Raw genomic sequence first — 55,753 nt, 5'->3', positions numbered from 1 at the left:
AGATTTCGCGTCAGGCGTATGCCGATATGTTTGGCCCTACCACGGGCGATAAAGTGCGGCTGGCCGACACCGAGCTGTGGATCGAGGTGGAAAACGATCTCACGATTTACGGCGAAGAGGTGAAATTTGGCGGCGGGAAAGTGATCCGCGACGGCATGGGCCAGGGGCAGATGACGGCGCAGGCGTGCGTGGATCTGGTGCTGACCAACGCGCTGATCGTCGATCACTGGGGGATCGTGAAGGCGGATATCGGCGTCAAAGATGGCCGGATCTTCGCCATCGGCAAAGCCGGGAACCCGGATATCCAGCCTGGCGTGACGATCCCGATTGGCGCGGCGACAGAAGTTATCGCCGCCGAAGGTAAGATCGTCACCGCCGGCGGGATCGACACCCACATTCATTGGATCTGTCCGCAGCAGGCGGAAGAGGCGCTGGTCTCCGGCGTCACCACCATGATTGGCGGCGGAACCGGCCCCGCGGCAGGCACCAACGCCACCACCTGTACGCCGGGGCCGTGGTATATCGCGCGGATGTTACAGGCCGCCGATACCCTGCCGGTGAATATCGGCCTGCTGGGCAAAGGCAACGCGTCTAATCCTGACGCCCTGCGCGAACAGGTCGCAGCGGGCGCTATCGGGCTGAAAATCCACGAAGACTGGGGCTCGACGCCTGCGGCGATCAACTGCTCGCTGGAGGTTGCCGAAGAGATGGACATTCAGGTGGCGCTGCACAGCGACACGCTGAACGAAGGGGGCTTTGTCGAAGATACGCTGGCGGCGATTGGCGGGCGAACCATTCACACCTTCCATACCGAAGGGGCGGGCGGCGGCCATGCGCCGGATATTATTACCGCCTGCGCGCATCCGAATATTTTGCCCTCCTCCACCAATCCGACGCTGCCGTACACGGTTAACACCATCGACGAGCACCTCGATATGCTGATGGTTTGTCATCACCTCGACCCGGATATCGCCGAGGACGTGGCTTTTGCCGAATCACGTATCCGCCGGGAAACCATAGCCGCCGAAGATGTGTTGCACGATATCGGCGCTTTCTCGCTGACCTCTTCAGACTCCCAGGCAATGGGCCGCGTGGGCGAAGTGATTATCCGGACCTGGCAGGTGGCGCACCGCATGAAAGTGCAGCGCGGGCCGCTGGCGGAAGAGTCCGGGGAGAACGACAACTTCCGCGTCAAACGCTATGTCGCCAAGTACACCATTAACCCGGCACTGACCCATGGGATCGCCCACGAGGTCGGTTCGATTGAAGCGGGAAAACTGGCGGATCTGGTGGTCTGGTCGCCCGCGTTCTTTGGCGTTAAACCCGCCACCATCGTTAAAGGGGGAATGATCGCCTGTGCGCCGATGGGGGATATCAACGCATCAATTCCCACGCCGCAACCGGTGCACTATCGCCCGATGTTTGGCTCGCTGGGCGCCGCACGCCACGCCACGCGGATGACGTTTGTCTCCCAGGCCGCAGCGACCGGCGGCATCCCGCAGCAGCTTAACTTACAAAGCGCCATCGCCGTGGTGAAAGGCTGCCGGACGGTGAAAAAGGCCGACATGATCCACAACAGCCTGCAGCCGAATATCACCGTGGACGCGCAAACCTACGAGGTGCGTGTGGACGGTGAACTGATAACCAGCGAACCGGCAGACGTCCTGCCGATGGCGCAACGCTATTTCCTGTTCTGAGGAGAGATGATGATCTACTTAACCCAACGCCTTGATCACCCGCACCCGGTCACCGCAAGCGTCACGCTGCCGATTGATGTGCGGGTGAAAAGCCGTGCCCGCGTGGAGCTGAACGACGGGCGCGAAGCGGGGCTGATGCTGCCGCGCGGGCTGCTGCTGCGAGGCGGCGATCTGCTCACCACCGAGGACGGTCTGGAAGTGATCGAAGTGATTGCCGCGCCGGAGTCGGTGTCGGTAGTGCGCTGCGCCGATCCCTATCTGCTCGCGCGCGCCTGTTATCACCTCGGCAACCGCCACGTTCCGCTGCAAATCATGCCCGGCGAGCTGCGCTACCACCACGATCACGTGCTCGATGACATGTTGCGCCAGTTTGATCTGGACGTGACCTTTGCTCATCTGCCGTTTGAACCGGAAGCCGGGGCCTATGCCAGCGAAACCCACGGTCATGCGCATGCGCATTCCCATTAAGGTGCCCTGAAGGAATGGAGCACAACCGCCAGCAGTTACGCCTGATGCAGCTCTCCAGCAGCAGTCTGCCGGTCGGCTCTTTCACCTGGTCCCAGGGTCTGGAGTGGGCGGTGGAAGCGGGCTGGATTTCCACCGCGGCTGAGTTCAGGCAGTGGCAAATTCAGCAGATGGAGCGGAGTTTTTTGTGCGTCGATTTGCCCCTGTTTATCCGTCTGTACCGCGCCTGTGAGCAGCACGACATTGCCGCCGCAAAACGCTGGACGGCGTATCTGCTCGCCTGTCGCGAAACGCGTGAGCTGCGTGAGGAAGAGCGCAATCGCGGCGCGGCCTTTACCCGGCTGATTAAGAGCTGGGAGCCGGATTGCCCGCCCGAGTGGTTACCGCTGTTTTCCAGCAGCCAGCTGTGCGGCATGGCGTGGCTCGGTGTGCGCTGGGACATTGACGTCCAGGCGTTAGCGTTGAGCCTTGGCTACAGCTGGATGGAGAGCGCCGTCATGGCGGGCGTAAAACTGGTGCCGTTCGGACAGCAGGCCGCGCAGCAGTTGATTATCGAATTGAGCGACCATTTTGCTGCAAAGCTCGGTCAGGCGTGGGAGCGCAGCGATGACGAGCTGGGGGCGGCGACGCCGCTCTCGGCCATCGCCTCTGCGCGTCACGAAACACAATATTCACGGTTATTCCGATCCTGAGGATTTTTTATGGCTGAATACAAACATCCCCTGCGCGTGGGCGTGGGTGGCCCGGTCGGGTCGGGTAAAACCGCTCTGCTGGAATCCCTGTGCAAAGCGATGCGCGACACCTACCAGCTCGCCGTTGTGACTAACGATATCTACACCAAAGAGGATCAGCGCATCCTGACGGAAGCCGGGGCGCTGGAGCCGGATCGCATTGTCGGCGTGGAGACTGGCGGCTGCCCGCATACCGCGATCCGCGAGGATGCCTCCATGAATCTCGCCGCCGTTGAGGCCTTGAGCGAGAAGTTTGGCAATCTGGATCTGATTTTTGTTGAAAGCGGCGGCGATAACCTGAGCGCCACGTTTAGCCCAGAACTGGCGGATCTGACGATCTATGTGATTGACGTTGCCGAGGGGGAAAAGATTCCGCGCAAAGGGGGGCCGGGGATCACTAAATCGGATTTCCTGGTGATCAATAAAACGGATCTGGCGCCGTACGTCGGGGCGTCTCTTGAGGTGATGGAGCGCGACACAAACCGGATGCGCGGTGAACGTCCGTGGACCTTTACCAACCTGAAAGCAGGCGACGGATTAGCGAAGATTATAGATTTTTTGGAAGTGAAAGGGATGCTGAAGGTTTAAGCGGGATTCGCCGGCATTGCAGGCCGCACATTTGTAGGCCCGGTGAGCGTTGCGCCACCGGGCAAGAAAGACACTTACGCAGCAGGCAGCTCAGCCAGCGGCCAGCGTGGGCGCACAGAGACGCTCAAATCCGCCGTCGCGCCTGCTTTCGCACGCACCATGCCCGCATATGCGATCATCGCGCCGTTGTCGGTGCAAAATTCCGGACGTGCGTAAAACACTTCGCCGCGACGTTTTTGCATCATCTCCGCCAGCTTCGCGCGCAGCGTACGGTTAGCGCTCACGCCCCCCGCCATCACCAGCCGCTTAAAGCCGGTCTGATCCAGCGCGCGTTTGCACTTGATCATCAGGGTATCCACCACCGCATCCTCGAAGGCGCGAGCGATGTCAGCGCGAGTCTGATCGTCATTTTCATTGTTGCGAATGGTATTCGCCGCAAACGTTTTCAGGCCTGAGAAGCTGAAGTCCAGCCCTGGGCGGTCGGTCATTGGACGCGGGAAAACAAAACGTTTTTCAACGCCCTGAGACGCCAGTTTCGACAACATGGGACCACCCGGATAATCCAGGCCCAGCAGTTTGGCGGTTTTATCGAAAGCTTCACCGGCGGCGTCATCAATGGACTCGCCCAGCAGTTCGTACTCGCCAATACCGGTCACGCTGATCAACTGGGTATGACCGCCGGAAACCAGCAGCGCCACAAACGGAAACTCAGGCGGATTCTCTTCCAGCATCGGTGCCAGAAGGTGCCCTTCCATGTGGTGAACCGCAATCGCCGGAACATCCCACGCAAACGCCAGCGAACGCCCTACGGTGGCACCAACCAGCAGCGCACCGACCAGACCCGGGCCTGCAGTATAGGCAACCGCATCGATATCTTTTGGGGTCAAACCGGACTCTTTCAGCGCCGCCTGAATCAGGGGAACTGTTTTACGCACGTGGTCGCGCGACGCCAGCTCCGGCACCACGCCGCCGTAATCAGCGTGTAATTTCACCTGACTATACAGTTGGTTGGCTAACAGACCTTTTTCGTCGTCGTAAATGGCGATGCCGGTTTCATCGCAGGATGTTTCAATACCCAGTACACGCATGGCTTAATTTACCTCTTTTCTGTACCGCGCAGTGTAGGGCGAATGCGGGTCGATGTATACCCTGAGGGGTGAGTTCGTGTATACTCTTACCCCTTACAAAAGTCCCGTTCAAAAACGGCATTGGTGCTTTACAAAGCAGCATGAGTTGCAGTAAAATTCCGCACCATTTTGAAATAAGCTGGCGCCGATGCCAGCGGCAAACCGAATTTATCAAAGGTGAGAGTTACATGCCGGTAATTAAAGTACGTGAAAACGAGCCGTTCGACGTAGCACTGCGTCGCTTCAAGCGTTCATGCGAGAAAGCAGGTGTTCTGGCGGAAGTTCGTCGTCGTGAGTTCTATGAAAAACCGACTACCGAACGTAAACGCGCTAAAGCTTCTGCTGTGAAACGTCACGCGAAGAAACTGGCTCGCGAAAACGCACGCCGTACTCGTCTGTACTAATCTGTTGAGGGCACACGCCCTCAATGGTCAGACTGAGTTATAGTCGTAAGGCCGTGCTTCCGGAAGGAATGCGCGGCTTATTTTCGTTTATGCGTTAGCAAATACACAAAATCATTCAAGACGCATCACGGCGGCAAGGTAGTGAATCCTCAGCGCTTACATCAGTAAGTGACAGGGTTAACGAGCGCAGCCAACGCAGAAGCAGCTTGAGGGATAAGGTGTAATTTTACGGGGCCTATGGCTGGACGAATTCCACGCGTATTTATCAATGACCTGCTGGCCAGAACCGACATCGTCGATCTTATCGACGCGCGGGTAAAGCTCAAAAAGCAGGGCAAGAACTACCATGCGTGCTGTCCGTTCCATAACGAAAAAACCCCCTCTTTCACCGTAAACGGTGAAAAACAGTTTTACCACTGCTTTGGCTGTGGCGCCCACGGGAATGCTGTCGATTTCCTGATGAACTACGACAAGCTCGAGTTCGTGGAAACCGTCGAAGAACTGGCGGCGATGCACAACCTTGAAGTGCCTTACGAAGCAGGCAGCGGTCCGAGTCAGATAGAACGCCATCAACGACAAACGCTTTACCAGCTGATGGACGGTCTGAATTCGTTTTACCAACAGTCTCTTAAGCAACATGCAGCTGAACCTGCGCGTCAGTATCTGACACAGCGCGGATTGAGCGACGATGTGATTGCGCGTTTCGCTATTGGTTACGCCCCGCCCGGCTGGGACAACGTATTAAAGCGTTTTGGTGGCAATAGCGAAGATCGTAAATCTCTGATCGATGCCGGCATGCTGGTGACAAACGATCAGGGACGAAGCTATGACCGTTTCCGCGAGCGGGTGATGTTCCCTATTCGCGACAAACGAGGCCGGGTAATTGGTTTTGGTGGACGCGTGCTGGGTGACGGCATGCCGAAATACCTGAACTCCCCGGAAACCGATATTTTCCACAAAGGTCGCCAGCTGTATGGCCTTTATGAAGCCCAGCAGGATAACGCTGAACCCCGGCGTTTACTGGTGGTCGAAGGCTATATGGACGTGGTCGCGCTGGCGCAGTACGACATCAACTACGCGGTTGCGTCGTTGGGAACGTCCACCACCGCCGACCACATTCAGCTCCTGTTCCGGGCGACGAATAACGTCATCTGTTGTTATGACGGTGACCGTGCCGGACGCGATGCCGCCTGGCGTGCGCTGGAAACTGCACTACCTTATATGACCGACGGGCGCCAGCTGCGCTTTATGTTCCTGCCCGACGGTGAAGACCCGGATACGCTGGTGCGTAAAGAGGGCAAAGCGGCGTTTGAAGCGCGGATGGAGCAGGCTCAGCCACTCTCCACGTTTCTGTTTAACAGCCTGATGCCGCAGGTCGATTTGAGCACACCAGACGGACGCGCCCAGCTAAGCACGCTGGCACTGCCGCTGATTTCTCAGGTTCCGGGCGAAACGCTGCGCATTTACCTGCGCCAGGAGCTCGGCAACAAGCTCGGCATTCTGGATGACAGTCAGCTTGAACGTTTAATGCCTAAACTGGCTGAAAGCGGTGCGGTTCGTCCCGCGCCACAGCTAAAACGCACAACCATGCGTATACTGATAGGGTTACTGGTGCAAAACCCTGAGCTGGCGCCGCAAGTGCCGCCGCTCGCGGGGTTGAACCATGAAAAGCTGCCAGGACTTGGCTTATTTTCAGAACTGGTCAACACGTGTCTGTCGCAACCAGGTCTGACTACCGGCCAACTGTTAGAGCACTATCGCGGCACAAAAGAGGCCGCCACCCTTGAAAAACTGTCGATGTGGGACGATATAGCTGATAAGGACATTGCAGAAAAAACGTTCACCGACTCACTCAACCATATGTTTGATTCGATGCTTGAACTGCGCCAGGAAGAGCTGATTGCTCGCGAGCGTACACATGGCTTAAGCAGCGAAGAGCGCCGGGAACTCTGGATGTTAAATCAGGAACTGGCGAAGAAATAAACTGAACAAAAACCGTTCACGTTGTATCAAAGCAGAGACAACGTGAAGGATGCAGCATTTAACGGCTTAAGTGCCGAATATCGATCGGGAAGCCCCCGGCAGCCGCACTGAGAGGCAGCGGCAAAAATATAAGTACGCCCTCGCTTCAAAGGTTGGCAGCGACACCGCCGACACCAATTAAACGAATTAAGTGTGGATACCGTCTTATGGAGCAAAACCCGCAGTCACAGCTGAAACTTCTTGTCCAACGTGGTAAGGAGCAAGGCTATCTGACCTATGCCGAGGTCAATGACCATCTGCCGGAAGATATCGTCGATTCAGATCAAATCGAAGACATCATCCAAATGATCAACGACATGGGCATTCAGGTGATGGAAGAAGCACCGGATGCCGATGATCTGTTGCTGGCTGAAAACTCCAACAACACCGACGAAGATGCAGAAGAAGCCGCTGCACAGGTGTTGTCCAGCGTTGAGTCTGAAATCGGGCGTACCACTGACCCGGTGCGCATGTACATGCGCGAAATGGGCACCGTTGAACTGTTGACCCGCGAAGGCGAAATCGACATCGCGAAACGCATCGAAGATGGGATCAACCAGGTTCAGTGCTCCGTTGCCGAATACCCTGAAGCGATCACCTATCTGCTTGAGCAGTACGATCGCGTCGAAGCCGAAGAAGCGCGTCTTTCTGACCTGATCACCGGTTTTGTCGATCCGAATGCTGAAGAAGATCTGGCGCCAACCGCGACCCACGTCGGTTCTGAACTGTCTCAGGAAGAGATGGATGATGACGAAGACGAAGAGGAAGAAGACGGCGACGATGACAGCAGCGATGACGACAACAGCATCGATCCTGAGCTGGCGCGCGAGAAATTTGGCGAACTGCGCACCCAGTACGAACTGGCTCGCGACACCATCAAAGCCAAAGGCCGCAGCCATGCCGCCGCTCAGGCCGAGATTCAGAAACTGTCTGAAGTTTTCAAACAGTTCCGCCTGGTGCCGAAACAGTTCGACTACCTGGTGAACAGCATGCGCGTCATGATGGACCGCGTTCGTACTCAAGAACGTATTATCATGAAGCTGTGCGTTGAACAGTGCAAAATGCCGAAAAAGAACTTCATCACCCTGTTCACCGGCAACGAAACCAGCGAAACCTGGTTCAACGCGGCTATCGCGATGAACAAACCCTGGTCTGAAAAACTGCACGACGTGGCTGATGATGTTCAGCGCGGCCTGCAGAAACTGCGTCAAATCGAAGAAGAGACCGGCCTGACTATCGAGCAGGTTAAAGATATCAACCGTCGCATGTCCATCGGCGAAGCGAAAGCCCGTCGTGCGAAGAAAGAGATGGTTGAAGCTAACTTACGTCTGGTTATTTCTATCGCGAAGAAATACACCAACCGTGGTCTGCAGTTCCTGGATCTGATCCAGGAAGGTAACATCGGTCTGATGAAAGCGGTTGATAAGTTTGAATATCGTCGCGGTTACAAGTTCTCCACCTACGCAACCTGGTGGATCCGTCAGGCGATCACCCGCTCTATCGCGGATCAGGCGCGCACCATCCGTATCCCGGTGCATATGATTGAGACGATCAACAAACTCAACCGTATCTCCCGTCAGATGCTGCAAGAGATGGGCCGCGAGCCGACGCCAGAAGAGCTGGCTGAGCGCATGCTGATGCCTGAAGACAAGATCCGTAAAGTGCTGAAAATTGCCAAAGAGCCTATCTCCATGGAAACGCCAATCGGCGACGATGAAGATTCGCATCTGGGTGATTTCATCGAGGATACCACCCTCGAGCTGCCGCTGGACTCTGCGACTACCGAGAGCCTGCGTGCTGCCACTCACGACGTTCTGGCGGGCCTCACCGCGCGTGAAGCGAAAGTCCTGCGTATGCGTTTCGGTATCGATATGAATACCGACCACACGCTGGAAGAAGTGGGTAAACAGTTCGACGTTACCCGCGAACGTATTCGTCAGATCGAAGCGAAGGCCCTGCGCAAACTGCGCCACCCGAGCCGTTCTGAAGTTCTGCGTAGCTTCCTCGACGATTAATCGGCCCTGAAAAGTAAAAAGCTCCCAACCGGGAGCTTTTTTTTCATCTTTTTTCAGCAGAGTAGAACCACAACCCCCTACCGCCCTCGCACCATCAACGCCTCATCGAGTTCACGATAGGCTTCGACCAGCTTGTCGAGCGTCGCCCTGTTCAGCCCACTCGGATTTGGCAGCACCCACACCTGCGTCATGCCAATGGTGATTCTCTGCTTGCCCCACTGCGCACCGCGCTGGCTAAAGGCCTGCTCGTACGCCTGCTTGCCAAGGATCGCCAGCGCCGAAGGCTGGTAATCTTCTATTTTCTTCACCAGTTCCCGCCCGCCGCTACGCAGCTCATGCAGATTCACCTCTGTAGCCTGGACTGTCGGGCGCTCCACCAGCATGGTAATCCCGCAGCGGGTATCCAGCAGATGCTGCTCCTCTTCAGGCTTCAGCAGCCGATCGGTGAATCCTGCCTGATGAATGACCTTCCAGAAACGATTTCCCGGATGGGCAAAGTGAAAACCTGTATGGGCGGAAGACTTGCCTGGGTTGATCCCGCAGAACACCACCCGCAGCCCCGGTGCCAGAATATCGTTGATCATCTCACTCCCCGATGAATGTATCTTGTAGTTAGTATAAAGGATTGATAATGCGTTGTTTATAAAAACAGCAGGCAGGAGGGAATGGCTGGATTGCAGCAGGGAGTTACTTTATAATTCACCGCCACGGCCCCTTAGCTCAGTGGTTAGAGCAGGCGACTCATAATCGCTTGGTCGCTGGTTCAAGTCCAGCAGGGGCCACCAAATTTTAGCTTTATAATCATATAATTAAGCCACTCTCGCGAGTGGCTTTTTTGTTGCCTGAGCTTTTGATGGCGATGAAATGGCGGTAGACTTCTTACCGCCATTTTCTTTAAGGTATAAAAAACCCGCTCGCGGCGGGTTAGTTTAAAGGGGGGTAACAGGCACTAGCCTTTAAGTGTGGATCGCGACACTTTAGGGGTAACTCCACCAGTGGTAACAATAAATCGCTCTACCGATTCCATCGTCACGAAAGTGCAACTGCAATTGATGTTTGTGCACTGATGATAACGTTCTTTGGTATTCTCGCTAAGGTATCGACTCGTACGGGCATGTGCCGCTTGCTTACACTCAGGACAATGAAACATAACTGGCTCCGCAATTCACTAAAAGTGAACTTATAATACCCAATAAATCACTAAATGGGTATTATTTTATCCCTTCCCTTCTTCTGTGACATATTCAATATCTGAGGATTTCACTTGCAGCTCAAGCGTCGAAGTGAAACCGTTGCTATTAAGACGATGCACTACCCGGCTGATTACCCATGCTTGATTATCTATGACGTTCTTGAATCCTCTGACTGTAACAGGTATTTCAGGAAACAGATCTGCACGGCCAATTGCGAGCGTGATAGAAAACTCAGCTGCACCACGCTGTATCTCTTCCCATTTGGCCTGCGCCGCACGGATGGCCTGCGCTTTGCTAGCGAAAATGGTCGTTAACTCCAGAACATTTTCCGGTTCTCCAGCCATGTATTCACCGTTTCGTGCGCCCTGATTCCCGCTCGGCTTGCTCGCTGACGGTGTCATAGTGGCATCCGGATGTTGCCAGGAATGTAGATCCTGCTCTTTCGACACACGTTTGAGATTAACGTTTTGGTTTTGCTGACTCGGGTCTTTGGTTTGCAGCCATTTGGCTGTAACACCGCTATACGCCCCCCGATCGGCAATAGTAAATTGATGGCTGTCTCCATCGCCACGTTCTATGACCCTTTGCGGGAAGGGTTTATTACTTGCATTCGTCGCACTCCCCTTTTTCAGGAAAAGGAGTTTTCCGGCCTTTACGGAGACAACCGCACCATTTCGCTCGGCCAGCCGCGACAAGAATACAGCATCAGACTCCTGCGTCTGATCGATATGGGGCACCTCAACAGGTACCAAACTCTCGGCTATCCTGGCTATGAGCTTATTCCGCTGAGCAATGGTGTCGACAATTGTCCCAAGCGTTGTATCATGCCAGGACTGCTCGCGACGCGAGTTGAGCGATCCTCGAAAATCAGCACTGCGTGCACGAATGGTGAGAACGTCTGGAGCACCTCGATACGCGATTTCGTCTACGATAAAACTCCCCTTTCCCAGCAATGCCGATCCCTGCCAGCCTAACCACAAACTCAAAGAAGCACCGCGCGGTGGTAACTCAACCAACCCGTCAGAATCATCAAGCTCTATATCAAGCTGGTCAGCTTCAAATCCATTATTATCAGTCATTGTCAGACTGATGAGCCGCTCTCTGAAAACCTCAGTAATATCATCCTTACCGAAAGCGAGCATAAAATCGGGAGCAATGCATGCACCTGCCTGGAGAGTCATTCCCGTTATCATCCCACCAGTCCTCCCGCCCAGCTACCCACTGATGACACCAGGGTTTCGGCTTGTGCTTTTAAATCGCCATACATAACAACCAGGGATTCATCGACTCTCTTTAAAGTCAGGTTAAACTCGATTTTTCTGGCAGACCCATCACTGTAAAGATCCGTGTGAGTATGTGTTACCTTTTCAACCACATACATGCCGTGAATCATTCCACTACCGTCGATCAGTGGCCATGCACGTCCCTCGTTGGCCATCAATTCGATCGCCAAAAGCGATAAGTTACCGCCAGTAATTTCTGGGTAGAGCGTACCGGAGAGTGTGCGTGTGGTTTCTCCCTCACCAAGAAATTGATACGCAGGTGACTTGCCGATGCGGTTATTTGATGCCCATCGATAATCTTTTGTATATTGCATCGACTGATACGGTAGCGTTCGGCGCTCAAACACAAATAAACCCAATACCATTAACACTGTCTAAATCTCCTCAGTCATGCGAAAAGCTTGAGCGCTGATATGAACGCTCTTGACGAGCGAGGTTATCAACGGCTTCTCTGAGCCGACGGTCTAAATCACTGTTCGGCAGAACATCACCTTGCAAAGTGATGCTGTACTCTCGCTTACTGTTGTCGATAAAAGATCGCCCAGCGGGGGCAGATAGCGGCTGATAAAGCGGATAGCCGCTTAATGTGGATGTCGGCGGAATATAGGTTCCGTCAGGCGTCACGGCCGTGGTTTTCACCTTAGTCTCGGTATCTTCAAGTTGACCGGACTCTTTTTTGATAATGCCGAGTTTGTCCAATAACCAGCTTGCTTTACTGCTCAGACTGTTAAAGATATTAAGTGGCGCCATGAGCGCATTGGCCAGTGCCTGGCCAAACATTACCCCCACATTCTTACAGCGTTCGAGCGTTTCTTGTGTCGCCTTAACGGGTTCAAGCAGATCAGTGAACCACTGCCAGATGCTGCCGAGCTTCTCAACGAGAAAATCAAATGCCGGCGCAAGCGGGGAAAAAATTTCTGCCAGCGGAGCAAAAGCGGTACCAAGTCCCTCAATAACGCCGCCAAAGAATGCACTGAGTGGTTCCCAATATTTACGGATCAGCAGGGCTCCACCGACAATCGTCGCCACAACAGCTATAACTGGCCACGTGATGGCCCCAAGAGCTGAGGCGATAGCGCCGCCGGTTAGAGTAAATATTGTCCCCAGCATGCTTGCTGCAGCAATAATGACATTCACCCCGGCAATCAAAGGCCATACGATTTGCCCGACACCTCCCAGCACGCCGACCAGCGCCAGCGTACTCGTGGCAACGTTCAATAGGGTTTGGGTCAGTTCGGGATTTGTCTGAACCCAGCTTGCGGCCATGCCAACCCAGGTGTTTGCAGAAGCCGTCAGACGCCTTAGGGCAGACTCTTCTTGCGCAAAAACATCAATTTTCAGACCATCCAGGGTCGACCGTAGTTTTACTAAATCTCCATCGAGATTATCGGACTTGATACTGGCGATGCGTGAAGTACTCCCTTTGGCAGCGAGCATTTGCTGACGTTTGTTGTCAAGAGTTCCATCACCGGCAGCGGAAACCAGTGCTCCTGCCCCCTTTACAGCCTCTTCACCGAACAGGCTTTTCAGGTATTCGGCCTGCTGCGCCATATCAAGTTTGTTTGTCTCAAAGGCGTGATAAATATCTTTAAATACCTTCTCGACCGGAAGCTTATTTCCGTTACCGTCGTGTGTGCTAACCCCCAGGGAATTGAGGGCAACAGGCGCCTGGCCTGTCATCGCATCCAGACGGCTCAAAATAGTGTTGATATTACTCCCGGCGCTGGCACCTTTAATATTGTGGTCTGCCAGGATGCCGAGCATCGCCGTTGTGTCTTCAAGACTTTCACCAGCCATTTCCGCACCTGGTGCAACGTTTTTCATCGCCGCAACCAAATCATCAAGACTCGTGCTCGATGAGTGGAGGCTTTGTGTCAAGACATCAGAAATGCGTTCGATCTCTGTTATCGGCAACTTAAACGCCGATTGCACCGTAGAAAGTGCGCCAACAGCATCGCTGGCTGCAAGACCATTAGCTTGCCTCATTGTCACTGTCGAGTCGGTTGCCATGAGAACGTCATTCGCATTGTAACCTGAGCTTGCGAGCACACCCTGTGTTTGAGCTACGTCGACTTGAGAGAGATATCCTTTAGAACCAATATCTTTAGCCTGCTGGCGAAGAGCAGCCATCCTTTCATCATTCTTATCAATACCGAGAGTCGACTGCGTATCCGACATCTGTTTGGTGAAAGCGACGCCCGGCGCAAAAAATTGAGACAAACCATGGAATCCAGCACTCGCCGTATTTATTCCCGCCGCCCCCGCATCACGTATGCCGAAGGCAAGCGTTTTACCGGACTCGTAGCGGCGCTTTATTGCATCGACTCTTTCCTGCTGCTGATTGACGCGGGAAAGAGCGTCACGCTGCATATTTAGCTGTTGCGTGGTCTGTCTAATCGTGACTTTCACACGCTGTGCATCAGCAGAGAGTGTACGCGTGTTAATGCCCGACTGAGAAAGCTCGGAACGCTGGCGCTGTAAGGACTGGCGCATACCGTTGTATTTACTCTGCAGCTCAGCTGCAGATTTTTTTGCAACATCCAGCGCCTGCGACTGTGCCAGCGTGGGTGCTTCGATATTCTTAAACTGAATGGCCAGTGCTGCCGCCTCCTGCTTCGCTTTTGCAAGAGACCGCCCGGTTAGAGAAAGCTGAGCGCTGGCTTTCCTGAACCCATCAATACGGGCTGCCTGCACGTTGAGATCGCGCAGAGATTGCTCAGAATCACGGATGTCACCCGCAAGGGATTTGCTGGCAGTCCGGATAGCATTGAGCGGTCGGTTTGCGCGTCCAACGGCATTAAGCAGCGCCTCAAGTTTCACGTTATTGCTCATAGTGGTTTCCGCTTCGCTGTAGCGCCTTGTCGCGCCAGGTTATGAGTTCGGCCACGTCCAGAGGATACAGCTCGGATGGCGGCCAGTGAAAAATCACAGCAATATCCGCCATCAGGTCATCTACCGACAATTGGTCGGGGAAATTCAGCGAGCCGAAGCAGGTGATAAAAAACCAACCACCTTACCGGCAAGTGCAATGAGATCTGCGGCATCCAGTTGAGCAATCTCATGTTCGTTCAGCGCCGGGTAGGTCATTCGAGGTAAAACCTTAATTAAGGCGTCAACATCACAGTTTGCCAGTGCAGCCAATGACACTCCGCGGAGTGTCCCCGCGTTGGGCCTGGATACAGTAACCTGCTCAATTTTTTGCTCACCGCGCATCAGCGGATTGTCGAAGGTCACAACGTTTGAATTTCCGGTATCAATAATATTTTCCATTTGTCACTCCCTCAAAAATAGAAGAGACCGGCCTGCCTGAGCGGCCGGTCAACAACATTACAGGCCAATAGCCTTACGGTGTTCGGCCAGACGGTCTACACCGTCGACCTTCAGCACCATGTTGACGATGTCAATTTCAATGACTTCTTTTCCGTCAATTGTCAGCTGGTAATAAGCACAATCAGTTGTCATTTTCGTTGTACCGCTTTCGCCCTGCTTGTTCTCACCGCAGTCGTACTCTTTATGACGACCTCGCATCACCACCTCGACGGCGGAAATTGCACCGGTGTCATCGCGCTGATAGGAGCCAGTAAAACGCAGCGGTACGCTGTCTGCACCAGGGGATGCATACTGCGCCCATAGTGCGACATCCGGCAGACCACCGAGCGTCCATTCAAGGGATAGCGCATCATCATCAAGGCCCATATCAATGGATACCGAACCCGGCATCCCGCCGCCGCGGTATTTCTCCAGCTTGCGGGTCAGCTTCGGCAAAGTGACGGATTCAACGACGCCCATGTAGCTCAGGCCATCGTTAAACATGTTCAAATATTTTAATTTACGTGGTAACGCCATGCTGTTAGCTCCTTAGCCGTTGACCGAATCTGACAGATTAGCCAGATAGGTATCAGTGATGCGCTGGCGCAGGGTCAGGTTTTCCAGCGGTGGGACGGGGGTATAGTCGTAATCGATATACAGTTTGCCCGCTTTAAGCGTCGCAACATCGTTGGACTCAGGGTCGTACCAGCAGGAGCCATCGACGATATAACCATTACTTTTCAGCTCACGGAACTTGGCATTAATGCCCGCCACGATGTCGCGAATAAGGGTCGGGGTAATCGGTTTATCCATCGCCCACGCATGTGCTTCCGCCATGGTGTCGGCCAGTACCTGCGCGGTACGGGTGTAGTTTTCAAACAGGAAAAGAGGATCATCCGCGCAGGTGCGGTTACCCCAGAATTTGAAACCATCATTGCGGATCAGCGTGGTCACACCAGCCTGATTAAGCAGGTTGGCGTCGGTCGCCGGTTCCTGCAAATCCCAGGAGACTGAGGCGCTAACACCGGTGACGCCATTCACGCCGACGTTTGACAGGGTTTTATGCCAGCCGGTTGTCTGGTCGATTTTGGCACGCAGGCCCAGCGCGCGCGCCGTCGCCCATGCGGTATCTGTTGCGTTTGTCGTAGTGTCCCACGCCAGAAAATCGGGGAAGATCACCATCAGCTCACGCTGGCTGAAATTCTTGCGATAGTCGATGGCCTCGGAAATGGTTTTACAGTCCCACGCACTGACATAGCCAAAGGCGCGCAGGCTCTGACAGGTAGCGGCAAGCGCAGTCGCTACTTCCTGCGAATCCAGCCCCGGCACGCCGAGAATGCGCGGCTTAACGCCGGTGACAGTCTGCGCCGTCAACAGCGCTTTCAGGCCGGTGTATTTGCCGTTTTCGTCCGTGGTGCCAATAATGTTGGAAATCGTTTGTTTCTGAGCCGCGTCGGGGGCCTCAGGGTCTTCGACACCTTCGGCCACACGTACAACCACAATGACCGGTTTGCACTGGTCAGCGATCGCCTGTAGTGAAGATGATAGTGTTCCCTGTTTGCCGGCTTTACTAATAGCGCTTTGCACATTAGTAATCAGCACAGGTTCATTAAGAGGGAAAACCGTCTCGTCAGCATCGCTGGCGGTACAGACCATGCCGATGATGGCTGTTGAGACAGTGGAAATGGTGCGCACGCCGTCATTAATCTCGATGACCTGCACGCCGTGATGATAGTCGCTCATCCATTTAACTCCGTGGTTTAGTGGTGAGACTATTGTCAACGTCATACCTTGCAAGCGCGACGGGAAGGGGTTGGAGCGGGGATTACACAACAATAAGCCCTCCGGAGGAGGGCTTTATTTATTCTGGGAGTTGCGGCCAGTCAACCGGGCGTGTCACTGATACAGTATCGATTTTTTCAACCTCATCGATGTAATCCAGAACAGCGAACAGTTTTGCTGCTTCGAGTTCAGTTAGTGTCCGACCTGCCTGCAGTTTGAGTTGAATCACACTCACTGACTGCATCGCATCACTGATGAGCATTTGCTTTTGCGACTCCGCCATTGCAGGGTAGTCAGGCTCAATAGCTTTAAGTACTGGCATACCCTCTTCGTTCGGCACAATTGAATTACCTTTGGTCTGCCCTTCGATTAAATGCTGATACCAGCTTTGAGAGATGATTGACGCATCACCAGGCCAGCTTCCTACCGCTTCATAAAGCCCTCTGTCGGACTCAAAGTAAAAGCCAGACAGTTCAGCACTATAATAAATACTATTCATATCAGTACCCTTTAGCCTGAATAATTACAGCGACTTGCCCGATGCTGCCGTAAGCCCTGTTTGCCATGACAACACAGCCCGTATTTGTTTTTGAGATCAGTTGGAACATCCCTTCCGTATTGCTACTACCGTTGGCGTTTAATGTACTGACCGAAACTGATAAGCAGGCTGACGGAAACGCTTTAGGGAATGTGATCGCCTGCGTCGTCTCGCTGGTCATTGTCGCCCCCTGCACCCACTGCTCAATAATGCCGGTGCTTCCGCATTGCCACCATCCATTCGCCGCCTTTGATGCCGAGTTTGGTGCAGCAAACGAGCCTTTGGGCTGAAAACGTCCGTCGCTTTCGGCTTTGGTATACGCCCCCGTACGCGGCATATATCCCGCATCTGATTGTGCTTTTGTGTAGTAGCGAGCATCGAAGTTGCTGTAATCTGATGGCACGGTCTGACCAACGACATTCAATCCATGCCCCATTGATACCCGACCAGTTGCCAAAGATACCTGGATAGGGCGCAGGCTGTTATAACCGCCATATTGGTCGCCAGAATTCGTGAACATTAGATAATGGTTGGTACCATCATTACGCCAAAACGCTCCATAATTCCCGTACACTGAACGGAAACTATTTGAGCTTGTACTTTGCACTTCAACATTAGCTCTGAAGGGACCACTGTTTACAGATACTGGCTTTCCAGCTGCTGGGGTTATGGCAATTGACCCATCCTCACCTAAGACAATCCCGCTACCGCCTTTATAGTTGTAGAGCGATACGTGATAATTTGCGCTTCCACGTCCGACATAAAATAGGTTATCGCCGTTGTAATCCTTGCCTAAAAGATAGCTCGACTGGCCTGCTGCCTGTGACCATAAAGAAACAGTTGCACCGTTACCTTTAACAGCAATCCATTTCTGAAATGTACCGCCTTGAGAGGCTGAAACCGCATCAACATCCGCTGCAGCTGGCCTATTTTTATCTGTGTAGAAATACTGATAATCCTTGCTACCCACGCTCGATGCACCATCCCAACGAAACGCAATTTTTCCATTTTGATCAGCTGGGATAATCAGATGACGGCTTTGTTTGATTCCTCCACCGTCCTGATTAAGAGTATAGGTATATGCATATGGACCACCCGCTACAGCGTGCGTCCAGAAACCGGAAGGCAAATCCGTCGGGATATTGTCATAACTGTTACTCGCTACAGCTGGCGTTCGGGGTGCTACCCCACCTAACCCCATCCAGCCAGCCACCGGTACTCTCCCGGCAGTCGTGTCTATCATTGAGGTGACAACATCAGCTTTTGCCGCCGTTCCCAGACTCCTTTTAACACCGGCCAGGTCATCATTGACGGTTTTCACCGCTTTCGGTGTCGCGGCGAGCGACTCAGACACACTGTCAGTAGCGCTACTGAGCTGCACAATCCCCTTCTGCGCCGTGGTCGCGTCCTGAGCCGTATACTTCGCACTGGCGAAGTCATAGACCGCTTTAACCGCTTTCGGTGTGGCTGCAAGTATCTCAGACGCGCTGTCGGTCGCACTGCTTAACTGCGTGAAACCCTTTTCTTTCAGCGTGGCGTCGGGATGGCGACGTGACTGCTCATGCTCCGCAAGTTTGTCGTCGACATACTCCTGCGTTGCCATCACAAGCGTAGTATCGATGGACAGCTCGACCGTCTCGATATCGCTCACCATGATTACCATGCGCAGCGTCTGCGCGCGCCCTGACCCTTCCGCCAGCTCGGGCTTGTAGCTTTCTGCCATATTACCGACCGCAATCAGCGTGCCGGTGTCATCGTAAAGCCCCATTTCACGCAGCCAAAAACCGCCGGTCTCAGGTGGAATCACCAGCTCCGCGACGACATAGTTTTTGTGCTTTTTATCCTGGCTGATTTTATTCAGCGCATGACGCCAGACCTCATTGACCAGTTTTGTCTGGCTGGCGTTTGGCTCGGGTAGCGTGCCGCCACCATCCCCGACGGCCATCGCCACAAAATTGACTTTCTTCCCGTTCGGGACGCTCGCCGCCGCCAGCTTTTCAGCACCGGCTTTGGTGATAACGGTTTTATATTTTACTGTCATTGTGCTCTCACTTATCCGGGGTAAACCGTGGTGATATCGCCGTCATAGTTCAGGGCGCCGTAATACAGATGCCCCGGAATATCCTGAATAATATTCAGACCAATAAGATGACGGCTGGCTGGTTTTGCATCGGCAATCAGCCTTTCCATTTCGTAATACATTTCCTCGGAGATGCCGGTCTCTAACACACCGATATCGAGGCGGAATGTGCCGGGCGGGTCGTTGGTTTCCCACCACTCCGTCACGTTAATCAGATACCCGAGCGGCTCGACCACCCGGCGCACCGCACCAATCGTCCCTTTGTGCGCATGGATATACCACGCCGCGCGGATCACCTCGCGTTTGGTCTCTTCCGGCCAGCTCTCATCCCAACGGTCGACCGAAAACGCCCAGGCAAGCCAAGGCAGCAGATTTGCCGGGCAGGTATCGGGACTCCAGAGACGGCGCAGGGGGATCGGCGTATTTTCGATATCGGCACAGGCTCGCGCCGCCGCCACCTCAAGCGGCGAGGAGCCGACCGGCAACAGGCGGGCGTCACTCATCATTGCCCCCGATGGTTACGCTATATTCACTACACCAGGAAGCCTGTGTACTATCGAGCACGATGTCAGCCAACGGTGCGGCCAGCTCAACACGCTGCACCCCCTCAACGTGAAGGGCGGCATAAATAGCCGATTTACGGATATCACGCCCGAGACGGTGCTGGGCGCTGATATAACTCTTAAGCTTCGCCTTTGCTGCACTGAGCACCGGCTCGCTTTCAGGGCCTGGATAAAGAAATAGTGAGGCGTCGACTTTATAGTCAATAATATTTGCCGATTGCACGGTGACGCGATCGGCGACCGGCCTTACGTCCTCATCATTGAGAGCATTTCGGATGACGGCGAGCAGTTCTTCTGAGGCCACGCCATTATTTTCGCGAGACAATACCGAAATGGTCACGTTCGCAGGCTCGGGGCTAATTACAGAAATATCCGCAACCCTGCCGTCAGCACTGCGGCCATGAAACTGATATGCGCCGGTTGAGCCAGCCACACTCATTCCTTCAAAGGCTTGCTGGATACGCAGGCGATAATCGGTATCAGCTTCCATCACCGCAGGCGTGGGCGGTAGCGAGGACTCATCCCCTGGGGTGATCACAAGACGTGTGACGTTATAATTTGCACCAATATTATCGAGATCATTCCCGGCGGCGTAGGCCAACATGACCGCACGCGCCGCTTCATTAACATGCTGACGCCAGATGACTTCCCGGTAAGCATTTTCCTGCAACAGCTTCACAATGGGCTCAGATTCAAGCGTCAGAGTACGTGCAATAGCCTCCTGCTGATCTTCGGGATACAGGGAGATGAGGGTCGCCTTTCGTTCTGCAAGAAGGATTTCATAATTCAGCTCTTCCACGACATCGGGGCGGCGAGCTGGCTTAGATCTACAATAGCCATAACGTTTAACTCAGTGGAATGGTAAGGGAAAAAGGCTGGCCTGAAGTCGAGCGTGCGCCAGTAATATCGACAAACAGCGCTCCGTCATCGTTAGGGTGTTCAAAGATGATGGTCGAGAGACTCACACGAGGCTCCCACTTCTGAATCGCGGAGTAGCACGCAGCCATAATCTGCAGGCGCAACGCCGGGGTCTGCGGCTGGTCAATCAATGCTGACAACAAGGATCCGTACTCACGTCGCATGACGCGTGAGCCAACCGGCGTGACCAGAATGTCGCGCACGCTTTGCCTGATATGGTCGGCCTCAGAAATACTGAGTCCGGTCTGGCTGTTCATTCCAAGATAGCGCACTGTCATTTGGTCTCCTTCGTCCAGCTCCCGCCGCTCTGCACATTGCCGTGTGCATGGTCATCCACCTGCACGCCGTTGGAGGTAAACTTCCCGCCGGTGTGCTCGATGTCTCCTCTCATCGTCCCGCCCTTCTGCACTTCGAGTGAGCCGGTAATCAGCTTGTTGGTACAGACCACCTCGGGTGTATCGAGGGTGATGCGGGTTTCAGCTTTAACCAGCACAACAGGGACGCTGGCCGTGATGGACTCGCTAGCCGTGATGTTGGCGGTTGTGATCCCGGAGACAGTAAGCGCCCCATTTTCTGGTTCGTACTCAATCATTGCCCCATCAGGAAACGAGACGTGAAATGCATCAGGAGAAGCAGAGGGGGCAGGATGGTCATCCGAGAAAATACCCGGTAGCACAAAGGCGGTGTCGAGCTCGCCGCCAATGGCAAGAACCAGTACCTGCTCGCCAACGGAAGGTGCCCACCACACCCGCGCGCGGCCAGCACGACAGGTCAGCCAATTGAGCCACGTAGTTTTCATCCCTCCGGTCTGGACGCGACAGAGCCCCTCCTGAAGAGAGACATCTGTTACTACGCCGATGCGGATAAGATTACGGATTGCACGAGCGATACCGTGGATTGAAGTTAGCGTATTCATGAGGAGAGAATGCCGAGGGTTCAGAGCAGCAGCAATGAGGCTAAGTTTTCTGCTGGATGAAACAACAATTTGCGGCCGCAGGGCATGATAATTTACATGCGTAAAACAACACCCTGAGCGCTAAACACGCTATCGCCGAGAATAGACAATCCTCTAAATATAAATCCAGGTCATTAAGTTCATTTCAGAACCCATACGGTATCGTTTTTAATCAGGCTTCTATCACCGGCAATTTACTCACTCCACTGGCTGACGAGTTCCCCATTAATGTACAACTCTTTAGGCCGAGTAATAGGTGCAGGTAACGGTGGTTCAGGAGAATAACTGGCGCGTAATGTGCCATTTTCCTCTGTGACAAGAATCCGCTCGGTCAATTGCAGACTGAAGCTAATATCTTTACTTTCATCATCATTCATGACTATCTGAAAGAGATAGCCATTTTTACGCCCTTCATCCAGCGTGAAAATATCAGGTTGATTTTCCCGAAGCCAAGCTAACAGGGGCACGAAAAGTTGATTGGATTCGCCGACAAAATTTTTAACAAGACCTTTCAGGGTATATTTCTTTTCAAATGATAATGAGACGGAGAGACGTGCATCAATATTTCCGTTCTCAACAGAGAAGCGCAACATTTCTGGGTGAGCACTTAGCTGTGGAATAGCGTCAATTAATGCCTGACGTAAGCTATTTGGTTTATTCATTACTTTTATCCTGACACTCTTTGATGGTTTCGATTTGCAGCGCGCAGGTAACCAGTGCCTGCTCGAGCCTGCGTATATCTGCACTGAGATCGCCATTAGTCATCGGTTCGCTGCCTGGCATTGGGCATGAGCTCACTCTCGGGCAGATGTTGTAGACAGCGTGCAGCGGAGGCACAGCCGGTGCGGGTGTGCAAGCGGCGCACCACATCAGGCAGACGGTCACGGTACCAACGGCGTAAAGCTTCATTTTCATTCATCAACCTTGTAATAGTCTCCTCACGCTTTGCCCGCTGCTCACTCAACATTGAAAGTTCGTCACGCAGCCTGACCTGCGCGTTTTCATTATCTCGGGCTACTCGCAGTGAGACAGAGAGTTGATTTTTCAGGTTTGCAATAATGTTTTTTTGCTCGCCAGCAACTTGATTTACTTTTTCGAATGATCGAGAAAGGTTCAGATTTTCGCGGCTCAACCACAGTACTGAGGCAAGCAGCCCGGCCAGTATAAGTAGCAGGACTTTCATGGAATCCCTTTGATGCAATATGCTTTTTCCCGTATACGTCGATTCTCAAGACCAGTATTCCTGATACCTTTCACATATACCCAGCGCGGAAACTGATCGCATGCCTGTTGCCACTGCTGGCGCTGAACAAATGACATCAGCGTCGACCGGCATGCGGCTCCCGCGCCAACGTTAAAGGCAAAACTAACCAACGAGTCATATATACGAGGGGGTATTTCGGCTGACACACACGCAGAAAGTCTCTTCTCAACATTGCGCACATCAGCAACAAGATTTACAGCCGCTTCGCGTTCACTGATATCTTCTTTAGGCACAACGCCAGCCGTATGGCCAATACCTGACGTCCACACACCCGCACTGCACTGATAAGGTCTCAGCCGACAGCCCTCAAGATCGGCAATCAGCGCTAATCCCTCAGGAGACGTTTTCAGCAAATGAAAGTCTGGCAGCAGGGCTGCGAACATTAGTACGCTGGCTACACTGCAGCGCTTAATGATTGAATTCACGAATCGCCTTCTCATCAAACCCGAGTGAGGTCAGATAACGGTATGTTTTGCGCTTAAACCAGTAATTCGTCAGCGCCGTAAAAATGGCACACATCCCCCCACGTAGAGTGCTACTTTTTCAGGTGACATTGCCCCAAAATAGGCGAGGCAAACGGCTAACCAGTAAGCTACAAACGTTGTGATTTTTTCCAGACTTAGTCCCATAGATGCACAGCCTCAGCTTTTGCTGCGCTATCAACCTCAGGAATTTCAATCGCCTTGCCGTGTGGCACAATAACGCCTGAAGCAGCAAGACCGGGATTTGCTTCTAACACTGTTTCAACGACGCCCTCTGTACGCCCGTAATAACGCGCACAAATAGCATCAAGCGTGTCCCCCTGCATTGCGTAGATCTTCATCAAATGCTCCCAACAAATGGATTTTCGGATCTAAGATAGTTTCCAGAGCAGGTGTTAAATCGGCTACTGCTTACAGACGTGCAATCACGCGCACAACATTCCTTTATCGCTGGAAGCCCTCATATAAATGACAAAATACATAATGCCCGCCACTGATGAGACAATGAGCAGCGTAAATAAAATCAGGTGAACGTAGAGCTACAGAAACGGAACGCTACAACTCTGGAGTGGAAAAATAAGGTTGGGGGCGTGCTAACATATACTGCATTAACTATGTTCGTATCAGCAGCCCCTGTTTAGGGATATAACCTTTGATGGGCTGAGTATTAATAGCTATCGCCAGCTCTCATCTTCCCAGACTTCCTGAAGAATATTGTCTAGGGCTTCACGATCGGACTCTTTATCAAAGCCCCTCAATTCTACACCTGTCACAGAACCCTTTTTAACGGTGACATGCGTTGATGGGAACAAAGAATGAATTCGTCGGGTCAGCTCATATTGAAAGGCATCAACCATCGTCTGTCCTATTTTTTGTTCTTGGTCTAAGGCGATATTGACTTTCACGTAGCCTCCCCTCTTTTTTAATCTTTCTGGTGCAGGCGTTGCTGAAAAGACAACTGTAAAGGCATTGCCTTTCATCAAGTTCCCTCTCGCAATCTCAGCGATTAAATTCAGGGCAATTTCACGATCTCTTTCCTGGCAAGTTCCTTCAGCTGTCAGACGGGCAATCATCTCGACTCGCTCAATCATAACTTGCTCGTTTAACTCTCTGTCCACACAACCTCCACCATGAGTAACTGTATATACATACAGTAGCACGTATTACTAAAAGCTGGGAAGAAAAAAATCAGAGGCAGCATATGTATCTTCATGATATCGATGGATATTAATGGGATGCACGCAACCTTCTACGGCTAAAAACACTTCGGATTTCACTTAATTCGGGTTCACACTCAGCCCTTAGACGAAGCGTTCTCTGGCGTTGAAAGGCTTTTCAAGTCGTCTGGCCAACGCGCTTGGCCAACCTGTATCTCACGCCCGCAATAAATATCAATATCCTGCTCTGGCAGCCTGAGTTGAGCCTTCAATAGCCGCCTTTTACGTAGACCTAAGGGCTTTGATAAAGCGAATACCGGAGGATCGCTTTCACTCTCCGTACAGTTAATGACAGAACTCCAAGAGGGCGTAGGAGCGCCCTTAACGTCAACGGCCAAATCAACGGCCCGCTTCGGCACAATTTTCCATTGCGTGAGCCGGGTTAAAATTGGAGTACCTGCACCGACGGCGGAATCGTACACGCCACGAATACAAACGATTTCCTCTCCATACTGGTTAAATTCGGTGCGAGGCTCATACAGCGTGCGCACCTGCAAATCATCGCGACGGACAAACGGCCCACCCTGCGCATTAACGTAACCGGCCCAGTCACCGGCGTCGGCGGTATCGTGGACGGCGGCAAACTCAACGCTCAGGCCGTGCGCGGTCTCGGTATCCGCGAGACGACGCAACTCACGGTAGACCGTCACTGGCGCACCGCCGATAAATTGAAACTGACGAATGTGCCAGCGCGCCGCCCATGCCGAAACGGAAGAGGCGGTCTCTTTCAGTAGCTCACCGCTTTCGTCATCGGTTTCACCCTCAAGAGCATAACCGTCGATATTTTTGGAAATGTATTTAGCGACATAGCCGGTCGCGCTGCCCTTTGCCGGGTCAATAACCTCAGCATGAAAGCGTGCCTTTTTAGCTTTATCACTTCTGAGTTCCTGGCAGTCTTCCTCCCACGCATAATCGCGAATGATGAGGCGCACGCGCTCTGCATCTTCTGGCAGCATGAACATAAGCATGTGCCAGTGTGGCGTACCGTCATGATGAGGCTCAGCAACACGGATACCGAATATACGGATGTCTTCCCGGTGCAGCCTGGCGCGAATACGCGCCCACAGGCCGGTGAGATAACTCTGCGTGTCCGACGGGCTGGCTCCGTTCCATTTGCTGTTACGGTAGCCCGCTTTTGTTGTTGCGTGATATTTAGACGGCGCGGTCAGGGTGTAAAACTCCCCGACATAACCAAGCTCATTGCAGATATTTTCAAACCCACGGATGCGGGTCATCAGCTCGCAGCGGCGTATCGCAGGGTTAGCGACCGAACCGTCGTATTTTTCAATCAGGCTGATGCGGTTACCGTCTTCGTCTTCGAGATCCAGCCCCTTGAGAAATTCACGCGTGCGGCGCTTCTGCTCGCGCCAGTCGGTCACGCAGTTTTTACTCGCGTAGGCGTGCCGTTTTTTGCTGACATTGCCAACGGCAATTTGCAGGTGTTCGCGCCATGCAGCCACAATACGGCGCAAACGACCACGCCACCACACTTCACTGAACATGCGCATTACTGCCGGTGCAATGACATCCTCCCCGACATATTTCTTTGTGAATTTCTCCCAATGCGGCGGAATAATGTTGAATTGCAGGGATATAAAACCGGCACGCATGTACCAGGTGTACAGCGTTTTAAGCTCGCTAAACCCAATGTCGTCAATGTTAGCCAGTTCAGCGCGAATGAAATTAGCAATATCAGCGGCCAGCAGGTCAATATCGGCGCGACACATGTCCGGAAGGCGGTTATATCTGGCGACCATATTGACCATGCGTGATGCCAGATATTGCATAATCTGGGTATCGAAATGACCACCAAAAACAGCAGCTGATACATTGCGATTAATACCCGTACACTCGTATTTTTTTGCGACCCGCTCAACGCGTGGCAATGCCTTTTTGCAAAAGCTGATTAAAAAAGCGTTGGCTCGTTGGCTGCCCTTATTTTTTTCCAGCAGCGCAGCAGTGCGGTAAATATCAAAACGCACGCACTCCGGCTGGAGAGAAAGCGCCTTTCTCGCATGCAGCAAAGCCGCGAACATACGGTCGCGGCGATACTGTTGCTCATAGGTCAGATATGGGCTGGCTATTGCAGGTCGCGCTGCGTTCCATGGGTAAGCGAGCTGAATAGCCAAGTCATCCAACCCGATAATTTCTGTTTTTTAGCTCTGTGATTTCCTGGCAGGTCACACAATATGCCACCCCAGGGATGGCAATGCGACGAGCCTCTGGGATTGGGCTATCACAGGCTTCGCAAATGAGACGAGAAGGCGCAGTAATTCGGCTACGAGCGCTATTGATGTAACGCTCACGCTCTTCCAGCTCGCGTTGCTGTGCGAGATCCATTGCGTCAGCCATTAGTGTTGCACCTGAGATTCGTACTCAAGATGTTCAGCCTCGCCACGCAGCAACTCCGCAGCTTCGGTACTATTCAATCCCTGGTAACTAATATGGAGGGCCATTGCTTTAAGGCGTTTAGAAAAAACCAAAGCGTGCGCTTTACGCTCTTCATTTTTAACGTCAGACAGCAATACCGCCAAACTATCGGGATCTGTTTCAATTTTATTGATTTCGTTATTTCGCATTATGTAATCTCCTGAATTTAGGCAAAGGGATGCCCGGTGGGTTTACACCAGTGTATTTTTTTAGGGTTAATTCGGCATGGTTAGCCGTTTTGGAAATAAACTCACTACTGCACGGAAATGATTCATTGCAGTAATAAGCGATTTTTTCTCATCATACGTCAGTGAATTGAATTGCAGCTCATGACGAGCCACAGGGAGTTTTGCGAGATAAAAAATAGCTGCCAGCGCGCGAATATTATCTTCATATAAGGGGTCGTGCTTCTCACGCATTTTCTCGATAAAACATTCCAGTTCTTTATTGTTGCAACCCCAATATTTTGCACGCAGTTCTGCCACATAATTGAGACCCGCCAAACGCTCACTCGTCTTGAGTGGAACGGTTGCTGAATCAGCTTCAATAGCCATACTTTCTCTCCTTATGAAAGGGGGTTCCACTCTCGGTACACCCTGTAGCTTCAGGAATATGAAACGCACAGTAAAAAGAAATCTATCAATCAGCTATCGAACTTACTCAGATGGCGTCATGCACCGATGATGAGCTGAAAACGGGAGTGGCCTAAAGCTTTACGTAATTGCTCTTCTTTCCAGCGAGCGTAATAGATGCGTATCGGGCCACCGGCTTTCTTACAACCCTTGCGGATGGTGCGAGGTTCAATAGGTACACAAGGGTTGTCACCGGTTGTCCAGCGATAAGCGGTGCGTTCAGATACCCCCTCAAGCACTGCGAACTGTTGCAGAGTAACGATTGGAGCAGGCACTTTGATGATTGCGATTTCAGAAGCCATGTTGCATGATTCCCATTTGGATAATGTTTGCAATCAATGGTCTCTGTTTGCCAACCTCAGCCATTGATTTTCCTGAATTAGCAACAATACTAATACCCATTTGAGCATTAGTAAACACCCAAAGGAGTATATATTGATCCTTGATTCTCAAGTGAACAATGATGAGTTACTGGACCGCATCTGCCAGGTATATGGATTTAATCAAAAAATCCAGCTCGCAAGGCACTTCAACATTGCGGCCAGTTCCCTTCAAAATCGCTACTCTCGTGGCACAATTTCGTACGATTTCGCCGTACAGTGCGTTCTTGAAACGGGGGCAAGCTTGCGATGGTTACTTACCGGGGAAGGTTTGCAATATGATGGAAAGCCCGCCGCAACGGATCCCAAAGAGATCGCATCATTCACTTTAAGTGATGGTGAACTCGTTAAAAATTCCACTTTAAGTATTGATGCTAATTTTTTTAGTAAAGCGCTAAAAGACGGTATCGCTGTTCGCACCGAAGGCAAACTGCACTTTATTGAACAAGATGCGGCCCTGACTGACGGTCTCTGGCTGATTGATATTGAAGGAACCATCAATATCCGCGATTTGACTTTACTTCCAGGTAAGAAGCTTCATGTTGCGGGTGGAAATGTGCCTTTTGAATGCGAAGTCCGCGAGATAAAAACGCTTGGTCGTGTGGTAGGTATATACAGCGAGATTAAGTAATGACTGTCCGTAAAAACCCTGCTGGAGGCTGGATTTGCGAGCTTTATCCGAACGGGGCAAAAGGCAAACGAATTAGAAAAAAATTCGCCACCAAAGGCGAGGCACTCGCCTTCGAACAGTACACCGTACAAAATCCCTGGCAGGAAGAGAAAGAAGACAGACGCACGCTAAAAGAGCTAATTGATGCGTGGTATAGCGCACACGGCATAACTCTCAAAGATGGACTAAAACGTCAGTTAGCAATGCACCACGCCTTTGAGTGTATGGGCGAACCGCGCGCGCGTGATTTTGATGCGCAGATGTTTTCCCGCTACCGGGAAAAGCGGTTGAAAGGTGAATATGCCCGTTCAAACAGAGTGAAAGAGGTGTCGCCTCGCACCCTTAATCTTGAACTGGCCTACTTTCGCGCGGTGTTCAATGAGTTAAACCGCCTCGGAGAATGGAAGGGTGAAAATCCGCTGAAAAATATGCGCCCTTTCCGCACGGAAGAGATGGAGATGGCCTGGCTAACTCACGACCAGATAGCGCTTCTGCTCGGTGAGTGTCAACGCCACGACCACCCTGACTTACAAACCGTGGTCAGAATCTGTCTTGCCACAGGCGCTCGGTGGTCAGAGGCTGAGAGTTTAAAACAAAGCCAGCTTGCGAAATACAAAATCACATACACCAACACGAAAGGCAGAAAAAACCGCACAGTTCCCATCAGCAAAGAGCTTTACAACTCCCTGCCCGATGAAAGAAAAAGTCGGTTGTTTAGTGAATGCTATGGCGCGTTCCGTTCTGCTTTAGAAAGAACAGGCATCGAACTACCGGCAGGACAACTTACCCATGTTTTGCGCCACACCTTCGCCAGCCATTTTATGATGAATGGTGGTAATATTCTGGTCTTGCAGCGTGTCCTCGGCCATACCGACATCAAAATGACAATGCGATATGCGCACTTTGCTCCAGACCATTTAGAGGATGCCGTTAAGCTCAATCCTTTGGCGATGAGTGGCGATAAAGTGGCGGTCGAAATGGCGAATAATGGGTAAACCCTGGCAAACAATGGCAATGTATGTCAATGATAATTAAAATAAACCATTGTTTTTCGGTTGTTCCTGTAGGAACTCATAATCGCTTGGTCGCTGGTTCATGCCCTGCAGGGGCCACTAAACATAAAGGGCTTACGCCAAAACGTAAGCCCTTAGTTTTTTCAGGATTCATGAATCAGCGGCGTGGATAACTCACACGAGCTCCCGGAGTTGCTCCTGCATGTACGCAGAAAAGTATTCAGGGTTCTTGATAACGACGTGGTCAGTTGAGTTAATTTTCTCAGCCCATCCGGCGACTTTTTTGGTGAAGTCCGGATCCCATCCCTCCTGGCTGCCACGCGCCATCACATCAGCGGCGCTGGCTGGTGTACCCAACTCTTTCAAATACTTGAATATTCCCTTCGCGGTACTCTCGTCCATCGACTGCGGCACTGACGCGGAAGTGTCCATACCACCAATGAAATCCAATGCTTTCTCAATGACTGTTGGCATACTCTTATCCTTAAAATTAACCATCTGGTAACTACGCTTTACCAGGGCCTGAAATTGATCGGAAATTCAAAGAGATTGTCACGGCACCGGAAACCCTCTCTTACCCTTGAGCGCTCCGGTACATTCATAAAGCATTGCACAATCCACACACCCGAACCATTAACCCCCTCACAAACATCTAAAACTAAAGAAATCCCTCGTCGCGCCGATCATCATCCGTGTGTATTATTTCCTGTAGCTCTTACCACAACTAACCTTAACTCAAATACTTAAGCGCTAAAGCGAAAGGCATCATGAGCACACCGATCAAGCGGCTAGAAATCATAAAAAATGCCATTGAACTGGAAGATGACGACATCATTTACAGTCAGCTGGCACGGCTGAAAAGTGAAGCGTTTGACGATGAGCTACAGGCGATCGTCGCGGCGCTTGAGAATAAGAACTACACGGCAGCGATGGCGGCTATCACTGCCTGGTTGCAGAGTCAGCGCTCACTGACCCAATGGCGCGACCCGCAGGTGGCTGCCAGCAAACTGGAGCTGAGTGCATTAGAAGAGCGTCTGCGCGATCTGATTGACCGCCGCAACGCCCGCGTGCAGCAGCTCGACGAGTTCAACGATCTCTATTTCTCCCGCCTTGGCCCGCTGATGTCACAAATCCTGCAACTGCGCAAAACCCTGGCGGAGCTGAACCTGCGTCGCCAGCAGGCGGAGGCGCGTCGTCGCGAAGAGGATTATCGCCGCTGCCAGCAATATATGGCGCAGGCCGTAGAAGTGCTGGCGACGCTGACTCAGCGCTGGCGCGCCCTGCCCGCCGACTCCGTGCAGGCCGCCGAAGCGCGTAAGCATCTTCAGCAGCAAAGCGATCTGATTGCCAATCTGCTGGCCGAGGCGCAAGAGCTGGAAATGGGCTTAACGCGCGAAGAGGAGCCAGCGCGTCAGGCGCGGGACGAGGCCAACGAAGAGTACGAGAAATACCGCGAGCAGCACCACGATGCTGAAGTGCGTCTGCGCAAAGGTAAAGATCTGTCGGAAGAGGATCAGAACGAGCTGAAACGGCTCTGGCGCCAGGCCAGTAAGCTCTGCCACCCGGATCTGGTGGCGGACGATCTGAAAGAAGAAGCCAACACCATGATGGTGCAGCTCAACCAGGCCAAACAGCGAGGCGATGTGAAAGCCATTCGTTCGCTGGTTGCGCGTCTGCAGCAGGGTTTTGAGCCGCTAATGGCAAGCGACCGCCTGAACGATCTGGAACGTATTCGCAAAAAAATGGCGCAGGTACGTGAGCAAATTGACACATTAGTGAACGAACTGGCAGAGCTGGAAAAAGAAGAGTCCTGGCTGCTGGTCTCCTCGCTGAGCAATATGGAGTCCTATTTTGCCCAGCAGGAGAAAGCGCTGCACGACGTGCGCGCCGCGCTTGAACATCAGGTGAACGCAGCGCAGCTCGACGAAGTGGCCTGATTACTTCGCGTGCCAGTACGCGCTGGCACGCACCAACTGTGGATCAATCGCGTCAGTCTCAAACTGGCGGCTCAGGTTTTTCACCACCTTCCCTTCCCCGGTCAGCCAGATAAAGTAATCCCCGGCAGGCACGTTCAACGTCGCCAGCCGATCCGCCACCGCCTGCTCGCTGTGCCCGACAATCCAGGTGATGTTGAAATCACGCAGATGCGCCAGATAGTCCTTGTACGCTTCGTCACCCACGGTCACCACTGCGTGAATCTCCGGGCGAACCGGCAGTTGTGCGATGGCCTCCAGACGGCGACGCAGCGCAGGCATTCCTGACTCATCACACACGTACAGCTGCCAGGCGTAATCTTCGGGCACAACCAGCGATCCGCGCGGGCCGCCGATCGTCAGTTTATCGCCCTCTTGCGCCTGCACCGCCCAGTTGCTGGCGACACCGCCATCGTGCACGAAGAAATCGAGCACCAGTTCGTGGCGTGCTTCGTCGTACAGCGGCGTGTAGTCACGCGCCATAGGACGCACACCGTCGCCCCAGTCGATGCCTTCGTCAGTGACTACCGGCGGGAGAAAGGTTGCGCCCGGTGCCGGAAAAAAGACTTTGGTGTGGTCGTCAAAACCCTTTGAGCTAAAGCCCTCCAGCGCGTCGCCGCCTAAGACGATACGTTGAAAGCCAGCGCTTATACGCTCAACGCGGAGCACGGTCAGCTCGCGAAAGCGCAGTTCATTGCGTACACGTTGTGGGTAGCGGGTCGATGTCATGTTTATGCCTTCGTGAAGTGAATACGATATATCTAAATAAATTTTAAATGATAATGATTGCTAACAAACGGGATTGCAAGTCTTTTTTTGATATAGACATTACAAGGGTTTCCCGCCACATCAACTCATAATTAAATTCTATAAATTCATATAGATACTACAAATACAGAAAACTGCATTGCTAATCCGATAACTTTAGATATAAATTAGATATATCAAATTAAGGAGAAAACGATGCGACATTCCCACGACGATTTCGACAGAGACCATCACCATCATGGCCGCGGCACCGACCATCACGGCGGCGGCGGTGGACGCCGTCAGCGCTTCTTCGGCCACGGCGAGCTACGCCTGGTGATTCTGGAGATTCTGACCCGTAACGCCAGCCACGGCTACGAACTGATTAAAGAGATTGAGAGCATGACTCAGGGGAATTACACCCCCAGCCCGGGCGTGATCTATCCGACCCTCGATTTCCTGCAGGATCAGGCGTTTATTACCATTTCGGAAGAGGAAGGCGGGCGCAGGAAGATTGCGATCACCGTAGCCGGACAGCAGTGGCTTGACGAAAATCAGGAACATCTGGAACACATTCAGGCACGTATTAAAGCGCGCTGCGTGGGCTTCCAGCTGCGTAAAAACCCGCAGATGAAGCGGGCGCTGGATAATTTCAAAGCGGTTCTCGACCTGAGAGTGAATCAGGGGGAGCTCAGCGACGCGCAGCTCAAACAGATCATCGGCGTGATCGACCGCGCGGCGCTGGAGATCTCCCAGCTGGATTAAGCCAGCGCGTCTTCGCGCACGCGGAACACTTTTACCAGCTCTTTCAGGTGCATCGCCTGATCGTTAAGCGAGGCCGCTGCCGCAACCGACTCCTCCACCAGGGCAGAGTTCTGCTGGGTAGTGGAGTCAATCAGGCCAATCGCGCTGTTAATTTGCGAGATGCCTTCCGTCTGCTCGTGGCTCGCCTGACGGATCTCACGCAGAATGACGTCCATCTCCTCCACGTTCCCGACCATACCGTTAATCAGCCCGCTCGCTTTTTCCACCAGGTTCATCCCGTCCTGGGTCTGACTGGTTGAGCTTTCGATCAGCTGGCGGATCTCGCTGGCAGACGAAGCGCTTTTCTGTGCCAGCTGGCGCACTTCACCGGCCACCACCGCAAAACCGCGCCCATGCTCACCGGCACGCGCCGCCTCAACCGCTGCGTTCAGCGCCAGAATATTCGTCTGGAAGGCAATCGCATCGATCAGGTTGATAATATCCGACATGCGGTTAGAGGTTTCGTTAATCAGGCGCATTTTCTGCGTCACCTGCTTCATCATCTCGCCGTTGTTTTTCACCACGCTCGCCGCATCAGCGGAGAGGTTCGTCGCCTCACCCGTATGGGCCGCGGTATTTTTCACCGTAGCGGTGATCTGCTCCATCGAGGCCGCGGTTTGTTCTACGGAACTGGCCTGCTCTTCGGTACGTGCCGCCAGATCCTGGTTCCCCGCCACAATCTGCGCCGCCGCGCTGGAGATATTTTCCGAGCCAGACTGCACCTGCTGCACAATTTCCAGCAGTCGGGTTTTCATCTCCATCAGGGCATGCAGCAGCAAGCCTGTTTCGTCTTTCGTGCGGGTGGTGATGTTGCGGGTTAAATCGCCTTCAGCAATGGCTTCAGCAAACGCCACCGCCTCGCCCAGCGGACGGGTGATGGATCGCACGATAAACCAGCCAATCGCACTGCCGATCAGCACGCTAAACGCGGTGAGGATCACCAGCAGCAAGCGGTTGGTGTTGAAATCGCCGTCCACCTGCTTTCCGGCGCTTTGCATTTCGCTGTTTTGCACCGCGATCAGCTCCTGCACTTTGGCCTTGTAAGCCTGTTGCAGATCCACGGTGTGGGTCATCATCTCCTGGATCGCCCCCGCGCGGTCGTTGTTCTGGACGGCCTGCAAAATCCGATAGCGGGAGTCGAGATACTGCTGACGCACGTCGCGGATGCCGGTCAGGATCTGTTGCGATTTCGCGTCTTTCAGGGAGTTATTCAGGTCAGTCAGAATGACGGTAATCTGTTCGCTGATCGCTTTCAGCCGCTGCTGCGACTGGGCAGCATACTTGCCCTGCTCATCCAGCAGCATGAGCTGTTGAGTGCTAACAAATTCCTGGAAGTTATCAATTAACTGATTGGCTTTTACCGTCGTCGGGTAATCGTGGGTAATGATGGTTTGCATCCCGTTATTTGCCCGATTAAGGCTCAGGAGCGACAGGCTGGCACTCACCACCATCAGAACAATTAAGAATCCAAAGGCCAGAAATAATTTTGTGCCGATCTTTACGTCATGTAAGAACATATATACTCCATCGATGTGATTATTTCTCAGACGATCAGCGTTATCGGTAACTTTTACGCTAACTTTATGACTTTGATCGTTTTTATATTTCATAACCGCTGCAATGGATAGGCTGAATCTATTAATAACGCGCCATCGATCGTTACTTAACCGTCAGACAGGCGGTTTTTGAAATAGCGTTGGGGTAAATTGGCTTAGGTGGGGATAAATAACTGATTCAATTACTTTAGTTATTTAATATAAAATTAACATTTCAGCGCAAATATAATTACAACGCCGGGAATAAAAAAGCCCGCTTATTTCAGCTGAAACAAGCGGGCTTTTTCTTGAACGTTACTGAATCAATGAAGAACCGTGACCGCATCTTCCAGACGTCCGGCGCGGTGCTTCACCATCGCCGAGACGCGGGCGCTCTCTTCCACCAGATCGGCGTTTTTCTGCGTGATGTCATCCAGTTCGGCTACCGCACGGGTCAGATCAGACAGACCGGTCGCCTGCTCGGAGGTCGAGTGGCTGATCTGAGCAATCAGGCGCGTCACGTTTTGCACCTGCTCCACGATGTCGTCCATGGTGCGCCCGGCGGCGTGAACCTGATCGGACCCCGACTGTACCTTGCTGGCGCTGGCATCAATCAGCTTACGAATATCGTTGGCGGCGCTGGCGCTGCGGCTTGCCAGATGACGCACCTCTCCGGCCACCACGGCAAAGCCTTTACCTTGCTCGCCCGCACGCGCCGCTTCAACCGCCGCGTTCAGCGCCAGAATATTGGTCTGGAAGGCAATATCGTTGATAAGCTTGGTGATGGAGCCAATGCGCTGGGTGCTGTCGGCAATATCATCCATGGTCTTCACTACGGTCTGCATCGCGTGGCCCCCTTCCGCTGCCGCGTCGCTCGCCACTATCGAGAGTTTATCGGCCGCCGCTGCGGTTTCAGAGTTGCTCTGCACCGACGCCGCCATCTGATTCATCGTCGTCACGGTCTGCTGCACATTCTCGACCGTCTGGCGGGTGCGATCGTTGAGATCTTCATTGCCCTTCGCCAGTCGGTCGCTGCCATCGCGCACACTTACCACCTGGCTGGATACATCATTGATCAGCCAGCGGCACATCAGCCCCAGCTGTCCGACCGCGCGCAGGGTCAGCCCCAGCTCGTCGCTGCGGTTCAGATGGTCAACGCTGTTACGCTCGCCGGTCGCAACTTTGAGCGCCTGACGCGCCACATTCTCTACCGGGCGCACGATTTGCTGCTCGAACAGGAGAGTGCCCAGCAGCATCACCAGCGCGCTCGCGCCCAGCGCCGCCCAGCTCGCATGGGTGGCGATAAGCGTGGCAGCCAGTGCCACAAACAGACCAGCCATCACGCCACGCACCCGCCAGCGCAGCGGCATCGCCGGTAATTTCCCGCGCCAGCCCTTACTCACCACCAGCCCTTTATGTACACGTTTATTGCAGCGCCCTTCGTTCAGGGCTTTATACAGCGGTTCGACTGCGGCGATCTCCTCCGCCGTGGCTCGGGTGCGAATCGACATGTAGCCCGTCACCTCTCCGCCGCGCACCATCGGCACGGCATTGGCGCGCACCCAGTAGTGGTCGCCATTCTTACGGCGGTTTTTCACAATTCCACTCCACGGCTCGCCCTGTTTCAGCGTGTACCACATATCGGCAAAGGCCGCTTTAGGCATATCCGGGTGGCGCACCAGATTGTGCGGCTGGCCCAGAAGTTCATCCAGTTGGTAGCCGCTCACTTTCACGAAGGTGTCGTTGGTGTGGGTCATGTGGCTGTGGAGATCGGTGGTGGACATGAGGGTGGTATCGTCGTTCAGAGGATATTCATTCTGAGTGACATACGGTTGAGCGGACATGATGGGCATCCCTTGCAGGTTATTTGAATGTTAATTTTGTGGGTTTATCTTTTTTCGGCGGTAAATAATTTATCTTTAGTTGTTAAATCCGATCGAGATCGCAAATTGCAGTTAAACCGCACTTTTTGTATGCATTTCTAATTGATTGATTTCAAATACTTTCACGAAGAAATTACCCACAAAGACCCACCAGTTAACGCCTCCTTAAGTGGCAAACCTTGCACTACAAGGGTGCAATAGACGAATTCCAGAGCACTCGCCAGGCCAGATAGCCCAGAGGCAAAGCGCGTATCTTTTCTTCCGGCACGATTAAATTTTGCACAACATTATGTTGACCTGGCATTTATCCCGATTTTCGTTAAGTCACGGGAAGTGGCGTAATCCCTGCAATAATTAATTCAGTATCATGTGATACGCGATCCCCCGGAGCTCATTTTGAACAGGTTACCTTCCAGCGCCTCGGCTCTCGCCTGTACCGCGCACGCACTGAATCTCATCGAAAAGCGAACGCTTGACCATGAGGAGATGAAACAACTTAATCGAGAGGTGATTGATTACTTTAAAGAACATGTGAATCCGGGATTTTTAGAGTACCGAAAATCTGTTACCGCTGGCGGGGATTACGGAGCCGTAGAGTGGCAAGCGGGAAGTCTGAATACGCTTGTCGACACCCAGGGACAGGAGTTTATAGATTGCCTGGGTGGTTTTGGAATTTTCAACGTGGGGCACCGTAATCCAACTGTGGTTTCCGCCGTACAGAATCAACTCGAGAAACAACCCCTTCACAGCCAGGAGCTGCTCGACCCGCTTCGCGCCATGCTTGCGAAAACGCTGGCAGCGTTAACGCCCGGCAAACTGAAATACAGCTTCTTCTGTAATAGCGGCACGGAGTCGGTCGAAGCGGCGCTCAAACTCGCCAAAGCGTACCAGTCGCCGCGCGGGAAATTTACCTTTATCGCGACCACGGGCGCGTTCCACGGCAAGTCGCTGGGCGCACTGTCGGCAACGGCAAAATCGACATTCCGCAAACCCTTTATGCCGCTGCTGCCGGGCTTCCGCCACGTGCCGTTCGGTGATATCAACGCGATGCGTACCGTGCTCTCCGAGTGCCGTAAAACCGGCGACGACGTGGCTGCGGTGATCCTCGAGCCGATTCAGGGCGAAGGCGGAGTGATCCTGCCACCGCAGGGCTATCTGCCTGCGGTACGTAAGCTGTGCGACGAGTTTGGCGCGCTGCTGATTCTGGATGAAGTGCAGACCGGAATGGGGCGCACCGGCAAGATGTTTGCCTGCGAGCATGAGAACGTGCAGCCGGACATCCTGTGCCTGGCGAAAGCCCTCGGCGGCGGCGTGATGCCGATTGGTGCCACCGTTGCCACCGAAGAGGTGTTCTCGGTACTGTTCGATAATCCGTTCCTGCATACCACCACCTTTGGCGGTAACCCGCTGGCCTGTGCGGCCGCGCTGGCCACCATCAACGTGCTGCTGGAGCAGAATCTGCCCGCTCAGGCGGAACAGAAAGGCGATATGTTGCTGGACGGTTTCCTGCAGTTAGGGCGTGAGTACCCGGATCTGGTGCAGGATGCACGCGGCAAAGGGATGCTGATGGCTATCGAGTTTGTGGATAACGAAATCGGCTACAACTTCGCAAGCGAGATGTTCCGCCAGCGCGTGCTGGTGGCCGGGACGTTGAACAACTCGAAAACCATCCGTATCGAACCCCCACTAACGCTGACCATTGAGCAGTGCGAGGCCGTATTAAAAGCGGCCCGCAAGGCGCTGGCGGCAATGAGGGTGAGTGTGGAAGAGGCGTAACGGCCACTCTCTCGCCGGATAGCGCTGCACTTATCCGGCCTACGCAATCGGTAGGCCGGGTAAATCGCAGTCTCCCCGGCGAGTTTTACGCCGGCATTAACCCGACAAAGCTCCGCTTCTTCCTCGGCTCCGACATCAGCGCTTCGAGTTTCTCCACGCAGGCCAGATAGTGCGGCGTCTTCTTATGCGCCAGCACCGCCTCTTCGTCTTTGTAAGCCTCGTAGATAAAGAACCGGGTTTTCACGCGCGGGTCCTGTAGCACGTCAAAACGCAGATTTCCCGGCTCCTGAATTGCGCCCTCATGATTGGCGCGAAACACCTCCAGAAACTCATCCACGCGCTCCGGTTTAATATTGATTTCCACTAACGTCACATTCATTTCACCTCTCCCTGTTTCTCTTCCTGCCAGAACTGGAACGCCTCGCGGGCGCTCATGTTCTCGTGAACCACTTTCTTCACCGCCTTCAGCATCGCCAGCGGTGCGCTGGACTGGAAGATGTTGCGCCCCATATCCACGCCCGACGCCCCCTGATCGATGGCGCGGAAACACATCTCCAGCGCTTCGTGTTCGGGCAGCTTTTTGCCCCCAGCGATCACAATCGGTACCGGACAGCTGGCGGTGACTTTTTCGAAGCCCTCTTCCACGAAATAGGTTTTGACGAACTGCGCGCCAATTTCGGCGGCAATTCGGCTGGCGAGCGAGAAATAGCGCGCATCGCGGGCCATCTCTTTCCCGACGCCGGTCACTGCCAGGGTCGGAATGCCGTAGCGATTGCCCGCATCCACCAGCTTGATAATGTTGTTGATGGACTGGTGCTCAAACTCGCTGCCGATATACACCTGCGCCGCCACCGCGCAGACGTTCAGGCGCAGCGCGTCTTCCATTGCCACCGCCACGCACTCGTTTGACAGCTCGCCCAGAATCGAGTTACCGCCCGACGCGCGCAGCACCACCGGTTTGTTGGTGGCTGGCGGAACGGTGCTTCGCAAAATCCCACGGGTACACATCAGCACGTCGGTTTCGGCAAACAGCGGAGCAATCGACAGGTCGATACGCTCAAGCCCGGTGGTCGGTCCCTGGAAATAGCCGTGGTCGAAGGCGAGCATTACGGTGCGGTTGCTTTTCGGGTTGAAGATGCGCGCAAGCCGGGATTGCATCCCCCAGTCCAGCGCGCCGCAGCCCTTCAGAGTAAAGGGCACGTTCTGCTGCGGCGTGCCGATACCGAAATCTTTTCCGTCTTTGATGTCATCTAAATCAGCCATGTTCTCCCCCGTCAGAAGTCGTATTTATCAATGTTCTCTTTGGTGAACACCACGCGCTCCGGCAGCAGCACGATGCCGTTCCCCTTCGCCTCATACTGATAACCCTGCACGCTGTTAGGCTCGACTTTCAGCACGCCGATGCCTTTCACATCCACGCTGTCGCCCACGTTAAGATCGCCTTTTTTCAGCAAATGATCGGCGACATTGACCGCAATTTTGCCCTGCTGGACCACATCCCACAGGCCGAAGGCTTTTACCGTGCCGCGCTCGACGTACGGACGCATAACGTTCGGCGTACTAAAACCGACAATCGCCACCCCTTCGCGCTTGAGATTCTCCGCCGCCTGCGCCGCCGCTGGCAGCGCGTTAGCGTCCGGCGCGATGATCGCATCCAGATCCGGGTAGGCTTTTAAGATCCCCTCGGCGGTTTGCAGGGATTTGGTCGCGTCGTTATAGCCAAACTGGGTGGTGACGATTTGCCACTGCGGGTGGTCTTTCTCGATTTTGGCTTTCGCCTCTTTCACCCACTGGTTCTGGTCTGTCACGGTTGGGCTGGAGTAGAAGAACGCGACTTTGGCGTCCGGTTTCGTGACCTGTTTTCCGGCCATATCCACCAGCAGACTGCCGAGCTGCTCCGGCGTACCCTGGTTGATATAGATGCTGCGGCATTCAGGTTTGGTGTCGGAATCCCAGGTCAGCACTTTCACGCCGCGCTGCATCGCGCGTTTCAGCGCCGGGCAGAGTCCGTCCGGCGATACGGCGGAGACGATAATGGCGTTGAAGCCCTGGTTAACGAAGTTGTTGATGAGCTGCACCTGGCCGGAGACGCTCGGTTCGGTCGGGCCATCGTAGGTAACGTCCACGCCCAAATCTTTACCCGCCTCTTTGGCGCCGTTCCCGCCGCTGGTAAAGAAGCCGACGCCCACCAGTTTAGGAATGAACGCAATCCGTTCGGCGGCCTGCGCCGAGGCAAAGCTTAACGCCATCGCCAGGACTATCAGTTTTGTTTTCATCTTACGCTCCGGGTATTTTTTGTGAGAAGAGTGCGCAGCCATTCACGGTGCAGACTCAGCGAACGTCCCATCACCACCACAACCAACAGCGCCCCTGACAGCGCGCTCGACACCTGGTTGGGGATGCCGACCATCTGTAAACCCTGTTGCAGATACCCCACCAGCAATGCCGCCAGCGCTGTACCCACAACCGAACCTGAACCGCCATAAATATTCGCCCCGCCGAGCACCGCCGCCGTGAGCGCGGGCATCAGCAGATCGCGCCCCAGATCGGAGCGCGCCGAGCCGAAATAGGAGACCATCACCAGCGCGGCGATCGCCGAGGCCACGCCCACCAGCCCGTACAACGCATACGGCATCCCGTTCACCGACAGGGCGGCGTAGCGCGCCGCACGCGGGTTTTGTCCAATCAAAAACAGGTGCCGACCAAAGCGCCCGCGATGGGTGATCAGCCAGAAGAAGAAGGAAATCACCGCGAACAACACCAGCGGAATCGGCAGGCCGAACAGCGTCAGATTGGCGAAGGCGGTAAAGCTGTCCGGGAAGCCGCCGATGCCTTCGTAGCCGGTCGCGCCTGCCATGCCGGAGAGCAGCAGCGCCCCGCCGCCGTAGAGGTAGAGCGTACCGAGGGTAATCACCAGCGGGCTGATGCCGGTGTAGTGGAGCAGCGCCGCGTTAAACAGGCCACACAGCAGGCCGAGCACCAGCGTGAGCGGTATCGCCAGCGTCATGGGCCAGCCGGCCTGCATCATCACGCCCAGCGCAATCGCACACAGGCCAATGGTCGATCCGAGCGAAATATCAATCCCGCCGCTGATGATCACCAGCGTCAGCGGCAGCGCCACAATGCCGATGCAGATGAAATCGCTGGTGCTGAACAGCAGCATGTTGATATCCAGCATCCGTGGGTTGATGGCCCCGAACAGCAGAATCTCCAGCACCAGTAAAATCAGCAGCGCGCTTTCCCAGTTAAGCTTCATTTACGCTACCTCTTTTTTGCGTTTCGGAAACGGGGTGACGTGCTTTCCCCCTTTGTTGCCGGGCTGGAAACGACTGTACTTCAGCGCGCGCTGATGACGCGCCAGCGCCTGACGCAGACGCCCGTCGAGGACCAGCACACCGAGCAAGACCAGCCCGGCGATAAAGTCATTCCACCAGGCCGGGAGCTTGAACAGCACCAGCACGGTGTCGATTTGCGTGAGGAAGAAGGCGCCGAGAAACGCGCCAATCAGGGTGCCGGTGCCGCCGAGAAGGGAGATTCCGCCCAGCACGCAGGCGGCGATGGCTTTCATCTCCAGCCCGCTGCCAGTCTGGTTCGGCACAAAACCGATCTGCGACGCAAAGACGATCCCGGCGCAGGCGGCCAGCACGCCGTTGAGGGTAAACGCGATCATCCGGGTGCGGTTTACCGCCACACCGAGTTGACGCGCGGCGGCCAGGTTATCGCCCACGGCATAAAAATCACGGCCTGACGCGGTGCGCGACAACGTCCACGCGCCAATCAGCGCCAGAAACAGCACCACCATACCCAGCGGCGAAACACCGACGGCGACAGGTTCCGACAGGGCTTTCAGGCTCGACGGTAATCCTTCGATCCACTTCCCGCCGGTCCACAGCAGCATCGCCCCGCGATATAGCCCCAGCGTGCCGAGAGTGGCGACAATCGCCGGAATACGCAGCCCAACCACCAGCAGGCCGTTAAAGGCCCCGGCCAGCGCGCCAATGGCGACCGCAAAAAGCATCGACACCGGCAGGCTGTAGCCGTTGTTAAGCGCCACGCCGACGGCGATCGCACACAGCCCGACCGTCGAGCCAACCGACACATCAATGTTGCGCGTCAGCATCACCAGCGTCGCGCCCAAAGCTAGCAGGATCAGGATTTGCGAACTGGCGAAAATCATCCCCAGCGTCTGAAAGCTCAAATACGCCGGATTAAGCGCCACCAGCACGCCGAACAGCGCCAGAATGGCGAGAAAGGCGCTCAGCTCGCGGTTCTTCAGTAACGTCTTCATGATTGTCCTCCAAAGGCCAGCGCCATCATCCGATCGAGGCTGACGGCGTGGCGCGGCAGTTCACCGCTGAGCACGCCCTGATGCATCACCAGCACGCGGTCGGCGAGACCCGGAAATTCATCGAGATCGCTGGAGATCATCAGCACCGCCACGTTCTGCGCCGCCACGCTTTTGATCAACTGGTAGATGTCCGCGCGCGCCGAAACATCGACGCCGCGCGTCGGCTCATCCACGATCAGCAGCAGCGGATTGGCTTCCAGACAGCGGGCCAGCAGCACCTTCTGCTGATTGCCACCGGAGAGCGTGCGCACGGTTTGATCCGGGTGGTTGAGTTTGATCCCGAGCGCCCGGTGGTAACGCTCCACCACCGCCGCTTCCCGCTTGCGCTGCTGCCAGAGGGACGGCTCATTCAGCGCCACGGTGTTCCAGCGGATCGGCGCATCGAGAAACAATCCGGAAACTTGCCTGTCCTCCGGGAGATAGACCAGCCCTTTGGCGAGACGCGACAGGACGGAATCGCCGCCGATCTCCTGGTTCTCCAGCCAGATCCGCCCGCCGCGTGCGGGCCGCAGCCCGTAGAGCGTCTCCGCGAACTCGGTGCGGCCGGATCCCACCAGCCCCGCCAGGCCGACGATCTCCCCGGCGTAGATCTCGACATTGAGATCGATAAAGCCTTCGCCCGTCAGATCTTCCACCCGCAGCACCGGGAAATCCTGCGCCTGCGTGCGGCGATTGCCCGGCAGCGCCAGCCACAGTTTTTGCGTATCGCTTAAGGCGTGCTCGCGGCTGACCGGCGTCATGGCGGCGATTAAGGCGCTGTCGTCATAGGCCGAGGTTTCGCCGCTCAACACCACCGCCCCGTCGCGCATCACCGAGATGTGGCTGGCGAGCTGGCGGATCTCCGGCAATTTATGAGAGATAAACACGATGCCGACCCCGAGATCCTGCAATGCGCGGATCTGGCGGAACAGGCGTTCCGTTTCCCCCGGCGTGAGTGAAGCGGTCGGTTCATCGAGGATCAGGATCTTCGCCTCGCGCATTAATCCGCGCAGGATCTCCACCATCTGCTGATCTGCCACTTCCAGGGTGCTGGCAGCGGCGTCGAGATTCAGCTGACACTGCAGCTGCTGGAGTTTATCGGCGAGGCTTTTTTCGTGTTGCGTTCCGCGCGGCAGACGAAAGAGGATGTTTTCGCGCACGGTGAGATTGGGAAACAGCATCGGCTCCTGCGGCACCAGGTAGATCCCCAGCTGGTGTGCCTGGCCGGGCTTGAGGCGCGCAAATGGCTTGCCTTCAACATAAAGTTCACCGCCGTCGGGCGATTCCACCCCGGCGATAATTTTCATCAGCGTCGATTTTCCCGCGCCGTTGCCGCCCATCAGAGCATGGACCTGACCGGATAGCAGCGTGAAATCAATGCCTTTCAGCACCGGTACGCCGGAGAACTGCTTGTGGATATCACGCGCTTCGATCAGGACTGTCATCATCGCTCCGCTATTGAACAAATGATTTTTTGATTTAATAATGTTCAAAAGCGTAGACGGTGAACTATATTTACAACCGTGCAGGGATCACAGTTTTATCGATTCAGATCCTGATAACTCTGCGTTGTTTCTTTAAAGATCCGTTTTGCCGCGTGGCTCACACTTTCTGCCCGCGTCTGAGCGAACATATGATCTAAATTTTTATAAGAGTTCAAATATGGGCGATAAACGCACTGCCGAAGAGAGTCGGTTTGCCGGGCTGGCGCTGGCAGAAGAAGAACTGGTCGCCAGGGTGGCGTGGTGTTACTACCACGACGGCCTGACGCAGAACGATATTGGCGAGCGCTTAGGGCTGCCGCGCCTGAAGATCTCCCGTTTACTGGAAAAAGGGCGTCAGTCCGGGGTGATCCGCGTACAGATAAATTCCCGCTATGAGGGGTGTCTGGCGCTGGAGACTGAGCTGCAGCAGCGCTTTAACCTGAAAATGGTTCGCGTGGTGCCAGCCCTGAATACTGCGCCGATGAACGTGCGGCTGGGGATTGGCGCAGCGCAGTCGCTGATGGGGTTACTGGAACCGGGACAGCTGCTGGCGGTGGGATTTGGTGAAGCGACCATGAGCTGCATTCAGCACTTAAGCGGCTTTATTAGCTCACAGCAGGTGCGGCTGGTGACGCTTTCCGGCGGCGTGGGTCCTTATATGACCGGCATCGGTCAGCTGGATGCGGCCTGTAGCATCAGCATGATCCCGGCCCCGCTGCGGGTTTCATCGGCAGACGTTGCCGGCATTTTAAAACGCGAAGCCAGCGTGCGGGACGTGATCCTCGCCGCCACCGCCGCCGACGCCGCCGTGGTGGGTATTGGCTCCGTGAATCAGCGCCGTGACGCCACCATTTTGCGCTCGGGCTATATCAGCGAAGGCGAGCAGCTCATGTATGCGCGCAAAGGTGCGGTCGGCGACATCCTCGGCTATTTCCTCAATGCCGCAGGCGAACGGGTGCCCGACCTGGAGATTCATCAGGAATTGCTCGGCGTCACGCTCGAGGAACTGGCGCAGTTGCCAACCATCGTCGGCGTGGCCGGAGGGGAAGAGAAAGCAGATGCGATTTACGCCGCACTGAAAGGTCGACTTATTAATGGCCTGGTGACGGAAGAGACGACAGCCCGCGCGGTGCTTGCCCTGGCGAAATAAGCCACTTGCCCCGTGCCAACACGAGGCAAGCTCATGAGTTACCTTTTAGCGTTAGATGCAGGGACGGGAAGCGTTCGCGCCGTTGTATTTGATTTGCAGGGCAACCAGGTCGCCGTCGGCCAGGCGGAGTGGAAACACCTGAGCGTGGAGAACGTGCCAGGCTCAATGGAGTTCGATCTCGACACCAACTGGCGGCTGGCCTGCCAGTGCATTCACCAGGCGCTGGAGCGCGCGCACCTGAGCGCAGCGGATATCCAGTCCGTCGCCTGCTGTTCGATGCGCGAGGGGATCGTGCTTTACGACCGCAACGGCGATGCCATCTGGGCCTGCGCTAACGTCGATGCCCGCGCCAGCCGGGAAGTGGCTGAACTCAAAGAGATCCACGACTACCGTTTTGAATCCGAAGTGTATGACGTCTCCGGCCAGACGCTGGCCCTGAGCGCCATGCCGCGCCTGTTATGGCTGGCGCACCATCGTCCGGATATCTATCGCAAGGCGGCGACCATCACCATGATCAGCGACTGGCTGGCGGCGAAGCTTTCGGGCGAGCTGGCGGTGGATCCTTCCAATGCAGGCACTACCGGGATGCTTGATCTCTTCAGCCGAGACTGGCGCCCTGCTCTGCTGGATATGGCCGGGCTGCGGGCCGATATTCTCTCCCCTGTCAAAGAGACGGGCACGGTGCTGGGAGCGGTGATCCGTGAAGCGGCGCAACAGAGTGGGCTGCGCGAAGGCACGCCGGTGGTAATGGGCGGTGGCGACGTGCAACTGGGCTGTCTGGGGCTGGGCGTGGTCCGCGCCGGGCAAACCGCGGTACTGGGCGGGACCTTCTGGCAGCAGGTGGTGAATTTGCCGCAGGTGCGCACCGATCCGGAGATGAATATTCGCGTTAATCCGCACGTGATACCCGGTATGGCGCAGGCGGAATCCATCAGCTTCTTCACCGGGCTGACGATGCGCTGGTTCCGCGACGCGTTTTGCGCCGAAGAGAAACTCATTGCCGAGCGGATGGGGATGGACACCTACGCCCTGCTTGAAGAGATGGCAGCCCGCGTTCCGGCGGGATCGCACGGCGTGATGCCGATCTTTTCCGATGCGATGCATTTTAAGCAGTGGTACCACGCCGCACCGTCGTTTATTAATCTCTCCATCGATCCGGAAAAATGCAATAAAGCCACGCTGTTCCGCGCGCTGGAAGAGAATGCGGCGATTGTCTCCGCCTGTAATCTGGCGCAGATTTCGCACTTTTCCGGCGTAACGTTTGAGAGCCTGGTGTTTGCAGGCGGCGGCGCAAAAGGCGCGCTCTGGAGCCAGATTTTAAGCGACGTCACCGGGCTGCCGGTGCGCGTGCCGGAAGTCAAAGAGGCGACCGCGCTGGGCTGCGCCATTGCAGCGGGCACCGGTGCCGGGTTGTATGCCGATATGGCATCGACGGGGGAAAAACTGGTGCGCTGGAGCCGGGAATTTACCCCCAACCGAGAACACCGCGAACTGTACGACGGCATGATGCAGAAATGGCAGGCGGTGTACGCCGACCAGCTAGGGCTGGTCGACAGCGGGCTGACCACGTCGATGTGGCAGGCTCCGGGACTTGTGCGGGCTGTTGCACCATAAACACGGGCCGGATGGCGATGCGCTTATCCGGCCTACCTCTCTCTATGGCTATATTCAATTTTGCCTTCTGGAGTTAATTCATAATTATAAACTGCCCATTCAGAAGATATCTGAAAATGAATATTTTCATAGGGCCGTTCACTCATAACCATCGGATAATTTTTAATAATACAATTATGCTCCTTCTTTCCCATTGAAAAACACAACAGATCTTCCTTCGGGTTCTCTTTATAATTTGTAAACCCTTCACCTACATCCATAATATAATAAGAATGAGGAATACCATCGATTAAGGGATAATCATTAATTAATTTTTCCCTTCGTGATAAAAACCAACCAATTTTATCACTGTCAGCCCATGGTAAATGATCAACTACAATGAAGACAGAAGAATTGAAGTCAGAATAAACATGTAATATTTTAACTGGTCTAAGCGACCAAAGATTACACATTGCAATAATAATAAAAATGCCAATAAATCGTTTTTTTTTGTTTTTCATTGATAACTTCCAATTCTTGCAAACGCTGAAAAATTCGTAAAGAAAGGTCGAAAGGCGAAATCTTTGTGCCGTTGAAGAAAGAACCAGATGCGAAAAAATCGGAACTGGCTATAAAATTCACTTTTAATATCAGTACAATCGAGACCAAAGTGGTCCTGTGCCTCAAAGAGAATTTCAGCCTCCCACCCTATTGCATATTTTTCAATGGATAGAAGCGTTATCTTCTGAGCATGGATATCATGCACCGTTATTCCAAGACCATTAATGTTGTCTTGCACTTGATTGAATTTTGGTAACATTGAATCATGAAGTGCTAATGCAATACTATCCTCGAGTGGTGTATATGCATTCCAGAAAAAATCAGCACCAGTTTTATCCTCAATGGTGCTCTTTATTATTGATATTGAACTGTTAGGTTTTGGGTCATTCACACGGTTTTCGAACGCAACATTAAGAGATGTGCTATAAAAAGGTTTTCCATCACCATATCTAAAATGAGAGATCATCTCTTTAATTAGATGCTGATATTTTCATATGCGCGAAAATTCATTTGAAAGTTCAGTCATTTCATTGTATAAAATATTAACGCATTCATCGTGAGACACTTTTCTTCCATCGGAGGGGGTAGTGTACCCACCAAATATCGTTGGTACGTTCGGAACGTCGTAGCAAATTAGCCGATAGGGGTCCACCTGGCCTGAGATATCGTGCAACCCAAGTGATCTTAACTGCTGCTCATTCATATCCCCACATTTCATATCATCCGCAGAATAATCATTAAATGGGTTGATCGTTTTAAACAGAGTACAGGGACAATCTATTGATAATTTTGATGGATACTCCATTATGATTTCCTCCTTTAATAACAACAAGTTATCACCATTACATGAAGTGCATTTAATCATGTTTTTCTAAAAAAAAAGTACCCAATCTCACATTCTTAATGTGCATTTGTATGTTGTTACAATACTTCCGTATGAGTAACAGCACTCCTAATCTTTGAATCCCATCACAATCATCACACGCCTCTTTTCCCCTTTTGCCTGCGAGTGGCTAAATTAGTAACTCATCCGACCACATAACAATAATTTTACACTGGAAGAGATTATGAGCCGCTATCCGTCGCTTTTTGCCCCCCTCGATCTGGGGTTTACAACGCTCAAAAACCGCGTGTTGATGGGCTCTATGCATACCGGGCTGGAGGAGCATCCTGACGGCGCAGAGCGTCTGGCGGCGTTTTACGCCGAACGTGCGCGTCACGGCGTGGCGCTGATTGTCACCGGCGGTGTCGCCCCTGCCCCCTCGGGTGTTGGCATGGAGGGCGGCGCGGTGTTGAACGATGCCAGCCAGTTGCCCCATCACCGGCTTGTCACCGATGCGGTGCATAAAGAGGGCGGTAAAATCGCCCTGCAGATCCTGCACACCGGGCGCTACAGCTATCAGCCGCATCTGGTGGCCCCTTCCGCCATACAGGCGCCGATTAACCGCTTTAAGCCGCACGCCCTCACCCACGAAGAGATCCTCGCCTTGATCGATGATTTCGCCCGCTGCGCCGCGCTGGCGCGTGAAGCAGGCTACGACGGCGTAGAGATCATGGGCTCCGAAGGCTATCTGATTAACGAGTTTCTGGCCGCACGCACGAACCAGCGCGACGACGAATGGGGCGGCGATTATCCGCGCCGGATGCGGTTTGCCGTGGAGGTGGTACGCGCCGTGCGCGAGCGCGCCGGGGCTGATTTTATTATCGTGTTCCGCCTGTCGATGCTCGATCTGGTCGAAGGCGGTGGCACATTCGAGGAGACCCTCCAGCTGGCGCAGGCCATCGAAGCGGCTGGCGCGACCATCATCAATACTGGCATCGGCTGGCACGAGGCGCGTATCCCTACGATTGCCACGCCGGTCCCGCGCGCAGCGTTTAGCTGGGTAACGCGCAAACTGAAGGGCAAGGTGTCGATCCCGCTGGTCACCACCAACCGCATTAACGATCCGCAGGTTGCAGATGATGTGCTGGCAAAAGGCGATGCGGATATGGTGTCGATGGCGCGTCCGTTCCTCGCCGATGCTGAGCTGCTTTCCAAAGCGCAGAGCGGCCGCGCGGATGAGATCAATACCTGTATCGGCTGTAACCAGGCGTGCCTGGATCAGATCTTCGTCGGTAAAGTCACCTCGTGCCTCGTCAATCCGCGCGCCTGTCATGAAACCAAAATGCCGATTGTGCCTGCGGTGAAAACCAAACGTCTGGCCGTGGTCGGGGCAGGCCCTGCGGGACTGGCGTTCGCGGTAAATGCCGCGTCGCGCGGTCATTCGGTGACGCTGTTTGACGCGCTGGCGGAGATCGGCGGACAGTTTAATATCGCCAAACAGATCCCCGGCAAAGAGGAGTTTTACGAAACCCTTCGCTATTACCGCCGAATGATCGCCCTGACGGGCGTGGATCTGCGGCTCAATCAGTTTGTCCGCGCGGAGGATCTGGCGGCGTATGACGAAGTGATCCTCGCCAGCGGGATCGCCCCACGCACACCCGCGATCGAAGGGGTCGATCATCCAAAAGTGTTGAGTTATCTCGACGTGCTGCGCGACAAAGTTCCGGTCGGCGAACGGGTGGCAATTATCGGCTGCGGCGGCATCGGCTTTGATACGGCCATGTATTTAAGCCAGCCGGGCGAAGCGACCAGCCAGAACATCGCCGAGTTTTGCGTGGAATGGGGTATCGACACCAGTCTGAAACAGTCCGGCGGGTTGCGTCCGGAAGGGCCGCAGCTGCCGAAAAGCCCGCGCCAGATTGTGATGCTCCAGCGCAAAGCCAGCAAACCGGGCGATGGGCTGGGGAAAACCACCGGCTGGATCCATCGCGCGACGCTGCTTTCTCGCGGCGTGAAGATGATCCCGGCGGTGAGTTATCAGAAGATCGACGATGAAGGGCTGCACATCACCCTTGCCGGTGAACCGCAGGTGCTACGCGTGGATCATGTGATTTTATGTGCCGGGCAGGAGCCGAAACGCGATCTGGCCGATCCGCTGCGCGAGGCCGGGAAAACGGTGCATTTGATTGGCGGGTGCGATGTGGCGATGGAGCTGGACGCCCGGCGCGCGATTGCGCAGGGAACCCGTCTGGCGCTGGAAATCTAGGTAATGTACGCCCGGTAAACATAGCGCTACCGGGCATAACCGTCGCAGCAGAGCCAGCTTAGCGACGACGCCCCAGTTTCACGGCTTTCAGCACCACAAATTTGTTATTGGTGGCGACCGTAGAGCAGTTACCGAAGATCTTCTTCAGCTTGTGGAAGTAGTCGAGGTGGCGGTTCGCCACGATGTACAGCTCACCGTTAATTTTCAGGCAGCGACGCGCGTGGTGGAACATTTCCCAGGCCACGTTATCAGTGAGGGCATGTTTCTGGTGGAACGGCGGGTTACACACCACTGCGTTAAAGCGGAATGGCTCTACGCCCGACAGCGCGTTGTTGATCATAAACTCGCAGCGATCCAACGCTTCCGGCATGTTGGTTTCAACATTCAGGCGGCTTGAGGCCACGGCCATCGGCGATTCATCGGTGAAGATCACGCTGGCTTCCGGGTTTTTCTCAAGCAGGGTCAGGCCGACAACGCCGTTACCACAGCCGAGATCGACAATTTCGCCTTCCAGATTGTCCGGCAGATGTTCCAGGAAGAAGCGAGCGCCGATATCCAGCCCCGTGCGCGAGAAGACGTTCGCATGGTTGTGAATGGTCCAGTTGGTTCCTTCCAGCTTCCAGCTCAGGGTTTCTGGCGCGTCTTTTAGCTCAGGATTGCTGAATGTGCAGTTAATCAGACGGGCTTTTTTCCACGCCAGCGTCGTCGTGGTAGGACCCAGAACCTTTTCGAACAGCTCAAGAGTCGAGTTATGAATATCACGCGCTTTGGCGCCCGCAATAATCCGCGTTTCCGGTGTCACCACATGACGCAGCGCGCGCAGCTGCTGCTCAAGCAGCGCCAACGTTTTAGGGATCTTGATCAGCACAACGCCCGGTGCTTGCGGGTACTCTGCCGTGCTGTCGAGGAACTTAACGCTCGATTCCGCAATCTCGTTGTGACGCAGGTTTTCACGCGTCGCAAGCTCGCTCAAATAGGAATCGCCAATGCTGTAAGGCGTGTGTTCGGCCAGCGCGCAACCCAGCGCACCAAAGGTGTCATTCAGGATCAGAACCGGGCCGACAATTTCAGTGTCATCCAACTGTTGCAGCAGATATTCATCCGCCGCTTCCCACGCCTGAAGCGGGTTAACGTCGTCCGTTTCCGGGAAACGTTTAAGATTGAGTGAACGGAAACCGTTGTCTAAGTGGCTCATCGGCCCTCCTGAGTGGTAAAATTTGGCGTTATCCCTGAAAAGGGTGCGTGAGTATACCCTTTTTATTATTCAGGTGGAGCGTTGATGAGCAATCTTAGTTATCTCCAGGGATATCCGGAGAATTTACTTTCCCAGGTCCGCACCTTAATTGCCGAACAGCGTCTGGGCAGCGTTCTTGAAAAACGTTATCCAGGAACACACAGCTTCGCGACGGATAAAGCGCTTTGGCAGTACACCCAGGATCTGAAAAGTCAGTTTCTACGTAACGCCCCGCCCATTAATAAAGTGATGTATGACAACAAGATCCACGTGCTGAAAAACGCGCTGGGTTTGCACACCGCCGTCTCCCGCGTACAGGGCGGAAAGCTGAAGGCCAAAGCCGAGATCCGCGTCGCGACCGTGTTTCGCAATGCGCCGGAGGCTTTTTTGCGGATGATCGTGGTGCATGAGCTGGCGCATCTGAAAGAGAAAGAGCACGACAAAGCCTTCTACGCCTTGTGCTGCCACATGGAACCGCAATACCACCAGCTGGAGTTTGATACGCGCCTGTGGCTTACGCATTTATCGTTAAAGAGTAATGAGGGTTAACGCACTGGTTTTGTCATGTGTGCGTGCTAAAGTGACAAAAGGTTCCCCGTTACGGAGTACGTGAACGTTTATGATACGTTTCGCAGTTATAGGCACGAACTGGATCACACGCCAGTTCGTCGACGCCGCCCATGAAACCGGCAAATTCAAACTCACCGCCGTCTATTCCCGCAGCCTTGAACAGGCGCAGACTTTTGCTAACGATTACCCTGTCGAGCATCTGTTTACCTCCCTTGAGGAGATGGCGCAGAGCGATGCCATTGACGCGGTGTATATCGCCAGCCCGAATTCGCTTCACTCCCCACAAACGCTGCAGTTCCTCGCCCACAAAAAACATGTGATTTGCGAGAAGCCACTGGCGTCCAATATTCAGGAAGTGGAAGCTGCCATTCAACTGGCGCGGGAAAACCAGGTGGTGCTGTTCGAAGCGTTTAAAACCGCCAGCCTGCCGAACTTCCTGCTGTTGCAGCAATCATTGCCGAAGCTTGGCAAAGTGCGCAAAGCCTTTATCAATTACTGCCAGTACTCCTCGCGCTACCAGCGCTATCTGGACGGCGAAAACCCTAATACCTTTAATCCGACCTTCTCGAACGGCTCGATTATGGATATTGGCTTTTACTGTCTGGCCTCTGCGGTGGCCCTGTGGGGCGAACCGCACGGCGTGATCGCGACCGCCAGCCTGCTCGACAGCGGTGTCGATGCTCATGGCGTCGTGGTGCTGGATTACGGCGATTTCAGCGTCACGCTTCAGCACTCCAAAGTCAGTGATTCTGTGCTGCCTAGCGAGATTCAGGGCGAAAATGGCGCACTGGTGGTTGAGAAGATCTCGGAGTGTCAGAAAGTCAGCTTTATCCCGCGTGGCGGTAAGGCGCAGGAACTGACGCAACCTCAGCATATTAACACTATGCTGTATGAGGCAGAGGTGTTCGCACGTCTGGTAGAGACCAATGAAGTGAACCACCCAGGGCTTGCCGTGAGCCGCACAACGGCGAAACTGCAGACCGAAATCCGCCGTCAAACCGGCGTGGTGTTCCCTGCGGATGACGTGAGCACGACAGCGCTCGCGTAAAGCTGTGTAATAGAATCGTTAAGGGCATTGACGAAAACCGTGTCCTGACATATTTTGTTACCTGCAAAGGGGAGTAACTTCATTGCCGGTGGGTCGTCATTACGATGCGTGCAATACCGCATCCGGTCGCCGGGCAACGAAAAAGAGTCACGAAACGTGTTCTTTTTGGTTGTAAGTGAGACCTTGCCGGAAGGCGAGGTCCCTGCATAAATAACGCAACGGCTATCGTCTTCTGACGTTGGCCGTTTTTGTTTTTATGGAAGGAAAAATCTCTATGCACTCTGTCGGCACTCCAATGTTATGGGGCGGTTTCGCAGTCGTGGTGGTCATCATGCTGGCGATCGACCTCTTTTTACAGGGCCGTCGCGGCGCACATGGCATGACCATGAAACAGGCCGCGGCCTGGTCGCTGGTGTGGGTTACGCTCTCTCTGCTGTTCTGCGCCGCGTTCTGGTGGTATCTGGCGTCAACGGAAGGCCGCGCGGTGGCCGACCCGCAGGCGCTGGCCTTCCTCACGGGCTATCTGATTGAGAAAGCCCTCGCCGTTGATAACGTCTTTGTCTGGCTGATGCTGTTCAGCTATTTTGCGGTGCCTGCTGCGTTGCAGCGTCGCGTGCTGGTCTACGGCGTGCTGGGCGCAATTATTCTGCGTACGGTGATGATCTTTGCCGGTAGCTGGCTGATTACGCAGTTCGAATGGCTGCTGTATGTCTTCGGCGCGTTCCTGCTCTTCACCGGTGTGAAAATGGCGCTGGCGAAAGAGGATGAAACGGGGATTGGCGAGAAGCCGCTGGTTAAATGGATCCGTGGGCATCTGCGCATGACCGACACCATCGACAACGAGCACTTCTTCGTGCGTAAGAACGGCCTGCTGTTTGCCACGCCGCTGCTGCTGGTGCTGATTCTGGTTGAACTGAGCGACGTGATCTTCGCGGTCGACAGTATTCCGGCTATCTTCGCGGTGACCACCGACCCGTTCATCGTGTTGACGTCTAACCTGTTTGCGATCCTCGGTCTGCGTGCGATGTACTTCCTGCTGGCCGGTGTGGCGGAGCGCTTCTCGATGCTGAAATACGGGCTGTCAATCATCCTGGTGTTTATCGGTATCAAGATGCTGATCGTCGATTTCTACCATATCCCGATCGCCGTCTCGCTGGGCGTGGTATTTGGTATTCTGGCGCTGACGCTGATCATTAACGCCTGGGTTAACCACCAGAACGATAAGAAACAACAGGCGCAGTAAGTGCGCCCTCGCCCTTCCGTCAGCGGACGGAGGGGCTCTCTTCCTGCACCGCTTTTTCCACTTTAAACGGATCGATTCCCCGCCGCTGCATCCGCCAGAAGCGGATAATGTTCAGGCCGTTCATCAGCAAAAAACTCCCCTCGATCAATGTTCCGCCAATCGAGCCCAGCCAGAAATTGTGGATCACCCAACAGCAGGTGGAACACCAGATGACGCAGCGCATGGTCAGGCCTTTACAGCGAAACAGCGCCCAGGTGCTCACCAGCGTGCCGGCCACCGGCAGCAGCTCGATGGGGTGATGGAATTTCGCCAGCCCTAGTCCGGCGGTCAGGACGATAAATATCGCCATAACCCACAGGCTACGCGTGCGCAGAGTGATGAGCGTTCGTACCGCATTGAGCATTGCGCTCGATCCGGCCGGAAACGCACCCATCAAAAAGAAATGCACGCCGATAATGGCGCTGTAGACCGAAAGCTGTTTTTTGAATTTCCGCTCGTCGCGGTTGATGAAGGTGGTGATTCCCACCAGAAAGGCGATGACCCCAACGCCCTGGGCAAGCCAATACGTGGTCATGAAAATTTCCTGTTCAGACAAAAACAAACGGCGCCTCAGAGTGAAAGCGCCGTTTCTTATGCTAACGCTAATGGACTTACAGCGTCACGCCGCTTTTGAAAATCGCCAGCTCGCGGAAATCGTTACGCTCGTTGCAGGTCTGCTTGCCGTTGGCAAACTCCACGATAGTGTCGATGAACTCATTCAGCAGCTGCGGCATGGCTTTGCCGTGAATCAGCTGCCCGGCGTCAAAATCGATCCAGTGCTTTTTCTTGGCCGCCAGCTCGCTGTTGGTGGCAATTTTCACCGTTGGCACAAAACCGCCATACGGCGTGCCGCGTCCGGTGCTGAACAGCACCATATGACAGCCCGCGCCCGCAAGCGCACTGGTCGCGACGGCGTCGTTCCCCGGCGCGCTGAGCAGA

At 54.1% G+C, this 55,753-nt stretch carries 58 protein-coding genes, 1 tRNA gene and 4 pseudogenes (3 of these 63 running past the window's edge); 20 read left to right on the top strand and 43 right to left on the bottom strand.

The genetic code is table 11. The features are described from left to right. Position 1 carries a 1-nt sliver of an urease subunit beta gene (locus tag DAI21_RS08035; protein WP_102104796.1) on the top strand. It extends 320 nt beyond the left edge of the window, so only 1 of the gene's 321 nt is visible here; its start codon lies off the left edge, out of view; only part of the stop codon is in view: it crosses the left edge, with 1 base visible at position 1. Then, positions 1-1,697 carry the 3' portion of an urease subunit alpha gene (ureC, locus tag DAI21_RS08030; RefSeq protein ID WP_107702817.1) on the top strand. 7 nt of this gene lie to the left of the window's left edge, so the window shows 1,697 of its 1,704 coding nt (coding positions 8-1,704); its start codon lies beyond the left edge, outside the window; its stop codon occupies positions 1,695-1,697. Before DAI21_RS08035 ends, ureC begins: the two co-directional genes overlap by 8 nt. Before the next feature lie 9 nt (positions 1,698-1,706). Continuing rightward, positions 1,707-2,165 (top strand): urease accessory protein UreE, encoded by a 459-nt coding sequence (ureE, locus tag DAI21_RS08025; RefSeq protein WP_102104798.1) that lies wholly within the window; start codon positions 1,707-1,709, stop codon positions 2,163-2,165. 14 nt (positions 2,166-2,179) lie between these two features. Beyond that, positions 2,180-2,854: an urease accessory protein UreF gene (locus tag DAI21_RS08020; RefSeq protein WP_107702816.1), complete on the top strand. Its 675-nt coding sequence runs from the start codon at positions 2,180-2,182 to the stop codon at positions 2,852-2,854. A gap of 9 nt (positions 2,855-2,863) precedes the next feature. Continuing rightward, positions 2,864-3,481, top strand: coding sequence for an urease accessory protein UreG (ureG, locus tag DAI21_RS08015; protein WP_102104800.1), 618 nt, complete (start codon positions 2,864-2,866; stop codon positions 3,479-3,481). 74 nt (positions 3,482-3,555) lie between these two features. Here the strand turns inward: ureG and tsaD are convergent, their stop codons facing one another. Then, entirely contained in the window at positions 3,556-4,569 is a 1,014-nt protein-coding gene (tsaD, locus tag DAI21_RS08010) for a tRNA (adenosine(37)-N6)-threonylcarbamoyltransferase complex transferase subunit TsaD (protein WP_100778874.1), read from the bottom strand. A gap of 227 nt (positions 4,570-4,796) precedes the next feature. On the opposite strand from tsaD, the gene rpsU reads away from it, so the two are divergent. From rpsU to rpoD, 3 genes are all read left to right on the top strand, one after another. After that, the gene (gene rpsU / locus DAI21_RS08000) at positions 4,797-5,012 is read left to right on the top strand and encodes a 30S ribosomal protein S21 (RefSeq protein ID WP_001144069.1); all 216 of its coding nucleotides are present in this window, start codon (positions 4,797-4,799) and stop codon (positions 5,010-5,012) included. Between the two features lie 237 nt (positions 5,013-5,249). Further along, complete coding sequence (dnaG, locus tag DAI21_RS07995; protein ID WP_100778873.1) at positions 5,250-6,995, top strand: DNA primase; 1,746 nt, start codon at positions 5,250-5,252, stop codon at positions 6,993-6,995. Positions 6,996-7,201: 206 nt separating this feature from the next. Further along, complete coding sequence (gene rpoD / locus DAI21_RS07985; protein WP_100778872.1) at positions 7,202-9,049, top strand: RNA polymerase sigma factor RpoD; 1,848 nt, start codon at positions 7,202-7,204, stop codon at positions 9,047-9,049. Positions 9,050-9,126: 77 nt separating this feature from the next. On the opposite strand, the gene mug is transcribed toward rpoD, so the two are convergent. Further along, on the bottom strand, positions 9,127-9,633 hold the full coding sequence (gene mug, locus DAI21_RS07980; RefSeq protein WP_100778871.1) for a G/U mismatch-specific DNA glycosylase: 507 nt from the start codon (positions 9,631-9,633) through the stop codon (positions 9,127-9,129). A 125-nt stretch (positions 9,634-9,758) separates the two neighbouring features. Between mug and DAI21_RS07975 the strand changes: the two genes are divergently transcribed. Next, positions 9,759-9,834: transfer RNA gene (locus DAI21_RS07975), tRNA-Ile, on the top strand. A 164-nt stretch (positions 9,835-9,998) separates the two neighbouring features. Here DAI21_RS07975 and DAI21_RS07970 read toward each other — a convergent pair. The 26 genes and pseudogenes from DAI21_RS07970 to DAI21_RS07845 all read right to left on the bottom strand — a co-directional run bounded on the left by DAI21_RS07970 (position 9,999) and on the right by DAI21_RS07845 (position 27,997). Next, complete coding sequence (locus DAI21_RS07970) at positions 9,999-10,199, bottom strand: ogr/Delta-like zinc finger family protein (RefSeq protein WP_107702815.1); 201 nt, start codon at positions 10,197-10,199, stop codon at positions 9,999-10,001. Between the two features lie 66 nt (positions 10,200-10,265). Next, positions 10,266-11,435, bottom strand: coding sequence for a phage late control D family protein (locus tag DAI21_RS07965; RefSeq protein WP_107702814.1), 1,170 nt, complete (start codon positions 11,433-11,435; stop codon positions 10,266-10,268). Continuing rightward, complete coding sequence (locus DAI21_RS07960; RefSeq protein ID WP_107702813.1) at positions 11,432-11,896, bottom strand: phage tail protein; 465 nt, start codon at positions 11,894-11,896, stop codon at positions 11,432-11,434. Before DAI21_RS07960 ends, DAI21_RS07965 begins: the two co-directional genes overlap by 4 nt. A gap of 13 nt (positions 11,897-11,909) precedes the next feature. Further along, positions 11,910-14,357 (bottom strand): phage tail tape measure protein, encoded by a 2,448-nt coding sequence (locus tag DAI21_RS07955; protein ID WP_107702812.1) that lies wholly within the window; start codon positions 14,355-14,357, stop codon positions 11,910-11,912. After that, positions 14,347-14,469 (bottom strand): GpE family phage tail protein, encoded by a 123-nt coding sequence (locus DAI21_RS07950; protein WP_102104805.1) that lies wholly within the window; start codon positions 14,467-14,469, stop codon positions 14,347-14,349. The genes DAI21_RS07955 and DAI21_RS07950 overlap by 11 nt, the downstream gene beginning before the upstream one ends. Positions 14,470-14,501: 32 nt before the next feature. Further along, a complete protein-coding gene (locus tag DAI21_RS07945; RefSeq protein WP_107702811.1) occupies positions 14,502-14,795 on the bottom strand; it encodes a phage tail assembly protein in 294 nt (97 codons plus the stop codon). Between the two features lie 57 nt (positions 14,796-14,852). Beyond that, positions 14,853-15,371 (bottom strand): phage major tail tube protein, encoded by a 519-nt coding sequence (locus DAI21_RS07940; RefSeq protein WP_102104807.1) that lies wholly within the window; start codon positions 15,369-15,371, stop codon positions 14,853-14,855. Positions 15,372-15,383: 12 nt separating this feature from the next. Further along, a complete protein-coding gene (locus DAI21_RS07935) occupies positions 15,384-16,577 on the bottom strand; it encodes a phage tail sheath protein (RefSeq protein ID WP_107702810.1) in 1,194 nt (397 codons plus the stop codon). Positions 16,578-16,695: 118 nt separating this feature from the next. Further along, entirely contained in the window at positions 16,696-17,115 is a 420-nt protein-coding gene (locus DAI21_RS07930; RefSeq protein WP_107702809.1) for a tail fiber assembly protein, read from the bottom strand. A gap of 1 nt (position 17,116) precedes the next feature. After that, positions 17,117-19,195: a phage tail protein gene (locus DAI21_RS23190; protein WP_234419519.1), complete on the bottom strand. Its 2,079-nt coding sequence runs from the start codon at positions 19,193-19,195 to the stop codon at positions 17,117-17,119. A gap of 11 nt (positions 19,196-19,206) precedes the next feature. Beyond that, complete coding sequence (locus tag DAI21_RS07915; RefSeq protein WP_107702808.1) at positions 19,207-19,737, bottom strand: phage tail protein I; 531 nt, start codon at positions 19,735-19,737, stop codon at positions 19,207-19,209. Continuing rightward, positions 19,730-20,637: pseudogene (locus DAI21_RS07910) on the bottom strand (baseplate assembly protein). Before DAI21_RS07910 ends, DAI21_RS07915 begins: the two are co-directional and overlap by 8 nt. A 5-nt stretch (positions 20,638-20,642) precedes the next feature. Further along, a complete protein-coding gene (locus DAI21_RS07905) occupies positions 20,643-20,993 on the bottom strand; it encodes a GPW/gp25 family protein (RefSeq protein WP_107702806.1) in 351 nt (116 codons plus the stop codon). Next, positions 20,990-21,631: a phage baseplate assembly protein V gene (locus DAI21_RS07900; protein WP_107702805.1), complete on the bottom strand. Its 642-nt coding sequence runs from the start codon at positions 21,629-21,631 to the stop codon at positions 20,990-20,992. The genes DAI21_RS07905 and DAI21_RS07900 overlap by 4 nt, the downstream gene beginning before the upstream one ends. 233 nt (positions 21,632-21,864) lie before the next feature. After that, positions 21,865-22,332 (bottom strand): phage tail protein, encoded by a 468-nt coding sequence (locus tag DAI21_RS07895; RefSeq protein ID WP_107702804.1) that lies wholly within the window; start codon positions 22,330-22,332, stop codon positions 21,865-21,867. Beyond that, the gene (lysC, locus tag DAI21_RS23185; RefSeq protein ID WP_234419518.1) at positions 22,325-22,585 is read right to left on the bottom strand and encodes an Rz1-like lysis system protein LysC; all 261 of its coding nucleotides are present in this window, start codon (positions 22,583-22,585) and stop codon (positions 22,325-22,327) included. The genes DAI21_RS07895 and lysC overlap by 8 nt, the downstream gene beginning before the upstream one ends. Next, positions 22,509-22,853, bottom strand: a pseudogene (locus DAI21_RS07890) (LysB family phage lysis regulatory protein); the annotation flags it as partial. The pseudogene DAI21_RS07890 and the gene lysC, both read right to left, overlap by 77 nt. Further along, positions 22,850-23,359 carry a lysozyme gene (locus DAI21_RS07885; protein ID WP_107702803.1) on the bottom strand — a complete coding sequence of 170 codons (510 nt, stop codon included), beginning with the start codon at positions 23,357-23,359 and terminating at the stop codon, positions 22,850-22,852. The gene DAI21_RS07885 and the pseudogene DAI21_RS07890, both read right to left, overlap by 4 nt. Beyond that, a pseudogene (locus tag DAI21_RS23180) lies at positions 23,343-23,563 on the bottom strand (primosomal protein). The gene DAI21_RS07885 and the pseudogene DAI21_RS23180 overlap by 17 nt, the downstream one beginning before the upstream one ends. Then, positions 23,554-23,757, bottom strand: a complete 204-nt coding sequence (locus DAI21_RS07875) for a tail protein X (protein ID WP_102104819.1) — start codon at positions 23,755-23,757, stop codon at positions 23,554-23,556. The pseudogene DAI21_RS23180 and the gene DAI21_RS07875 overlap by 10 nt, the downstream one beginning before the upstream one ends. A gap of 333 nt (positions 23,758-24,090) precedes the next feature. Then, positions 24,091-24,534, bottom strand: coding sequence for a DinI-like family protein (locus tag DAI21_RS07870; protein ID WP_107702802.1), 444 nt, complete (start codon positions 24,532-24,534; stop codon positions 24,091-24,093). Between the two features lie 176 nt (positions 24,535-24,710). Continuing rightward, positions 24,711-26,762, bottom strand: a complete 2,052-nt coding sequence (locus DAI21_RS07865) for a replication endonuclease (protein ID WP_107704228.1) — start codon at positions 26,760-26,762, stop codon at positions 24,711-24,713. Between the two features lies 1 nt (position 26,763). After that, positions 26,764-26,985, bottom strand: a complete 222-nt coding sequence (locus DAI21_RS07860) for a TraR/DksA family transcriptional regulator (RefSeq protein WP_102104821.1) — start codon at positions 26,983-26,985, stop codon at positions 26,764-26,766. Further along, positions 26,985-27,212, bottom strand: coding sequence for a DUF2732 family protein (locus tag DAI21_RS07855; protein ID WP_102104822.1), 228 nt, complete (start codon positions 27,210-27,212; stop codon positions 26,985-26,987). Before DAI21_RS07855 ends, DAI21_RS07860 begins: the two co-directional genes overlap by 1 nt. A 66-nt stretch (positions 27,213-27,278) precedes the next feature. Then, positions 27,279-27,617 (bottom strand): DUF5347 domain-containing protein, encoded by a 339-nt coding sequence (locus DAI21_RS07850; protein ID WP_107702801.1) that lies wholly within the window; start codon positions 27,615-27,617, stop codon positions 27,279-27,281. 116 nt (positions 27,618-27,733) lie between these two features. After that, positions 27,734-27,997 carry a hypothetical protein gene (locus tag DAI21_RS07845; protein ID WP_102104824.1) on the bottom strand — a complete coding sequence of 88 codons (264 nt, stop codon included), beginning with the start codon at positions 27,995-27,997 and terminating at the stop codon, positions 27,734-27,736. A 133-nt stretch (positions 27,998-28,130) separates the two neighbouring features. On the opposite strand from DAI21_RS07845, the gene DAI21_RS07840 reads away from it, so the two are divergent. After that, positions 28,131-28,706 (top strand): phage repressor protein CI, encoded by a 576-nt coding sequence (locus DAI21_RS07840; protein ID WP_107702800.1) that lies wholly within the window; start codon positions 28,131-28,133, stop codon positions 28,704-28,706. Then, on the top strand, positions 28,706-29,740 hold the full coding sequence (locus DAI21_RS07835; RefSeq protein WP_107702799.1) for a tyrosine-type recombinase/integrase: 1,035 nt from the start codon (positions 28,706-28,708) through the stop codon (positions 29,738-29,740). The genes DAI21_RS07840 and DAI21_RS07835 overlap by 1 nt, the downstream gene beginning before the upstream one ends. A 192-nt stretch (positions 29,741-29,932) precedes the next feature. Here DAI21_RS07835 and DAI21_RS07830 read toward each other — a convergent pair whose 3' ends face one another. Continuing rightward, positions 29,933-30,256 (bottom strand): DUF1889 family protein, encoded by a 324-nt coding sequence (locus DAI21_RS07830; protein ID WP_100778837.1) that lies wholly within the window; start codon positions 30,254-30,256, stop codon positions 29,933-29,935. A 269-nt stretch (positions 30,257-30,525) separates the two neighbouring features. Here DAI21_RS07830 and DAI21_RS07825 point away from each other — a divergent pair, with 269 nt between their 5' ends. Then, positions 30,526-31,695: a DNA repair protein gene (locus tag DAI21_RS07825; protein WP_107702798.1), complete on the top strand. Its 1,170-nt coding sequence runs from the start codon at positions 30,526-30,528 to the stop codon at positions 31,693-31,695. On the opposite strand, the gene DAI21_RS07820 is transcribed toward DAI21_RS07825, so the two are convergent. Further along, positions 31,696-32,460: a siderophore-interacting protein gene (locus DAI21_RS07820; RefSeq protein ID WP_107702797.1), complete on the bottom strand. Its 765-nt coding sequence runs from the start codon at positions 32,458-32,460 to the stop codon at positions 31,696-31,698. Between the two features lie 234 nt (positions 32,461-32,694). Between DAI21_RS07820 and DAI21_RS07815 the strand changes: the two genes are divergently transcribed. Beyond that, positions 32,695-33,243 carry a PadR family transcriptional regulator gene (locus DAI21_RS07815; RefSeq protein ID WP_107702796.1) on the top strand — a complete coding sequence of 183 codons (549 nt, stop codon included), beginning with the start codon at positions 32,695-32,697 and terminating at the stop codon, positions 33,241-33,243. Here the strand turns inward: DAI21_RS07815 and DAI21_RS07810 are convergent. Together DAI21_RS07810 and DAI21_RS07805 are read right to left on the bottom strand one after the other, a co-directional pair. Next, entirely contained in the window at positions 33,240-34,799 is a 1,560-nt protein-coding gene (locus tag DAI21_RS07810) for a methyl-accepting chemotaxis protein (RefSeq protein ID WP_107704227.1), read from the bottom strand. The genes DAI21_RS07815 and DAI21_RS07810 overlap by 4 nt on opposite strands. A 341-nt stretch (positions 34,800-35,140) precedes the next feature. Continuing rightward, the gene (locus DAI21_RS07805; RefSeq protein WP_102104830.1) at positions 35,141-36,661 is read right to left on the bottom strand and encodes a PAS domain-containing methyl-accepting chemotaxis protein; all 1,521 of its coding nucleotides are present in this window, start codon (positions 36,659-36,661) and stop codon (positions 35,141-35,143) included. Positions 36,662-37,096: 435 nt separating this feature from the next. On the opposite strand from DAI21_RS07805, the gene ygjG reads away from it, so the two are divergent. After that, complete coding sequence (gene ygjG, locus DAI21_RS07800) at positions 37,097-38,476, top strand: putrescine aminotransferase (RefSeq protein WP_181826894.1); 1,380 nt, start codon at positions 37,097-37,099, stop codon at positions 38,474-38,476. Positions 38,477-38,561: 85 nt separating this feature from the next. On the opposite strand, the gene lsrG is transcribed toward ygjG, so the two are convergent. From lsrG to lsrA, 6 genes are read right to left on the bottom strand one after another with little or no spacing between them, the layout of a single operon-like run. Then, on the bottom strand, positions 38,562-38,855 hold the full coding sequence (gene lsrG, locus DAI21_RS07795) for a (4S)-4-hydroxy-5-phosphonooxypentane-2,3-dione isomerase (protein WP_100778831.1): 294 nt from the start codon (positions 38,853-38,855) through the stop codon (positions 38,562-38,564). Continuing rightward, the gene (gene lsrF / locus DAI21_RS07790; protein WP_100778830.1) at positions 38,852-39,739 is read right to left on the bottom strand and encodes a 3-hydroxy-5-phosphonooxypentane-2,4-dione thiolase; all 888 of its coding nucleotides are present in this window, start codon (positions 39,737-39,739) and stop codon (positions 38,852-38,854) included. Before lsrF ends, lsrG begins: the two co-directional genes overlap by 4 nt. Before the next feature lie 11 nt (positions 39,740-39,750). Continuing rightward, entirely contained in the window at positions 39,751-40,752 is a 1,002-nt protein-coding gene (gene lsrB, locus DAI21_RS07785) for an autoinducer 2 ABC transporter substrate-binding protein LsrB (protein ID WP_100778829.1), read from the bottom strand. Beyond that, complete coding sequence (gene lsrD, locus DAI21_RS07780) at positions 40,749-41,732, bottom strand: autoinducer 2 ABC transporter permease LsrD (RefSeq protein WP_107702795.1); 984 nt, start codon at positions 41,730-41,732, stop codon at positions 40,749-40,751. The genes lsrB and lsrD overlap by 4 nt, the downstream gene beginning before the upstream one ends. Continuing rightward, positions 41,733-42,764 carry an autoinducer 2 ABC transporter permease LsrC gene (gene lsrC / locus DAI21_RS07775; protein ID WP_107702794.1) on the bottom strand — a complete coding sequence of 344 codons (1,032 nt, stop codon included), beginning with the start codon at positions 42,762-42,764 and terminating at the stop codon, positions 41,733-41,735. It abuts the gene before it with no gap. Beyond that, positions 42,761-44,248 (bottom strand): autoinducer 2 ABC transporter ATP-binding protein LsrA, encoded by a 1,488-nt coding sequence (lsrA, locus tag DAI21_RS07770; RefSeq protein WP_107702793.1) that lies wholly within the window; start codon positions 44,246-44,248, stop codon positions 42,761-42,763. Before lsrA ends, lsrC begins: the two co-directional genes overlap by 4 nt. 217 nt (positions 44,249-44,465) lie before the next feature. On the opposite strand from lsrA, the gene lsrR reads away from it, so the two are divergent. Together lsrR and lsrK are read left to right on the top strand one after the other, a co-directional pair. Next, complete coding sequence (gene lsrR / locus DAI21_RS07765) at positions 44,466-45,437, top strand: transcriptional regulator LsrR (protein ID WP_102104835.1); 972 nt, start codon at positions 44,466-44,468, stop codon at positions 45,435-45,437. Positions 45,438-45,470: 33 nt separating this feature from the next. Next, positions 45,471-47,051 (top strand): autoinducer-2 kinase, encoded by a 1,581-nt coding sequence (lsrK, locus tag DAI21_RS07760; RefSeq protein WP_107702792.1) that lies wholly within the window; start codon positions 45,471-45,473, stop codon positions 47,049-47,051. A 32-nt stretch (positions 47,052-47,083) separates the two neighbouring features. Here the strand turns inward: lsrK and DAI21_RS07755 are convergent, their stop codons facing one another. Together DAI21_RS07755 and DAI21_RS07750 are read right to left on the bottom strand one after the other, a co-directional pair. Continuing rightward, on the bottom strand, positions 47,084-47,551 hold the full coding sequence (locus DAI21_RS07755) for a DUF943 family protein (RefSeq protein WP_102104837.1): 468 nt from the start codon (positions 47,549-47,551) through the stop codon (positions 47,084-47,086). Next, a pseudogene (locus tag DAI21_RS07750) lies at positions 47,548-48,396 on the bottom strand (YPO3983 family protein). The gene DAI21_RS07755 and the pseudogene DAI21_RS07750 overlap by 4 nt, the downstream one beginning before the upstream one ends. Positions 48,397-48,658: 262 nt before the next feature. Between DAI21_RS07750 and DAI21_RS07745 the strand changes: the two are divergent. Next, positions 48,659-50,680, top strand: a complete 2,022-nt coding sequence (locus DAI21_RS07745; RefSeq protein ID WP_107702791.1) for an NADPH-dependent 2,4-dienoyl-CoA reductase — start codon at positions 48,659-48,661, stop codon at positions 50,678-50,680. Between the two features lie 58 nt (positions 50,681-50,738). On the opposite strand, the gene rlmG is transcribed toward DAI21_RS07745, so the two are convergent. Beyond that, a complete protein-coding gene (rlmG, locus tag DAI21_RS07740) occupies positions 50,739-51,875 on the bottom strand; it encodes a 23S rRNA (guanine(1835)-N(2))-methyltransferase RlmG (RefSeq protein ID WP_107702790.1) in 1,137 nt (378 codons plus the stop codon). 84 nt (positions 51,876-51,959) lie between these two features. Here rlmG and DAI21_RS07735 point away from each other — a divergent pair, with 84 nt between their 5' ends. The 3 genes from DAI21_RS07735 to DAI21_RS07725 all read left to right on the top strand — a co-directional run bounded on the left by DAI21_RS07735 (position 51,960) and on the right by DAI21_RS07725 (position 54,775). Further along, positions 51,960-52,463, top strand: coding sequence for a M48 family metallopeptidase (locus DAI21_RS07735; RefSeq protein WP_107702789.1), 504 nt, complete (start codon positions 51,960-51,962; stop codon positions 52,461-52,463). Positions 52,464-52,533: 70 nt separating this feature from the next. Continuing rightward, the gene (locus tag DAI21_RS07730) at positions 52,534-53,532 is read left to right on the top strand and encodes a Gfo/Idh/MocA family protein (RefSeq protein WP_100778818.1); all 999 of its coding nucleotides are present in this window, start codon (positions 52,534-52,536) and stop codon (positions 53,530-53,532) included. Positions 53,533-53,806: 274 nt separating this feature from the next. Next, positions 53,807-54,775 (top strand): TerC family protein, encoded by a 969-nt coding sequence (locus DAI21_RS07725; protein ID WP_100778817.1) that lies wholly within the window; start codon positions 53,807-53,809, stop codon positions 54,773-54,775. A gap of 19 nt (positions 54,776-54,794) precedes the next feature. Here DAI21_RS07725 and DAI21_RS07720 read toward each other — a convergent pair whose 3' ends face one another. Further along, a complete protein-coding gene (locus tag DAI21_RS07720; RefSeq protein ID WP_102104842.1) occupies positions 54,795-55,349 on the bottom strand; it encodes a YgjV family protein in 555 nt (184 codons plus the stop codon). Positions 55,350-55,425: 76 nt separating this feature from the next. Further along, on the bottom strand, positions 55,426-55,753 hold the 3' end of the coding sequence (locus DAI21_RS07715; RefSeq protein WP_100778815.1) for a UxaA family hydrolase. 1,160 nt of this gene lie beyond the right edge of the window; only the last 328 of its 1,488 coding nucleotides appear in the window; its start codon lies off the right edge, out of view; its stop codon occupies positions 55,426-55,428.

Source organism: Lelliottia sp. WB101 (genome assembly GCF_003051885.1).
In the GTDB taxonomy this organism is placed as follows: Bacteria; Pseudomonadota; Gammaproteobacteria; order Enterobacterales; family Enterobacteriaceae; genus Enterobacter; species Enterobacter nimipressuralis.
Note: the sequence above shows the minus strand (reverse complement) of the source record. Positions and strands in the feature narration are given on the sequence as shown.

What these genes read in the sequence shown, in the direction of transcription:
- ureE (WP_102104798.1), top strand. Translation starts at nt 1,707, where the DNA reads ATGATCTACTTAACCCAACGCCTTGATCACCCGCACCCGGTCACCGCA.
- DAI21_RS08020 (WP_107702816.1), top strand. Translation starts at nt 2,180, where the DNA reads ATGGAGCACAACCGCCAGCAGTTACGCCTGATGCAGCTCTCCAGCAGC.
- ureG (WP_102104800.1), top strand. Translation starts at nt 2,864, where the DNA reads ATGGCTGAATACAAACATCCCCTGCGCGTGGGCGTGGGTGGCCCGGTC.
- tsaD (WP_100778874.1), bottom strand. Translation starts at nt 4,569, where the DNA reads ATGCGTGTACTGGGTATTGAAACATCCTGCGATGAAACCGGCATCGCC.
- rpsU (WP_001144069.1), top strand. Translation starts at nt 4,797, where the DNA reads ATGCCGGTAATTAAAGTACGTGAAAACGAGCCGTTCGACGTAGCACTG.
- dnaG (WP_100778873.1), top strand. Translation starts at nt 5,250, where the DNA reads ATGGCTGGACGAATTCCACGCGTATTTATCAATGACCTGCTGGCCAGA.
- rpoD (WP_100778872.1), top strand. Translation starts at nt 7,202, where the DNA reads ATGGAGCAAAACCCGCAGTCACAGCTGAAACTTCTTGTCCAACGTGGT.
- mug (WP_100778871.1), bottom strand. Translation starts at nt 9,633, where the DNA reads ATGATCAACGATATTCTGGCACCGGGGCTGCGGGTGGTGTTCTGCGGG.
- DAI21_RS07970 (WP_107702815.1), bottom strand. Translation starts at nt 10,199, where the DNA reads ATGTTTCATTGTCCTGAGTGTAAGCAAGCGGCACATGCCCGTACGAGT.
- DAI21_RS07965 (WP_107702814.1), bottom strand. Translation starts at nt 11,435, where the DNA reads ATGATAACGGGAATGACTCTCCAGGCAGGTGCATGCATTGCTCCCGAT.
- DAI21_RS07955 (WP_107702812.1), bottom strand. Translation starts at nt 14,357, where the DNA reads ATGAGCAATAACGTGAAACTTGAGGCGCTGCTTAATGCCGTTGGACGC.
- DAI21_RS07950 (WP_102104805.1), bottom strand. Translation starts at nt 14,469, where the DNA reads ATGGCGGATATTGCTGTGATTTTTCACTGGCCGCCATCCGAGCTGTAT.
- DAI21_RS07945 (WP_107702811.1), bottom strand. Translation starts at nt 14,795, where the DNA reads ATGGAAAATATTATTGATACCGGAAATTCAAACGTTGTGACCTTCGAC.
- DAI21_RS07940 (WP_102104807.1), bottom strand. Translation starts at nt 15,371, where the DNA reads ATGGCGTTACCACGTAAATTAAAATATTTGAACATGTTTAACGATGGC.
- DAI21_RS07935 (WP_107702810.1), bottom strand. Translation starts at nt 16,577, where the DNA reads ATGAGCGACTATCATCACGGCGTGCAGGTCATCGAGATTAATGACGGC.
- DAI21_RS07930 (WP_107702809.1), bottom strand. Translation starts at nt 17,115, where the DNA reads ATGAATAGTATTTATTATAGTGCTGAACTGTCTGGCTTTTACTTTGAG.
- DAI21_RS23190 (WP_234419519.1), bottom strand. Translation starts at nt 19,195, where the DNA reads ATGACAGTAAAATATAAAACCGTTATCACCAAAGCCGGTGCTGAAAAG.
- DAI21_RS07915 (WP_107702808.1), bottom strand. Translation starts at nt 19,737, where the DNA reads ATGAGTGACGCCCGCCTGTTGCCGGTCGGCTCCTCGCCGCTTGAGGTG.
- DAI21_RS07905 (WP_107702806.1), bottom strand. Translation starts at nt 20,993, where the DNA reads ATGACAGTGCGCTATCTTGGAATGAACAGCCAGACCGGACTCAGTATT.
- DAI21_RS07900 (WP_107702805.1), bottom strand. Translation starts at nt 21,631, where the DNA reads ATGAATACGCTAACTTCAATCCACGGTATCGCTCGTGCAATCCGTAAT.
- DAI21_RS07895 (WP_107702804.1), bottom strand. Translation starts at nt 22,332, where the DNA reads ATGAATAAACCAAATAGCTTACGTCAGGCATTAATTGACGCTATTCCA.
- lysC (WP_234419518.1), bottom strand. Translation starts at nt 22,585, where the DNA reads ATGAAAATGAAGCTTTACGCCGTTGGTACCGTGACCGTCTGCCTGATG.
- DAI21_RS07875 (WP_102104819.1), bottom strand. Translation starts at nt 23,757, where the DNA reads ATGAAGATCTACGCAATGCAGGGGGACACGCTTGATGCTATTTGTGCG.
- DAI21_RS07860 (WP_102104821.1), bottom strand. Translation starts at nt 26,985, where the DNA reads ATGGCTGACGCAATGGATCTCGCACAGCAACGCGAGCTGGAAGAGCGT.
- DAI21_RS07855 (WP_102104822.1), bottom strand. Translation starts at nt 27,212, where the DNA reads ATGCGAAATAACGAAATCAATAAAATTGAAACAGATCCCGATAGTTTG.
- DAI21_RS07850 (WP_107702801.1), bottom strand. Translation starts at nt 27,617, where the DNA reads ATGGCTATTGAAGCTGATTCAGCAACCGTTCCACTCAAGACGAGTGAG.
- DAI21_RS07845 (WP_102104824.1), bottom strand. Translation starts at nt 27,997, where the DNA reads ATGGCTTCTGAAATCGCAATCATCAAAGTGCCTGCTCCAATCGTTACT.
- DAI21_RS07835 (WP_107702799.1), top strand. Translation starts at nt 28,706, where the DNA reads ATGACTGTCCGTAAAAACCCTGCTGGAGGCTGGATTTGCGAGCTTTAT.
- DAI21_RS07830 (WP_100778837.1), bottom strand. Translation starts at nt 30,256, where the DNA reads ATGGTTAATTTTAAGGATAAGAGTATGCCAACAGTCATTGAGAAAGCA.
- DAI21_RS07825 (WP_107702798.1), top strand. Translation starts at nt 30,526, where the DNA reads ATGAGCACACCGATCAAGCGGCTAGAAATCATAAAAAATGCCATTGAA.
- DAI21_RS07820 (WP_107702797.1), bottom strand. Translation starts at nt 32,460, where the DNA reads ATGACATCGACCCGCTACCCACAACGTGTACGCAATGAACTGCGCTTT.
- DAI21_RS07815 (WP_107702796.1), top strand. Translation starts at nt 32,695, where the DNA reads ATGCGACATTCCCACGACGATTTCGACAGAGACCATCACCATCATGGC.
- DAI21_RS07810 (WP_107704227.1), bottom strand. Translation starts at nt 34,799, where the DNA reads ATGTTCTTACATGACGTAAAGATCGGCACAAAATTATTTCTGGCCTTT.
- DAI21_RS07805 (WP_102104830.1), bottom strand. Translation starts at nt 36,661, where the DNA reads ATGTCCGCTCAACCGTATGTCACTCAGAATGAATATCCTCTGAACGAC.
- lsrG (WP_100778831.1), bottom strand. Translation starts at nt 38,855, where the DNA reads ATGAATGTGACGTTAGTGGAAATCAATATTAAACCGGAGCGCGTGGAT.
- lsrF (WP_100778830.1), bottom strand. Translation starts at nt 39,739, where the DNA reads ATGGCTGATTTAGATGACATCAAAGACGGAAAAGATTTCGGTATCGGC.
- lsrB (WP_100778829.1), bottom strand. Translation starts at nt 40,752, where the DNA reads ATGAAAACAAAACTGATAGTCCTGGCGATGGCGTTAAGCTTTGCCTCG.
- lsrD (WP_107702795.1), bottom strand. Translation starts at nt 41,732, where the DNA reads ATGAAGCTTAACTGGGAAAGCGCGCTGCTGATTTTACTGGTGCTGGAG.
- lsrC (WP_107702794.1), bottom strand. Translation starts at nt 42,764, where the DNA reads ATGAAGACGTTACTGAAGAACCGCGAGCTGAGCGCCTTTCTCGCCATT.
- lsrA (WP_107702793.1), bottom strand. Translation starts at nt 44,248, where the DNA reads ATGACAGTCCTGATCGAAGCGCGTGATATCCACAAGCAGTTCTCCGGC.
- lsrR (WP_102104835.1), top strand. Translation starts at nt 44,466, where the DNA reads ATGGGCGATAAACGCACTGCCGAAGAGAGTCGGTTTGCCGGGCTGGCG.
- lsrK (WP_107702792.1), top strand. Translation starts at nt 45,471, where the DNA reads ATGAGTTACCTTTTAGCGTTAGATGCAGGGACGGGAAGCGTTCGCGCC.
- DAI21_RS07755 (WP_102104837.1), bottom strand. Translation starts at nt 47,551, where the DNA reads ATGAAAAACAAAAAAAAACGATTTATTGGCATTTTTATTATTATTGCA.
- DAI21_RS07745 (WP_107702791.1), top strand. Translation starts at nt 48,659, where the DNA reads ATGAGCCGCTATCCGTCGCTTTTTGCCCCCCTCGATCTGGGGTTTACA.
- rlmG (WP_107702790.1), bottom strand. Translation starts at nt 51,875, where the DNA reads ATGAGCCACTTAGACAACGGTTTCCGTTCACTCAATCTTAAACGTTTC.
- DAI21_RS07735 (WP_107702789.1), top strand. Translation starts at nt 51,960, where the DNA reads ATGAGCAATCTTAGTTATCTCCAGGGATATCCGGAGAATTTACTTTCC.
- DAI21_RS07730 (WP_100778818.1), top strand. Translation starts at nt 52,534, where the DNA reads ATGATACGTTTCGCAGTTATAGGCACGAACTGGATCACACGCCAGTTC.
- DAI21_RS07725 (WP_100778817.1), top strand. Translation starts at nt 53,807, where the DNA reads ATGCACTCTGTCGGCACTCCAATGTTATGGGGCGGTTTCGCAGTCGTG.
- DAI21_RS07720 (WP_102104842.1), bottom strand. Translation starts at nt 55,349, where the DNA reads ATGACCACGTATTGGCTTGCCCAGGGCGTTGGGGTCATCGCCTTTCTG.